Origin of the sequence: Bradyrhizobium diversitatis (assembly GCF_016031635.1) — a bacterium.
Lineage (GTDB): Bacteria > Pseudomonadota > Alphaproteobacteria > Rhizobiales > Xanthobacteraceae > Bradyrhizobium > Bradyrhizobium diversitatis.
Map to the genome: position 1 here is coordinate 229,445 of NZ_JACEGD010000005.1, position 57,671 is coordinate 287,115.

Annotated in this window: 47 protein-coding genes and 1 pseudogene (1 of these 48 cut by a window edge); 28 read left to right on the forward strand and 20 right to left on the reverse strand. The window is 64.6% G+C overall.

Features of this window, described 5'->3' with window-relative positions; translation table 11 throughout:
- Positions 1-301 precede the first annotated feature (301 nt).
- Entirely contained in the window at positions 302-1,978 is a 1,677-nt protein-coding gene (locus H1B27_RS06480) for a methyl-accepting chemotaxis protein (RefSeq protein WP_197965407.1), read from the forward strand.
- A 94-nt stretch (positions 1,979-2,072) separates the two neighbouring features.
- On the opposite strand, the gene mutS is transcribed toward H1B27_RS06480, so the two are convergent.
- Complete coding sequence (gene mutS, locus H1B27_RS06485; protein ID WP_197965408.1) at positions 2,073-4,811, reverse strand: DNA mismatch repair protein MutS; 2,739 nt, start codon at positions 4,809-4,811, stop codon at positions 2,073-2,075.
- A 324-nt stretch (positions 4,812-5,135) separates the two neighbouring features.
- Between mutS and pcaF the strand changes: the two genes are divergently transcribed.
- From pcaF to H1B27_RS06515, 6 genes are all read left to right on the forward strand, one after another.
- Positions 5,136-6,344, forward strand: a complete 1,209-nt coding sequence (gene pcaF, locus H1B27_RS06490) for a 3-oxoadipyl-CoA thiolase (RefSeq protein WP_197965409.1) — start codon at positions 5,136-5,138, stop codon at positions 6,342-6,344.
- Positions 6,345-6,531: 187 nt separating this feature from the next.
- Positions 6,532-7,425 (forward strand): dioxygenase family protein, encoded by an 894-nt coding sequence (locus H1B27_RS06495; RefSeq protein WP_197965410.1) that lies wholly within the window; start codon positions 6,532-6,534, stop codon positions 7,423-7,425.
- Between the two features lie 119 nt (positions 7,426-7,544).
- Positions 7,545-8,246: a protocatechuate 3,4-dioxygenase subunit beta gene (pcaH, locus tag H1B27_RS06500; protein WP_197965411.1), complete on the forward strand. Its 702-nt coding sequence runs from the start codon at positions 7,545-7,547 to the stop codon at positions 8,244-8,246.
- 1 nt (position 8,247) lies between these two features.
- Positions 8,248-8,850 (forward strand): protocatechuate 3,4-dioxygenase subunit alpha, encoded by a 603-nt coding sequence (gene pcaG, locus H1B27_RS06505; RefSeq protein ID WP_197965412.1) that lies wholly within the window; start codon positions 8,248-8,250, stop codon positions 8,848-8,850.
- Positions 8,851-9,110: 260 nt separating this feature from the next.
- Positions 9,111-10,799: a methyl-accepting chemotaxis protein gene (locus H1B27_RS06510; protein WP_197965413.1), complete on the forward strand. Its 1,689-nt coding sequence runs from the start codon at positions 9,111-9,113 to the stop codon at positions 10,797-10,799.
- 76 nt (positions 10,800-10,875) lie between these two features.
- On the forward strand, positions 10,876-11,940 hold the full coding sequence (locus tag H1B27_RS06515) for a phosphotransferase (protein WP_061879822.1): 1,065 nt from the start codon (positions 10,876-10,878) through the stop codon (positions 11,938-11,940).
- Positions 11,941-12,131: 191 nt separating this feature from the next.
- On the opposite strand, the gene H1B27_RS06520 is transcribed toward H1B27_RS06515, so the two are convergent.
- Genes H1B27_RS06520 through H1B27_RS06530 form a run of 3 tightly spaced genes read right to left on the reverse strand, consistent with a single transcriptional unit; the run spans position 12,132 to position 15,371 of the window.
- Positions 12,132-13,688 (reverse strand): MDR family MFS transporter, encoded by a 1,557-nt coding sequence (locus H1B27_RS06520; RefSeq protein WP_061879821.1) that lies wholly within the window; start codon positions 13,686-13,688, stop codon positions 12,132-12,134.
- Between the two features lie 38 nt (positions 13,689-13,726).
- Positions 13,727-14,896, reverse strand: a complete 1,170-nt coding sequence (locus tag H1B27_RS06525; RefSeq protein ID WP_197965414.1) for an HlyD family secretion protein — start codon at positions 14,894-14,896, stop codon at positions 13,727-13,729.
- Positions 14,889-15,371 (reverse strand): MarR family winged helix-turn-helix transcriptional regulator, encoded by a 483-nt coding sequence (locus tag H1B27_RS06530; RefSeq protein ID WP_197965415.1) that lies wholly within the window; start codon positions 15,369-15,371, stop codon positions 14,889-14,891. Before H1B27_RS06530 ends, H1B27_RS06525 begins: the two co-directional genes overlap by 8 nt.
- A gap of 157 nt (positions 15,372-15,528) precedes the next feature.
- On the opposite strand from H1B27_RS06530, the gene H1B27_RS06535 reads away from it, so the two are divergent.
- The 5 genes from H1B27_RS06535 (at position 15,529) to H1B27_RS06555 (ending at position 20,598) form a co-directional block, all read left to right on the forward strand.
- Positions 15,529-16,023, forward strand: a complete 495-nt coding sequence (locus tag H1B27_RS06535) for a Fur family transcriptional regulator (protein WP_028176819.1) — start codon at positions 15,529-15,531, stop codon at positions 16,021-16,023.
- Between the two features lie 35 nt (positions 16,024-16,058).
- Entirely contained in the window at positions 16,059-17,012 is a 954-nt protein-coding gene (locus H1B27_RS06540; protein WP_197965416.1) for a DMT family transporter, read from the forward strand.
- A 12-nt stretch (positions 17,013-17,024) separates the two neighbouring features.
- The gene (gene ispG / locus H1B27_RS06545) at positions 17,025-18,308 is read left to right on the forward strand and encodes a flavodoxin-dependent (E)-4-hydroxy-3-methylbut-2-enyl-diphosphate synthase (protein ID WP_197965417.1); all 1,284 of its coding nucleotides are present in this window, start codon (positions 17,025-17,027) and stop codon (positions 18,306-18,308) included.
- Between the two features lie 259 nt (positions 18,309-18,567).
- A complete protein-coding gene (locus H1B27_RS06550) occupies positions 18,568-19,464 on the forward strand; it encodes a TauD/TfdA dioxygenase family protein (protein WP_061879817.1) in 897 nt (298 codons plus the stop codon).
- A gap of 318 nt (positions 19,465-19,782) precedes the next feature.
- Positions 19,783-20,598: an N-acetylmuramoyl-L-alanine amidase gene (locus H1B27_RS06555; protein ID WP_061879816.1), complete on the forward strand. Its 816-nt coding sequence runs from the start codon at positions 19,783-19,785 to the stop codon at positions 20,596-20,598.
- Between the two features lie 100 nt (positions 20,599-20,698).
- Here the strand turns inward: H1B27_RS06555 and H1B27_RS06560 are convergent, their stop codons facing one another.
- The 3 genes from H1B27_RS06560 to H1B27_RS06570 all read right to left on the reverse strand — a co-directional run bounded on the left by H1B27_RS06560 (position 20,699) and on the right by H1B27_RS06570 (position 23,775).
- Entirely contained in the window at positions 20,699-22,306 is a 1,608-nt protein-coding gene (locus H1B27_RS06560; protein WP_061879815.1) for a Na+/H+ antiporter, read from the reverse strand.
- 49 nt (positions 22,307-22,355) lie between these two features.
- Positions 22,356-23,213, reverse strand: coding sequence for a class A beta-lactamase (bla, locus tag H1B27_RS06565; protein WP_197965418.1), 858 nt, complete (start codon positions 23,211-23,213; stop codon positions 22,356-22,358).
- Between the two features lie 187 nt (positions 23,214-23,400).
- A complete protein-coding gene (locus H1B27_RS06570) occupies positions 23,401-23,775 on the reverse strand; it encodes a nuclear transport factor 2 family protein (RefSeq protein WP_061879813.1) in 375 nt (124 codons plus the stop codon).
- A gap of 95 nt (positions 23,776-23,870) precedes the next feature.
- Between H1B27_RS06570 and H1B27_RS06575 the strand changes: the two are divergent.
- Positions 23,871-24,300: pseudogene (locus H1B27_RS06575) on the forward strand (GFA family protein).
- A gap of 322 nt (positions 24,301-24,622) precedes the next feature.
- Here the strand turns inward: H1B27_RS06575 and H1B27_RS06580 are convergent.
- Both H1B27_RS06580 and H1B27_RS06585 read right to left on the reverse strand, forming a co-directional pair.
- Entirely contained in the window at positions 24,623-25,315 is a 693-nt protein-coding gene (locus H1B27_RS06580; RefSeq protein WP_197965419.1) for a DUF1345 domain-containing protein, read from the reverse strand.
- 9 nt (positions 25,316-25,324) lie between these two features.
- Entirely contained in the window at positions 25,325-26,248 is a 924-nt protein-coding gene (locus H1B27_RS06585) for a polyprenyl synthetase family protein (protein WP_197965420.1), read from the reverse strand.
- Positions 26,249-26,409: 161 nt separating this feature from the next.
- Here H1B27_RS06585 and mtgA point away from each other — a divergent pair, with 161 nt between their 5' ends.
- From mtgA to H1B27_RS06600, 3 genes are all read left to right on the forward strand, one after another.
- The gene (gene mtgA / locus H1B27_RS06590; RefSeq protein ID WP_197965421.1) at positions 26,410-27,084 is read left to right on the forward strand and encodes a monofunctional biosynthetic peptidoglycan transglycosylase; all 675 of its coding nucleotides are present in this window, start codon (positions 26,410-26,412) and stop codon (positions 27,082-27,084) included.
- Between the two features lie 169 nt (positions 27,085-27,253).
- Positions 27,254-27,436 carry a 50S ribosomal protein L32 gene (gene rpmF / locus H1B27_RS06595; protein WP_007598106.1) on the forward strand — a complete coding sequence of 61 codons (183 nt, stop codon included), beginning with the start codon at positions 27,254-27,256 and terminating at the stop codon, positions 27,434-27,436.
- Positions 27,437-27,578: 142 nt separating this feature from the next.
- Positions 27,579-28,229, forward strand: a complete 651-nt coding sequence (locus H1B27_RS06600) for a hypothetical protein (RefSeq protein ID WP_197965422.1) — start codon at positions 27,579-27,581, stop codon at positions 28,227-28,229.
- A 195-nt stretch (positions 28,230-28,424) separates the two neighbouring features.
- On the opposite strand, the gene H1B27_RS06605 is transcribed toward H1B27_RS06600, so the two are convergent.
- A complete protein-coding gene (locus H1B27_RS06605; RefSeq protein ID WP_197965423.1) occupies positions 28,425-28,685 on the reverse strand; it encodes a hypothetical protein in 261 nt (86 codons plus the stop codon).
- A gap of 221 nt (positions 28,686-28,906) precedes the next feature.
- Here H1B27_RS06605 and H1B27_RS06610 point away from each other — a divergent pair, with 221 nt between their 5' ends.
- A complete protein-coding gene (locus H1B27_RS06610; protein ID WP_197965424.1) occupies positions 28,907-30,601 on the forward strand; it encodes a bifunctional diguanylate cyclase/phosphodiesterase in 1,695 nt (564 codons plus the stop codon).
- Positions 30,602-30,698: 97 nt separating this feature from the next.
- Here H1B27_RS06610 and H1B27_RS06615 read toward each other — a convergent pair whose 3' ends face one another.
- The 7 genes from H1B27_RS06615 to H1B27_RS06645 form a co-directional block, all read right to left on the reverse strand.
- Positions 30,699-32,207, reverse strand: coding sequence for a tripartite tricarboxylate transporter permease (locus H1B27_RS06615; RefSeq protein WP_197965425.1), 1,509 nt, complete (start codon positions 32,205-32,207; stop codon positions 30,699-30,701).
- Positions 32,208-32,211: 4 nt separating this feature from the next.
- Entirely contained in the window at positions 32,212-32,697 is a 486-nt protein-coding gene (locus H1B27_RS06620; protein ID WP_197965426.1) for a tripartite tricarboxylate transporter TctB family protein, read from the reverse strand.
- 147 nt (positions 32,698-32,844) lie between these two features.
- On the reverse strand, positions 32,845-33,822 hold the full coding sequence (locus tag H1B27_RS06625) for a tripartite tricarboxylate transporter substrate binding protein (RefSeq protein ID WP_197965427.1): 978 nt from the start codon (positions 33,820-33,822) through the stop codon (positions 32,845-32,847).
- A gap of 203 nt (positions 33,823-34,025) precedes the next feature.
- Positions 34,026-36,890, reverse strand: a complete 2,865-nt coding sequence (locus H1B27_RS06630) for a PAS-domain containing protein (protein ID WP_246515211.1) — start codon at positions 36,888-36,890, stop codon at positions 34,026-34,028.
- A 330-nt stretch (positions 36,891-37,220) separates the two neighbouring features.
- The gene (locus H1B27_RS06635; RefSeq protein WP_197965429.1) at positions 37,221-38,096 is read right to left on the reverse strand and encodes a GNAT family N-acetyltransferase; all 876 of its coding nucleotides are present in this window, start codon (positions 38,094-38,096) and stop codon (positions 37,221-37,223) included.
- A 36-nt stretch (positions 38,097-38,132) separates the two neighbouring features.
- Complete coding sequence (locus H1B27_RS06640) at positions 38,133-39,113, reverse strand: amino acid--[acyl-carrier-protein] ligase (RefSeq protein WP_061879802.1); 981 nt, start codon at positions 39,111-39,113, stop codon at positions 38,133-38,135.
- A 56-nt stretch (positions 39,114-39,169) separates the two neighbouring features.
- Positions 39,170-40,387 (reverse strand): acyl-CoA dehydrogenase family protein, encoded by a 1,218-nt coding sequence (locus tag H1B27_RS06645; RefSeq protein WP_061879801.1) that lies wholly within the window; start codon positions 40,385-40,387, stop codon positions 39,170-39,172.
- A 356-nt stretch (positions 40,388-40,743) separates the two neighbouring features.
- On the opposite strand from H1B27_RS06645, the gene H1B27_RS06650 reads away from it, so the two are divergent.
- The 3 genes from H1B27_RS06650 (at position 40,744) to mtnA (ending at position 43,277) form a co-directional block, all read left to right on the forward strand.
- Positions 40,744-41,016, forward strand: coding sequence for a phosphopantetheine-binding protein (locus H1B27_RS06650; protein ID WP_131874451.1), 273 nt, complete (start codon positions 40,744-40,746; stop codon positions 41,014-41,016).
- 263 nt (positions 41,017-41,279) lie between these two features.
- The gene (locus tag H1B27_RS06655; protein WP_197965430.1) at positions 41,280-42,155 is read left to right on the forward strand and encodes an S-methyl-5'-thioadenosine phosphorylase; all 876 of its coding nucleotides are present in this window, start codon (positions 41,280-41,282) and stop codon (positions 42,153-42,155) included.
- Between the two features lie 18 nt (positions 42,156-42,173).
- Complete coding sequence (gene mtnA, locus H1B27_RS06660) at positions 42,174-43,277, forward strand: S-methyl-5-thioribose-1-phosphate isomerase (protein ID WP_197965431.1); 1,104 nt, start codon at positions 42,174-42,176, stop codon at positions 43,275-43,277.
- A 266-nt stretch (positions 43,278-43,543) separates the two neighbouring features.
- On the opposite strand, the gene H1B27_RS06665 is transcribed toward mtnA, so the two are convergent.
- Entirely contained in the window at positions 43,544-44,179 is a 636-nt protein-coding gene (locus H1B27_RS06665; RefSeq protein WP_197965432.1) for an HAD-IA family hydrolase, read from the reverse strand.
- Between the two features lie 106 nt (positions 44,180-44,285).
- On the opposite strand from H1B27_RS06665, the gene H1B27_RS06670 reads away from it, so the two are divergent.
- Together H1B27_RS06670 and H1B27_RS06675 are read left to right on the forward strand one after the other, a co-directional pair.
- Positions 44,286-45,044 carry a S1 family peptidase gene (locus H1B27_RS06670; RefSeq protein WP_197965433.1) on the forward strand — a complete coding sequence of 253 codons (759 nt, stop codon included), beginning with the start codon at positions 44,286-44,288 and terminating at the stop codon, positions 45,042-45,044.
- 126 nt (positions 45,045-45,170) lie between these two features.
- The gene (locus H1B27_RS06675; protein WP_197965434.1) at positions 45,171-46,673 is read left to right on the forward strand and encodes a flavin-containing monooxygenase; all 1,503 of its coding nucleotides are present in this window, start codon (positions 45,171-45,173) and stop codon (positions 46,671-46,673) included.
- Between the two features lie 254 nt (positions 46,674-46,927).
- Here the strand turns inward: H1B27_RS06675 and H1B27_RS06680 are convergent, their stop codons facing one another.
- Complete coding sequence (locus tag H1B27_RS06680) at positions 46,928-47,848, reverse strand: response regulator (protein WP_061879795.1); 921 nt, start codon at positions 47,846-47,848, stop codon at positions 46,928-46,930.
- Complete coding sequence (locus H1B27_RS06685; RefSeq protein WP_197965435.1) at positions 47,838-51,209, reverse strand: hybrid sensor histidine kinase/response regulator; 3,372 nt, start codon at positions 51,207-51,209, stop codon at positions 47,838-47,840. The genes H1B27_RS06680 and H1B27_RS06685 overlap by 11 nt, the downstream gene beginning before the upstream one ends.
- A 170-nt stretch (positions 51,210-51,379) precedes the next feature.
- Here H1B27_RS06685 and urtA point away from each other — a divergent pair, with 170 nt between their 5' ends.
- The 6 genes from urtA to fmdA all read left to right on the forward strand — a co-directional run.
- Positions 51,380-52,639: an urea ABC transporter substrate-binding protein gene (urtA, locus tag H1B27_RS06690; protein WP_197965436.1), complete on the forward strand. Its 1,260-nt coding sequence runs from the start codon at positions 51,380-51,382 to the stop codon at positions 52,637-52,639.
- 127 nt (positions 52,640-52,766) lie between these two features.
- Positions 52,767-53,693, forward strand: coding sequence for an urea ABC transporter permease subunit UrtB (gene urtB / locus H1B27_RS06695; RefSeq protein WP_061879792.1), 927 nt, complete (start codon positions 52,767-52,769; stop codon positions 53,691-53,693).
- Between the two features lie 17 nt (positions 53,694-53,710).
- Positions 53,711-54,853, forward strand: coding sequence for an urea ABC transporter permease subunit UrtC (urtC, locus tag H1B27_RS06700; RefSeq protein ID WP_061879791.1), 1,143 nt, complete (start codon positions 53,711-53,713; stop codon positions 54,851-54,853).
- Positions 54,854-54,863: 10 nt separating this feature from the next.
- On the forward strand, positions 54,864-55,619 hold the full coding sequence (urtD, locus tag H1B27_RS06705; protein ID WP_197965437.1) for an urea ABC transporter ATP-binding protein UrtD: 756 nt from the start codon (positions 54,864-54,866) through the stop codon (positions 55,617-55,619).
- A gap of 222 nt (positions 55,620-55,841) precedes the next feature.
- Positions 55,842-56,531 carry an urea ABC transporter ATP-binding subunit UrtE gene (gene urtE / locus H1B27_RS06710; RefSeq protein ID WP_197965438.1) on the forward strand — a complete coding sequence of 230 codons (690 nt, stop codon included), beginning with the start codon at positions 55,842-55,844 and terminating at the stop codon, positions 56,529-56,531.
- A gap of 28 nt (positions 56,532-56,559) precedes the next feature.
- Positions 56,560-57,671, forward strand: partial view of a formamidase gene (fmdA, locus tag H1B27_RS06715; protein WP_131874441.1) — the 5' portion only. It continues 118 nt past the right edge of the window; 1,112 of the gene's 1,230 nt are visible here — the first part of the coding sequence; it begins with the start codon at positions 56,560-56,562; its stop codon lies beyond the right edge, outside the window.

Genomic DNA, 57,671 nt, shown 5'->3' on the forward strand with positions numbered 1-57,671 from the left:
GCACAAGCCATTGATCGAGATGCGTCATTTCAAATCGCAGCCGCGATTGCCGTTGGTCTTCGATGCGCACAGAATCGCTCTGGCTCCAGCCGATTTCCGACAGGTCTATTAGAACTTTCTTCGCGCTTTTCATCTACGAATAAACCAGCGTACCCGCGTCCGTTGCCGTGAGCGCGAACTCGTCCGAGCTGCATCCGAGTGCGGGGACGCGCGGGAATTGTCGATTTGAATACGGCTGTGCCGCTGCAACTGTTGTTTCCCCTACGAGCCGTCCACGCTATTTCGAGATGGAGATTCCTTGATGTTCGGTCGCAAGTCCCACAGTGATGCACAGGCACGACTCGACGCCATCGGCCGTTCGCAGGCCATGATCGAATTCAATCTCGATGGCTCGATCATCACGGCGAACAAGAACTTTCTCGACGCCCTCGGCTATCGGCTCGACGAGATTCAGGGCAAGCATCACTCCATGTTCGTGCCGGCCGACCAGCGCGAGTCCGCCGAGTACAAGGCGTTCTGGGCTGCATTGAACCGTGGCGAGTATCAGGCGCGCGAGTTCAAGCGGATCGCGAAGGACGGCCGCGAGGTCTGGATCGAAGCCTCCTACAATCCAGTGCTCGACGGCAACGGCAAGGCGGTGATGGTCGCCAAGATTGCGACCGACATCACTGCGAAGAAGATCCGGAGCATGACGGATGCGTCGAAGATCGCCGCCATCAGCCGCGCTCAGGCCGTCATCGAATTCAAGCTCGACGGCACCGTCGTCACGGCCAACGAGAATTTCTGCAGGACGCTCGGCTACTCGCTGGCGGAGATCGAGGGCAAGCATCACAGCCTGTTCGTGGCGGAGGCCGAACGCAACAGCTCGGCCTATCGCGAATTCTGGGCCGCTCTCAATCGCGGCGACTATCAGGCCGGCGAGTTCAAGCGGATCGCCAAGGGCGGCCGCGAGGTCTGGATTCTCGCCTCCTACAATCCGCTGCTCGACGAGACCGGCAAGCCGTACGGGGTCGTCAAGTTCGCAACCGACGTGACCGCGGAGAAGCTGAAGAACGCCGATCTCGCCGGTCAGATCGCCGCCATCGACAAGGCGCAGGCCGTGATCGAGTTCAACATGGACGGCACGATCATCACCGCCAACGCCAACTTCCTCGGCGCGCTCGGCTATTCGCTGGCCGAGATCAAGGGCCAGCATCACAGCATGTTCGTCGATCCCAGCGAGCGCGATGGCGCCGGCTATCGCGAGTTCTGGGCCGCGCTCAATCGCGGCGAATACCAGGCGGCCGAATACAAGCGCATCGGCAAGGGCGGCAAGGAGGTCTACATCCAGGCCTCCTACAATCCGATCCTCGATCTCAACGGCAAGCCGTTCAAGGTGGTGAAATACGCAACCGACACCACGCGGCAGGTGCTGGTCCGCATGGGCAATGAGCGCGTCCGCGGCATGATGGAATCGGTCGCCGCCGGCTCGGAGGAGCTCAACGCCTCGGTGCGGGAAATCTCCGAGGCGATGACCAAATCCCGCGAAACCGCGATGAGCGCGGTCGATCAGGTCTCCTCCGCCGACGCGCAGGCCCAGCGCCTCACCGAAGCCGCGCAGGCGATGAGCGGCATCGTCGAGATGATCAACAACATCACCGGGCAGATCAACCTGCTCGCGCTCAACGCCACGATCGAGTCGGCCCGCGCCGGCGAGGCCGGCCGCGGCTTCGCGGTGGTCGCCTCCGAAGTCAAGAGCCTCGCCAACCAGGCCAAGCAGGCGACCGACAAGATCGGCGAGGAGATCGGCAGCCTCAACAGCATTTCCGGCGACGTCGTCAGCGCGCTCGGTTCGATCAAGCAGGCGATCAACAATGTCAGCGAGTACGTCACCTCGACGGCCGCGGCGATCGAGGAGCAGAGCACCGTGACGAACGAGATGTCGACCAGCATGCAGCGCGCGGCGGCAGAAGCGGCGGCGATCGCGGCGAGGGCGTAGGCTATCCAGCCTGCATTTGTAGCCCGCATGAGCGCTGCGATATGCGGGACATACGTCCCCGGATGTCGCTTCGCTCATCCGGGCTACGATACCACTATTGCTTCGGCAGCCTGGCCTTCAACGCATAGAGCGCGTCCAGCGCTTCGCGTGGCGACATTTCGTCGGGGTGCAGCGCCTTCACCGCCTCCATCAGCAACTCGGCTTCGGTCGGCGGCGCGGCTTCCGCGGCGGCGCGCGACGGCACGGCGAACAGCGGCAGGTCGTCCACCAAGGCTCGCGCGGTCTGGCCGCGGTCCTGCGCCTCCAGCTTGGAGAGCACGGATTTGGCGCGTGTGATCACCGCCGGCGGCAGGCCGGCGAGTTTCGCCACCTGGATGCCGTAGGAGCGGTCGGCCGAGCCCGGCAGCACCTCGTGCAGGAACACGACGTTGCCCTGCCACTCCTTCACCCGCACCGTCGCATTGAACATCCGCGGCAGCTTGGCCGAGAGTGCGGTCAGCTCGTGATAATGCGTCGCGAACAGCGTCCGGCAGCGATTGCGCTCGTGCAGATGCTCGATCGCGGCCCAGGCGATCGAGAGGCCGTCGAAGGTCGCGGTGCCACGCCCGATCTCGTCGAGAATCACCAGAGCGCGCTCGCCGGCCTGGTTCAGGATCGCCGCGGTCTCGACCATCTCCACCATGAAGGTGGAGCGGCCTCGGGCCAGATCGTCGGCGGCGCCGACGCGCGAGAACAGGCGGTCGACGATGCCGATCCGCGCGCGCGTGGCCGGCACGAAGCTGCCGATCTGCGCCATCAGCGCGATCAGCGCATTCTGGCGCAGGAAGGTCGATTTACCCGCCATGTTCGGGCCGGTCAGCAGCCAGAGCTGGCCGGATTTCTGCGCTGGCGCAGGCGACAGGTCGCAGGCATTGGCGATGAACGGCTCGCCGTTGCGCTTCAGGGCCTGCTCGACCACGGGATGGCGTCCGGCCTCGATCGCAAAGCTGAGCGAGCCATCGACCTCGGGCCGCACATAGTTCTCGTCGACCGCGAGCTTGGCCAGCGACGTCGCGACGTCCAGCAGCGCAAAACCTTGTGCCGCGGCGCGCAGATCGTCGCTGATCTCGAGCGCTTTCGCACAGAGCCGCTCGAAGATCTCGAGCTCGAGCCCGAGCGCGCGGTCGCCGGCATTGGCGATCTTGGCTTCGATCTCGCCGAGCTCGGAGGTGGTGAAGCGCACCTGTCCCGCCAGCGTCTGGCGATGGATGAAGGTGGCGTTCAGGGGCGGCGACATCAGCTTGTCGCCGTGCTGGGCCGTGACCTCGACGAAATAGCCGAGCACGTTGTTGTGCCGGATCTTCAGAGCCTTGACGCCGGTGTCGTCGGCGTAGCGCGCCTGCATCGAGGCCACCACGAGGCGTGAGGCGTCGCGCAGGTTCCGCGCCTCGTCGAGGGCGGGCTCAAAGCCGGGACGAACGAACCCGCCGTCGCGCTTGATCAGGGGCAGCTGCTCGTCGAGCGCACGGGCAAATTCGGATGCGAGTTCGCGCGACGGCCTTTGCAGCGCCGCCATCACCGCCGTGATCTCCTGCGGCGCCCCATCCAGTTCGGAGAGCCGCGTCAGCACCTGGTCGGCGGCGATGACGCCGTCGCGGATGCCGGCGAGGTCGCGCGGTCCGCCGCGGCCGACCGAGAGCCGAGCCAATGCGCGCGACATGTCGGGTGCGCCGCGCAAAATGCTGCGAATGTCCTCGCGCGCCGTGGAATCGGCAACGAAGGCGCTGACCGCGTCGAGCCGGCGGGCGATTGCCGGGGCATCCGTCAGCGGCGCCGCCAGACGCTGTGCGAGCAGGCGCGAACCCGCCGAGGTGACCGTGCAATCGATCGCGTCGAGCAGCGAGCCGCGGCGTTCGCCGGCCAGCGTCCGCGTCAGCTCGAGATTGGCGCGGGTGGCCGGGTCGATTGCCATGGTCGCGCCGGAAGCCTCGCGCGCGGGCGGCGACAGCGGCGGATGCTTGCCGACCTGGGTGCGGTCGACATAGGTGACGGCGGCGGCCGCGGCGGTGGCCTCCAGGCGCGTGAGCTGGGAGAGCCCGTCCATGGTCGCGACGGCGAAGTAGTCGCACAGCCGCTTCTCGGCGGTCGCGCCGTCGAACACGTCGCGGGTCAGCGGCGTCACCGCCGGCAGCTCGCGCAGGGTCTGTCCGAGCTCGCTGTCGTTGTAGAGCGCGTCGGTGACGATCGCCTCGTTCGGGTTGATGCGCGCCAGCGTGGCGGCGAGCTCGCCGCCCGAAACTTCGGTGACCATGAATTCGGCGGTCGAGATGTCGATCCAGGCAAGGCCGAAGCGGTCGCCGCCGGCGGAGGAGCGGGCACGCGCGATCGCCAGCAGGTAATTGTTGGCGCGCGCGTCGAGCAGCGTGTCCTCGGTCAGCGTGCCCGGCGTCACCAGCCGCACCACGCCACGGCGCACAACGCTCTTGTTGCCGCGCGCCTTGGCCGCGGCGGGATCCTCGGTCTGCTCGCAGACCGCGACCCGGTGGCCGGCCGAGATCAGGCGATGCAGATAATCCTCGGAGCGCTCGACCGGCACGCCGCACATCGGGATATCCGCGCCCTGATGCTTGCCGCGCTTGGTCAGGACGATGCCGAGCGTTTTCGAGGCGATCTCCGCGTCCTCGAAGAACAGCTCGTAGAAGTCGCCCATCCGGTAGAACAGCAGGAGGCCCTGATGCGCCGCCTTGATATCGAGGTACTGTTCCATCATCGGCGTGACGCGCGCGGCGGCTTCGGCCTGCGGCGCGGGCGTGTCCTCGGGGGGCGGGACAGGTATCGGCTGTTGCATCGTCATGGGCGGCGCAACCTACAAAATTTCGGTACCTGCTCCTATCGCTTTGGCCGGGAGGAGCGGGTTTTCCACGTTGTCCGCAGTGGGAGGCGCGAGGTGCTGCCACATTCTCGGTCGTCATTCCGGGATGCGCCGTCAGGCGCAGGCCCGGAAATCCATCGGGCCGCACGTCACGCCGACAAATGGATTCCGGGTTCGCGCCAAATGGCGCGCCCCGGAATGACGTCTGACCCGCGAAACCGTCAATTGACCTGCCGCGGGCGCCCTCCTAAAACTCCGCCGACATTGAAGAATTTGGCCGGACCGCGGCATTCAGGGAGAACAACGATGCGTGACGTCTTTATCTGCGATGCCGTGCGGACCCCGATTGGCCGTTTTGGAGGCTCGCTCGCCAAGGTGCGCGCCGACGATCTGGCCGCCGCCCCCATCAAGGCGCTGATGGCCAAGCACCCCAATCTCGACTGGGCGCAGGTGGACGAAGTGTTCTTCGGTTGCGCCAACCAGGCCGGCGAGGACAACCGCAATGTCGCGCGCATGGCGCTGCTGCTGGCGGGCCTGCCGGATTCGGTTCCCGGCCAGACCCTGAACCGGCTCTGCGCCTCGGGCCTTGATGCAGTCGGCGCCGCGGGCCGCGCCATCCGCGCCGGCGAGATCGAGCTCGCCATCGCAGGCGGCGTCGAATCGATGACGCGCGCACCCTTCGTGATGGGCAAGGCGCAGGAAGCCTTCTCGCGTTCGGCCGAGATCTTCGACACCACCATCGGCTGGCGCTTCATCAATCCGCTGCTCAAAGCGCAGTACGGCGTCGATGCGATGCCCGAGACCGGCGAGAACGTCGCCGAGGAATTCCAGGTTTCGCGCGCCGACCAGGACGCCTTCGCGATCCGCTCGCAGCAGCGTGCGGGTGCGGCGATCGCGGCAGGCTATTTCGCCGAGGAAATCACGCCGATCACCATTCCCGGCGGCAAGGCCGGCCCCATCACCGTCGACAAGGACGAGCATCCCCGTCCCGAGACCACGCTGGAAGGTCTCGCCAAGCTGAAGCCGATCGTGCGCAATCCCGGCACGGTGACGGCCGGCAACGCCTCCGGTGTCAATGACGGCGCCGCCGCCATGATCCTGGCCTCGGAAGCCGCGGTGAAAAAGCATGGCCTGACGCCGCGGGCCCGCATCCTCGGGCTCGCCTCGGCCGGCGTGCCGCCGCGCATCATGGGCATCGGCCCGGTGCCGGCCACACGCAAGCTGATGGAGCGGCTCGGCAAGAAGATCAGCGATTTCGACCTGATCGAGCTGAATGAAGCCTTCGCCTCGCAGGGCATCGCCTGCCTGCGCCAGCTCGGCGTCAAGGACGATGCCGATTTCGTCAATCCGCATGGCGGCGCCATCGCGCTCGGCCATCCGCTCGGCATGAGCGGCGCGCGCCTCGCCCTCACCGCCGTCCACGGCATGGAGAAGCGCGGCGGCAAGCTGGCGCTGGCCACCATGTGCGTCGGCGTCGGCCAGGGTGTGGCCGTCGCGATCGAGAAGCTGAACTGACGGGACGCGTAGCGTCCTGTCATCCCGGGACTCGGTGCCCAGCACTCGTCATGCCCGGGCTTGTCCCGGGCATCCACGTTTTTGGTGCTGTGAGAAGATCGTGGATGGCCGGGCATAGGCGAGCGGAAGCGACGCCGTCCTTCGGACGGCTACGCCCGGCCATGACGAAAGGTGAGAGGGCCGTCTGATGATCATCGAGCGCGAGCAGGACGTCACGGCCGCGGCGCTGGCGGTGATGGAGCGGACAACCGATCCGCGGCTGCGCCAGATCATGGTCTCCCTGGTCAAGCACCTGCACGGCTTCGTGCGCGATGTCCGCCTGACGGAGAAAGAGTTCCGCGACGCGACCGCCGTCATCGCCGAGCTCGGCAAGCTGACGACCGACACGCATAATGAAGTCGTGCTGATGGCGGGCTCGCTCGGCGTCTCGCCGCTGGTGTGCCTGCTCAACAATGGCGATCAGGGCAATACCGAAACCGATCAGTCGCTGCTTGGGCCGTTCTGGCGGCTGAACTCGCCGCGGGTGGAGAACGGTGGCTCCATCGTCCGTTCCGAGACGCCGGGTGCGCCGCTGTTCGTCAGCGGCCGCGTCGTCGACAAGGACGGACGGCCCGTCGCGGGGGCCGAGGTCGATGTCTGGCATGCCTCGCCGGTCGGCCTCTACGAGAACCAGGACCCCGAGCAGGCCGACATGAACCTGCGCGGCAAGTTCACGACCGACGCGGATGGGCGCTTCTCCTTTCGTTCGGTGATGATGGTCGGGTATCCCATCCCGACCAATGGCGTGGTCGGCCGCCTGCTCGAGGCGCAAAGCCGGCATCCCTACCGTCCCGCGCATCTGCACGCCCTGATCTTCAAGCCCGGGTTCAAGGTGCTGATCTCGCAGGTTTACGATCCCGCCGACCCGCATATCGACAGCGACGTGCAGTTCGGGGTGACGCAGGCGCTGATCGGCAAGTTCCAGCGCCACGACACGCCGCATTCGACCGCACGTGATGTTGCGGCGCCCTGGTACTCGCTCGACCACACCTATCGTCTGGAGGCGGGGGAGGCAGTGCTGCCGCGTCCGCCGATCAAATAGCCCGATCCTGCCGGGCGCAGGACGCCTGCCAAACCGGCTTCCCTAGATTAGTTATATTCTATAATGATCGGCGGAAGCGTTGACCGGCCGGACCGAAATGGCCGGGGAGGAGTTCGCCCATGACATTCATCTATCCCGTCGACAGCAACAAGGCGCATCCGCTGCCGCTGTCGCCCGAGTACAAGAGCTCGATCAAGCGCGCGCCGAACAAGCCGTTGATCCCGATGCGCCACACCCTGTCGGAGCTGACCGGTCCGGTCTACGGCCATGAGACCGTGCGCGAGGGCGACAGCGATCTCACCACCCAGCACAGTGGCGAGCCGATCGGCGAGCGCATCATCGTCCACGGCCATGTGCGCGACGAGGACGGCCGCGGCGTGCCGAACTCGCTCGTCGAGATCTGGCAGGCCAATGCCTGCGGCCGCTACGTCCATGTCCGCGACCAGCATCCGGCGCCGCTCGATCCGAACTTCACCGGCGCCGGCCGCACCGTGAGCGATGCCTCCGGTTACTACCGCTTCGTCACCATCAAGCCGGGCGCCTATCCCTGGGGCAATCATCACAACGCGTGGCGGCCGGCGCACATCCATCTGTCGGTGTTCGGCCATTCCTTCGTGACGCGCCTGGTGACCCAGATGTATTTCCCGAACGACCCGCTGTTTCCGTTCGACCCGATCTTCAACTCGGTGCCGGACGAGAAGGCGCGGGCGCGGATGGTTTCCTCGTTCGATCTCGAGAACACAAAGCCCGAATGGGCGCTGTGCTACCGCTTTGACATCGTGCTGCGCGGCAAGAACGCTACGCCTATGGAGAACCACTAAAGTGCAAGAGTCTGTGAAGCCTGACGGTATCACCCCATCGCAGACCGTCGGTCCGTTCTTCAAATACGGCCTGACGCCGACCGGCGAATACGCCTGGAACGACGCGTTCACCAACTCGACGCTGACCCCCGACGTCACGGGGGACTGCATCCGTATCGAAGGCCGCGTGTTCGACGGCGACGGCGTCGCCGTACCGGACTGCATGCTGGAGATCTGGCAGCCGGATGGGCAGGGACGCTTCGCCGACCCGCAGGACAAGCGTGCGCTGCCGAATGCGAGTTTCCGCGGCTTTGCCCGCTGCGGCACCGACAAGGACGGCAACTACGCCTTCGACACCATCAAGCCGGGCGTGGTGCCGGATCCCGACGGCAAGCCGCAGGCGCCGCACATCCTGCTTGCGGTGTTCGGCCGCGGCATGCTGCGGCATCTCTACACCCGCATCTATTTCAGCGACGAGGCCGGCAACGCGGCCGATCCCGTGCTGGCGCTGGTGCCGGCTGACCGCCGCGCCACGCTGACCGCGGTGCGCGAGGGCGGCAAGGCGGTTTACCGGCTCGACCTGCACCTCCAGGGCGACGACGAGACAGTGTTCTTCGAGGTCTGAGCGAAATGTGCCGACGGCGCCAGGTCGTCGGCACCACGTTTCCTATCCAGCGCAACCGCGGTCGGCGTCGCCTTGCATCCGGCCTGATCGTCTCCATGCCCGCCTGTGCGTCAGTCCCGCTGACCCAAATCCGATTGATCGACGCTCAATTCCCGTAGCGTGTCGGAGCCTTTCTTTCGGAGACTTTCCGCAGGGCAATCCCGCATTTACCATATTGATCTAGGCTCCTCGCGGTTTCAGCGCGCGTCCTGGATTATTTCATGAAGATTCGTCTGTCATTGTCGGCCGCGATCATCGCTTTCGGGATCGTCCTTGCCATCGGCTTTGCTGCGGTTGTTTCCACCAGCCTCTATGCGCTGCGCGAGCTCAAGGTCGGCGGCCCGCTCTATTCCGACATCAAGCTCGGCAACGACCTCATCGCCGACATCCTGCCGCCGCCGGAATACGTCATCGAAGCCTATCTCGAGGCGACGCTGGCCATGCGCGAGCCGGACCAGCTGGCCGCCCACGGCGAGCGCCTGGTCCAGCTCCGCAAGGATTACGACGAGCGCAAGGCGTTCTGGGTCTCCTCCAGCCTCTCGGCAGATCTGAAGACCGCGCTGGTGTCGAAGTCCGATGCCCAGGTGCAGAAATTCTGGAAGGCGTCCGAACAGCTGCTGCCGGCCCTCAAAGCCAAGGATGCGGCGGCTTCCGAGCGCGCCTATGCGCAGCTCAAGGAGGCCTATACCGGGCATCGCGCCGTCATCGACAGCATCGTCGAGAACGCCAACAAGCAGAATGCGGCCATGGAAAAGCTGGCCGCGGACCGCGACAGCTCCATGCTCTATATTCTCCTCGGCGTCTCCGCCGCCGTCCTGGCCTTCATTGCCGCGGGGCTGCTCGGCGTTGCCTTGGGCGTGGTGCGTCCGATCGTGCGCATGACGGATACGATGCAGAAGCTCGCGACCGGCGATCTCGCCGCCGACATCCCGTTCGCGCACCGCCAGGACGAGGTCGGCTCGATGGCGGGCGCGCTTCTCGTGTTCAAGCAGGCGGCGGTCGAGAATTCCTGTCTGCGCGAGGAGCAGTTGCGGCAGGAGCAGGAGGCGGCGCTTGCCAAGCGCTCCGCCCTGCACCAGATGGCCGAAACCGTCGAGCGCGAGACCGGCCGCTCGGTCGACACCGCGACCGCGGCGACGCAAGGCGTCGAGCGGGCCGCCTCCGGCCTGTCGGAGATCGCGAAGTCGCTCTCTGCGCAGTCGCAGGCGGTCGCGGCGGCCTCGACGCAGGCCCTCGGCAGCTCGCAGGCCGTCTCGGCCGCAGCCGAAGAACTGAGCGCCTCGATCCGCGAGATCGCAGGCCAGGTCGCGCGCACCAGCACCGTCACCAAATCGGCGGTCGCCGGCCGCGAGCAGGCGCGTTCGACCATCCAGGCGCTGGCCGGGTCGGTGAAGAAGATCGCCGAGGTCTCCGACCTGATCGGCGGCATCGCGGGCCAGACCAACCTCCTCGCGCTCAACGCCACGATCGAGGCGGCGCGCGCGGGCGAAGCCGGCCGGGGCTTCGCGGTGGTCGCCGCCGAAGTGAAATCCCTGTCCGACCAGACCGCCAAATCCACCGAGGAGATCGGGCGGCTGATTGCGGAGATCCAGGCCTCGACGCAGGCCGCGGTCGATTCCGTCGAGGCCATGGGGAGCCACATCGTCGAGATCGACGGCGTGGCGACCTCAGTCGCCGCCGCGATGGAAGAGCAGGATGCCGCGACGCGGGAGATCTCGCGGTCGATTTCCGAATCGGCCGCCGCGGCGAAGGAGGTCTCGGCCAAGATCGGCGATGTCAGCCGCGACGCCGCCTCCGTCAACCAGCGCGCCGCGGACGTCAGGCAGGCGATCGCCGGGATGGCGGCCAATCTCGAACAGCTGCGGTCGGTCGTGGTGCGAACCGTGCGCGACTCGACGGCGGCGGCTTGAGCCTGGCATCAGCTCCGCCGCTGGTGCCCTGAAGTGTGATCGTGCAGTATGGCGCGGGATAGGGGCATCGTGGTTCATGACATCTCCACAATTGCCGGCGGTCGTTGAGCCCGCCCGACTGACGGCCGCGCTGCGCCGGGGCGGCGTGCTGGACGCCGGCGCGGTGCGCGAAGTGAAGGTGCTGCATCAGCGCGACACCGTCGTGTCGCATATCATCCGTCTCGGCCTGCGTTATGTCGGCGAATCCGCCGGCGCTCCGCAGTCGCTGATCCTCAAAATGCCCAATTCCGCCTTCGCCGAGCGTCTCGCCAATGGCGGCAGGCGCGAGGTGGACTACTACATGCAGCTCGCACCGAGAATGCCGCCGGGACTCGTGCCGCGCTGCTTCAATGGGCATTTCGACGAGCGGAGCCTAGCCTGGCATCTTCTGCTCGAAGATCTCACCGACAGCCATGCAACCGCGACCCAATGGCCGTTGCCGCCGTCGCGCGGTCAGGCGGTCGCGATCGTCACGACGCTCGCACGTTGGCATGCGGCATGGTGGGACCATCCCGATCTTGGTGACAGCGTCGGCACGTTGGCGAGCGCCGAGGATAGCGCGCAGCGTATGGAGACCTTTGCCGGCCACTACGATCGTTTCGCCGATATGCTCGGTGATCGCCTCAGCGAAGAACGGCGCATTCTCTACCGCCGTGTCATCGATCAGTCGGAACCGCTATCCCAGCGCTACCATTCACGCCGCCACCTCAGCATCACCCATGGCGACGCTCATATCTGGAATTTCCTGCTGCCGCGCGCGGGCGTTGCCGATACCGTGCGCATCTTCGATTTCGATCTTTGGAGCATCAATGTTCCGACTCATGACCTCGCCTATATGATGGCCATGCATTGGTATCCGGAACGCCGGCAGGCACTCGAACGCGCGCTGCTCAATGTCTACCACGATACGTTGATCGAAAGCGGCATCACCGGCTATTCGCGCGGCGCTCTCGATCGCGACTATCGCTGGGCGGTGCTCTGGCAGATCACGAGGCCGGTCTGGCAGTGGAGCATCGATATCCCGCGGGTAATCTGGTGGAACAATCTGGAGCGGGTGTTTGCGGCGGTCGACGATCTAGGCTGCGAGGAGTTGTTGGGGTAGGGCAAGCCGCATATTCAGTGTCGTCCCGGACAAGCGCGCCCAAAGCGCGCGCCGATCCGGGACCCATACTCCCGGAACGGAGTGGTCTTGCGAAAGTGATAACTCCGAATTCCCGTAACAACGTCTTCCTGTGGGTATGGGTCCCGGAACTGCGCTCCGCTTGTCCGGGACGACAAACGGTGTTTGGGGCGTTACTCCATCACCGCATGCTCCGGCCCCGCCGCCTGCTTGCGCAGCGTGGCCTTGGTGGAGCCGATCAGCAAGGCGAGCGGCAGGGTAAAGAGCACGAAGATCATCACCAGCTGGTAATCATGGGAGAAGGCGATGATCTGCGCCTGCACGCTGACCATCCTGTCGGCCATGGCGCGGCCGGTGTCGGTGGACAGATTGATGATGCCGCTGACGCCGGGCATCTGCAGTGCGTGGTTGAACGGGTTGACGTGCTCGGAGAGGATCGCGTAGGTCCACCGCGTGCCCTGCGTCAATTGCGCGATCACGATCGAAATGCCGACCGAGCTTGCGACGTTGCGCATCAGGGTCAGCATCGCGGTGCCGTCGGTGCGCAGCTCGTTCGACAGCGTCAGGAAAGCCACGGTCGAGAGCGGCACGAAGACGAGGCCGAAGCCAAAACCTTGGATGACGCTGACGGTGACGATCTCCGGCACCTGGGTCAGGTCGGTCCAGCCGGTCATCTGGAACAGCGAGCCGGCGGTCAGCGCCAGCCCGGCGATGATCAGCGTGCGCGCCTCGACATAGCGCATCATGCGGCCGACCAGCATCATGGCGAAGAAGGTGCCCAAGCCGCGGCTCGCCAGCAGCAGGCCGGCGGTGATGATGGGATAGCCGATCACGTTCTGCATGTAGGGCGAGGCCAGCGCCATGGTCGAGAACAGCACGAGCCCCATCACGATCATGAACACGCAGCCGGTGACGAAGTTGCGATCCCGGAACAGCGCGAAGCGGATGAACGGCGTCGACGTCGTGAAGGAATGCGCGAGGAAGAAGTAAAAGGCGACCCCCGCGACGATGAACTCTGCGAGGATCTCGTTGGATTCCAGCCAGCCCAATTGCTCGCCGCGGTCGAGCGCGAGCTGCAGCGCGCCGATGGCAACCGCCAGCGCGGCGAAACCGAACCAGTCGAATCTGAGGCTGAGGTTCTTTTCGGTCTCATCCATGAAGACGATGAGGCCGAGCACGGTGATGGCGCCGAACGGCAGGTTGACGAAGAATACCCAGTGCCAGGAATAGGTCTCGGTCAACCAGGCTCCGAGTGAGGGCCCCATGATCGGGCCCATCATCACGCCCATGCCCCAGATCGCCATCGCCTTGGCGCGCTCCTGGAGCGTGTAATAGTCGAGCATGACCGATTGCGAAAGCGGCACCAGGGCCGCGCCAAACACCCCCTGCAGCAGGCGGAACAGCACCATCTGGTTGATGTCCTGCGCGAGGCCGCACAGCACCGAGGCCATGGTGAAGCCGGCCGCGCAGATGATGAAGATGCGCTTGCGGCCGAAGCGGTTGGCGATCCAGCCCACCGGCGCTGTCATGATCGCTGCGGCGACGATATAGGAGGTCAGCACCCAGTTGATCTGGTCCTGCGAAGCCGACAGGCTGCCCTGCATGTATGGCAGGGCGACGTTGGCGATGGTGGTGTCCAGCGCCTGCATGATGGTCGCGGTCATGGCGCAGATCGTCACCATGTTTCGGCGCAGGCCGGGGACCATCAGGCTGGCATTGGCGTCGGACATCGAATCAGTCCTTGTCGCAGTCTCTAGCTCGGTCTTTCTTAGTCTTGATCTTTGTCCTGGCCCGCTGTCGCCGACAGGCCGAACAGGCTGGCCAGCGAGCGCTTGTGGCCGGTGTCGATGGTGGCATAGACGCTCATGCCGGCTTTCAGCTTCCGCACATATTTGTCGGTCTCGTCGAAATAGATCCGGATCGGCACGCGCTGCACCACCTTGACGAAGTTGCCAGTGGCATTCTGCGGCGGCAGGATCGCGAATTGCGCACCGGTACCGGGCGAGAGCGAGCCGATCTTGCCCTTGAAGACGTGGTTCGGGAACGCATCGACCTCGAGCGTCACGGGCTGACCTTCGGTGACGTAGGTGAGGTCGCTCTCCTTCGGGTTGGCGTCGACCCAGGGATGGGCGACATCGATGATGGTGAATACCGGCGTGCCGGCAGCGACGTAGCGGCCGAGCTGGATCTGCTCGACCTGCGTCGCCACACCGCCCATCGAGGCGCGCACCACAGCGTGGTCGAGATTGCGCTCGGCGTTGTCGAGCTTGGCCTTGGCCTCCGCATAGGCCGGGAATTTTTCCAGCGGCAGGTTGGGATCGCCGAGCAGTTGGGTCTTCGCCGTCGAGAGCTGCTGCCTGACGTATTGCGCCACGGATCCGGACGTGACCAGCGCGTTCGAGGCGTTGTCGAGGTCGAGCTGCGAGCCGTAATTGTTCTTTACCAGCGCCTGCTTGCGCTCGACGTCGCGCTGCTTCAGATCGACGCCCTGCTGGGCGAGGTTGAGCATGTCGCCATAGATCTTGATGTTGGCGCGCAGGTTTTCATAGGTCGTCAGCGCCTGCGTCAGCTGTGCTCTGGCTTCGTCCACCGCGAGGCGGAACGGCACGGGATCGATCTCGAACAGCACGTCGCCCTGCTTGACGAGCTGGCCCTCCTTCACGACCACCTTCTGGATCTTGCCGGAGATGTCGGGCGTCACCAGCACCTTCTGCGCGCCGACATAGGCGTCGTCGGTGCCGACATAGCGTCCGCCATTGAGATAGAATGTGAGGCCGCCGATGGCGACGACGACCGGCAGCACGACCAGCAACAGGAAACGGCGATAGCGGCGCAGGCCCGCCAGCAGGCGGCGGCGCGGATCGGCGCCGGCCTTCTTCGTCGGCTTGCCGCCCTCGCTCTTCTGCTCGGGCTGGAACTTGAGAACCTGATCAGCCATAGCGCTGCTCCTTACGCGCTTGTTCCGCACCGCTGGCCTGGATCGCGGTCCGCACGTTTTCCTTGATGGTTTCGAGCTGGGTGAGGAGACGGTGGGCATCCGCCGGGTTGATGCCGTCGAGCGCGTTGGCGGTGATCTCGGACCTGAGCCCGGTCATCCGGCCGAGCAGCTGCCGACCGGCCTTCTTCAAATAGAGGCGCTTGACGCGGCGGTCCGAGGCGTCGCTGCGCCGTTCGAGCCAGTCGTTGTCGCAGAGCTTGTCGATCATGCGCGTCAGCGTGATCGGCTGCACCTCGAGCAGCTCGGCGAGCTCCGACTGCTTCATGCCCTCGCTGCGCTCGACCTTGGCCAGCACGGCCCATTGCGCGCGGGTGATGCCGAACCGCGAGGCCTCCTTGTCGGCATAGACGCGCAGCAGGCGGTAGAGCTCTGCGAGCGTGAACAGGAAGTTCTGGTCGACAGACCCGCGGGTCATGAGCTTGGTCTCCAATAAGCAGGAGATATCATAAGCAAGCTTATGATTATTTCATGGCGGATTAGCGGGTGGCTGTCCCGCAGCGCGGGCATGGCTGGCAGCCGTTTGCAGTGTCGTGCTTTGGGTTCCCGGGCCGAAATGCTAAAAGATTGGCCGCATGACCCTCGCAAACCCGGTATTTCCCGCGCCCGATCACGATCACCGCCGCTGCACCGCGGATGCGCTCGCGCATGCCGAGGCCGTCTGCGAGCAGCGCGCGCAGAAATTCACGCCAATCCGCCGCCAGGTGCTGGGAGCCTTGCTTTCCAGCCACCGCCCGCTAGGTGCCTATGAGGTGATCGACGAACTGGCAAAATCGATGGCGCGGCCGGCGCCGATTACGGTCTATCGTGCCCTCGATTTCCTGATGGCCAACGGCCTCGTGCATCGCATCGAGAGCCGCAATGCCTATCTCGCCTGCGCCGCCCATGATCACGATGCGACCTCGGCCGTGGCGTTCCTGATCTGCGAGCGCTGTGGCCTCGTCGGCGAGATCCCTTCGGCGTCCTTTGCCGGGGATCTCAACGCGGCCGCGCGCGCCTCGGGCTTTGCCCCCAAATTGTCCGTGGTGGAGATCACGGGCGTCTGCACCCATTGTCAGAAGACTGCATAGACCAACAACGGCGCAAAGCCGGTATTCGGGAAGAAATGTCCTCGTCTCAAATCGTGCCCTCCGCCGCACGCCCCCTCAGTGCCGGCGCCATTGCCCTGATGCTCATGCTGTGCCTGACCTGGGGGTTCAACCAGATCGCGGTGAAGCTGGTGCTGCCGGACATTCCGCCGATGCTCCAGGCCACCATCCGCTCGATGGGCGCGCTACCGGTGCTGTTCATCATCGGCACCCTGCGTGGCGTCAATTTCTTCGAACGTGACGGCACCTGGAAGCCCGGCCTGATCGCCGGGCTGATGTTCGGCATCGAGTTCGTGTTGATCTTCCAGGGGCTGCGTCTCACGTCTGCTTCGCGTGCGGTGGTGTTCCTCTACACGGCACCGTTCTTCGTGGCGCTCGGCTCCTATCAGGTGCTTGGCGAGCGTCTTGGCGGCTCGCAATGGCTGGGCCTGGCCATCAGCTTTGCCGGCGTCGCGCTGGCGATCGGCGTGCCGCAACCCAATGTCGATTCGCATGTTCTGCTCGGCGATCTCATGATCGTCGGCGGCGCCGCGCTGTGGGCGGCAACGACCCTGGTTGCCAAGGGCACGCGGCTGCGCTTCGCCGCGCCCGAGAAGGCGCTGGGCTATCAGGTCGCGACCTCGATCCCGATCCTGGGGCTGGCGGCCTGGCTGTTCGGCGAATCGATCACGCACATGCCGGCGCCGCTATCGCTCGGCCTGATGGCGTTCCAGGCGATCTGGGTGGTGGGAACCACGTTCACGCTTTGGTTCGCACTGGTGAAGACCTATTCGGCCAGCAAATTGTCGGCTTTTACCTTCATCACCCCTTTGTTTGGCGTGGTCGGTAGCTATTTCATCATGCACGACACCCTGAGCCTGGCATTCGGGGCCGCCGCGGTCCTTGTAATTGCTGGGCTTTTTCTGGTTAACCGTCCGAGCCAAGCGGCTGCGGCGCCGCGTGATGCATTGCTGAACGTCACCAAAACCTGATATTTAGACCCCATGAACAAGCTCGAAAATCCCCTCGATTCCGACGTCGCGGGCCCCGCGCCCCGGCACCGGACCACTCAGGTCAAGGTCGGCAACGTCGCCGTTGGCGGCGGTGCGCCGATCGTCGTGCAGTCGATGACCAACACCGACACCGCCGACATCGACGGCACCATCGCCCAAGTCGCAGCGCTCGCGCGCGCCGGCTCCGAAATGGTCCGCATCACCGTGGACCGTGAGGAGGCCGCTGCCGCCGTTCCGCACATCCGTGACGGCCTCGCCAAGCGCGGCATCACGACGCCCCTGATCGGCGACTTCCATTATATCGGCCACAAGCTGCTCGCGGCCTATCCGGCCTGCGCCGAGGCGCTGGCGAAATACCGTATCAATCCCGGCAATGTCGGCTTCAAGGACAAGCGCGACACCCAGTTCGCCGACATCATCGAGATCGCGAACAAGAACAACAAGCCGGTCCGCATCGGTGCCAATTGGGGCTCGCTCGACCAGGAGCTTTTGACCAAGCTGATGGACGAGAATGCCGCGTCGGCCAATCCGCGCGACGTGCGCGCGGTGACGCGCGAGGCCATGGTGCAGTCCGCGCTGCTCTCGGCCGCGCGTGCCGAAGAGCTCGGCATGCCCAAGGACCGCATCATCCTCTCCGCAAAGGTCTCGGCGGTGCAGGATCTCATTGCGGTCTACCAGGATCTCGCGTCGCGCTCCGACTACGCCATCCATCTCGGCCTGACCGAGGCCGGCATGGGCTCGAAGGGCATCGTGGCCTCCTCGGCCGCGCTCGGCATCCTGTTGCAGCAGGGCATCGGCGATACCATCCGCATCTCGCTGACGCCGGAGCCCGGCGGCGACCGTACCCGCGAGGTGCAGGTTGGCCAGGAGCTGTTGCAGACCATGGGCTTCCGCACCTTCGTGCCGCTGGTTGCGGCCTGCCCCGGCTGTGGCCGCACCACTTCGACCACGTTCCAGGAGCTGGCGCGCTCGATCCAGGATTTCATCCGCGACGAGATGCCGACCTGGAAGACGAAGTACCCGGGTGTCGAGGAGCTCAACGTCGCGGTGATGGGCTGCATCGTCAACGGCCCCGGCGAGTCCAAGCATGCCAATATCGGCATCTCGCTGCCGGGCACCGGCGAAGCCCCGGCCGCGCCTGTCTTCGTCGACGGCAAGAAATTCCGCACGCTGCGCGGCCCGACGATCTCAGCCGACTTCAAGGCGCTGGTGATCGACTACATCGACCAGCGCTACGGCCAGGGCGCCAAGATGCCGGTATCAGCGGCGGAATAGTTTCACTCCGCCAGCGCTCCACACACGTCAGTCGTCCCGGACAAGCGCGCCTCAAGCGCGCGCCGATCCGGGATCCATAACCACAGGATTTTGTGGTTACGACGGGCCGTCACTCCGGGTCTTCGCCAAACCTGATCCTGTGGTTATGGGTCCCGGGCTCGCGCTCCGCGCGCCCCGGGACGACGACTGTGCTTGCTGGTTGCACATCCATCACTGCACGCTACCATGCTCCCAATCAACAATGATCGGGAGACACGCCATGAGCTCACTCGCCGGCAAGCAGGGCCCGCGCTATCGCCACACGATTGACGACGGCGCGCCGTACGAAACTATCGCGGTCGAGAAGCTCACCCCCATCATCGGCGCGGAGATCTCGGGCGTCGATATCGGCGCGCTCGTCGAGGGCGACACCCGCTCCAACCGGCAGATGGACGAGATCCACCGCGCGCTCGCCGAAAACCTCGTCATCTTCTTCCGCGACCAGCACATCACGCCGCAGCAGCATCTCGCTTTTGGCCGCAAGTTCGGCGAATTGCATGTTCATCCGGCCGCGCCGCACGAGGACGACGATCCGGCGCTGATGAAGATCTACGCGGACAAGAATTCGCCGCGCGCCAATGGCGAGGGCTGGCATTCCGACGTGTCCTGCGATCTCGAGCCGCCGATGGGCTCAATCTTGTACATCAGGCAATGCCCGCCACGCGGCGGCGACACGCTGTTCGCCAACATGTACGCAGCCTATGAGGCGCTGTCGGACCGCATGAAGGCCTATCTCGACGGGCTCACCGCGCTGCACGATGGCGAGCCCATCTATCGCGGGCTCTATACGAACTATGGCGTCGCCGATCGTCCGTCCTATCCGCATGCCGAGCATCCCGTCGTGCGCACGCATCCGGTCACGGGCAGGAAGGCGCTCTACGTCAACCGCGGCTTCACCCGCCACATCAACGGCATCCCGCGCGACGAGAGCGATGCGATGCTGGCCTATCTCTACCAGCACGCCGAGAACCCGCTGTTCCAGTGCCGCTTCCGCTGGACCGAAAACGCCATCGCCTTCTGGGACAACCGCTGCACCCAGCACCGCGCGATGTGGGACTACTGGCCGCACACGCGCTCGGGCACGCGCGTGACGGTGACGGGGGAGCGGCCGATCTAGGCTCGTGCCCCGGACGCAGCGCAGCGCTCCTTCAGCACTGCACTGCAGAGCGGGGGCCCAGGTAATAACGATGGGTCCCGGCTCTGCGTCGCGTCATTTCATGACGCGACGCGTCCGGGACGCGAGTGCTGTCTTGCGTTGACGTCCTCCCGCTCCCGCGCCAATCTTCTCGAAAACAAATCGGGAGGATCAGCCATGCTCCGCGCCGCCGCCAGCATTCCCAGCAAGACCAAGCACCTGCCGCCGGCGATGCTGGAACGCTTCGGCGACGTTGCCGGCTTCGTCGGTCGTCCCTGGATCGCAGCAGCGGAGTAGCGCTTGGCGCAACTACGAAGCATCATCGTCGGGCTGGTCGCGTCGATCTTGCTGTCGCCGCTTGCGACTGTTGGCAGCGGCGAGGCTGCTGCTGCGCGAAAGGTTGCGAAGACCAAGCCGAAGCAGCCGCAATCATCGGCAAAATGCGAGATGCCGAAATTCAAGATCGTCGTGGACGTCGGGCACACCCCCGATTCCTACGGCGCGTTGAGCGCGCGCAATGATCCGGAGTTCGGCTTCAACTTCCGCCTCGCCAGGCTGATCACGGCGAAGCTCAGGTCCGAAGGCTTTGCCGAAACCCGCCTGCTGGTCACGGACGGCAAGGCACGGCCGAGCCTGTTTAAGCGCGTCAGTGCCGCGAACGAAGGCCGGACCGACCTGTTCCTGTCGGTCCATCACGATTCGGTGCCGGACAAGCTGCTGGAGACCTGGGAGTTCGACGGCGCAAAGAGCTATTTCAGCGATCGTTTTTCGGGGCACTCGCTGTTCGTGTCGCGGCAGAATCCGCACTTCGCCACCAGCCTGATGCTGGCCCGGATGATCGGCCGGCAATTGAAGCAGCAGGGCCTGCACTATGCCAGCCAGTACACCCTGCCGGTGATGGGCCGCTACCGGCGCCAGCTGCTCGACAAGGACGTCGGCGTCTATCGCTATGACGGGCTCATCGTGCTGTCGCGGACGAGGAGCGCCGCCGTGCTGCTCGAGGCCGGCTCGATTATCAATCGCGACGAGGAAATGGAGCTGAACTCGGCGGAGCGGCACGAAGCGGTCGCGGGCGCCGTGGCAGCTGCGATGAGGGAGTTTTGCGAGAGGCGGTAGCGAGTTCGGTTCGCGTTGGTCATTGCGAACGCAGCCAAGCAGCCCAGGCTCTCCGCGGAAGGACTCTCGATTGCTTCGCTGCGCTCGCAATGACGAGAAGCTACAGCGGCATTCTCCGATACTCCCGGTTTGCCAGACTTGCCTCCTCCAGGTCCAAGTCACGTTCGATTCGCCGCCGCGTTTCGTCGGTGATCTGGCCCTCGCGCAGGAGGTCGTGGATGAATTTTCTTTCGGCGGCGATCAGCTCGCGGGTCAGCGTGGTGCCGGCGGCGGAGACGTCGTGGTGGTTGGGATCGAGCGAGTCCGGGAGCTGGTTGACACGGATATCGTGCCGTGCGCGCAGCAGCCGCATCACTTCTTCGGATACTTCCTTCTGCGCGGTCAGCGCGTCGAGCGATTCCAGCGCGGCATCGAGCGCCTGGCGGCGGGCGGCGATCTCGGCTTCGTGCTCGGCGGCATGCTCGTGGCGGCCGGCCTCGGCGACGCCGAGCCAGCGCACGACCGGCGGCAGCGTCAGGCCGACGCCGATCAGCGTGACGAAGATGACACCGAAGGCGACGAACAGGATCAGGTCGCGATATGGAAAGGCCTCGCCATCAGGCAGCGTGAACGGCAGCGCCAGCGCGGCCGCCAGCGACACGGCGCCACGCACGCCGGTGAAGGCGAGCACGAACGGCCATTGCCATGGCGGCGACGGGTCGCGCTTGCGCAACGACTTGCTGAGCATCCGCGGCAGGTAGGTCGCGGGGTAGAGCCAGGCGAAGCGCGCGATCACGACGATGACCAGGACCACTGCCGTCGCGATGAGAATGTCGTCGAGCGGGAAGGACTTCGACTTCTCGTAGAGCGCGCGCATCTGGAAGCCGGTGAGCAGGAAAAGCATGCCCTCGATCAGATAGATCACCAGATCCCAGAAGAAGATACCTTGCAGGCGCGTTGCCGACGAGATCAGCAGCGGCCCGTTCCAGCTCACGTAGAGGCCGCAGGCGACGGTCGCGATCACGCCGGAGCCGCCGACATGTTCGGGCAGCCAGTAGGAGACATAGGGTGTGATCAGCGACAACGTCAGCTCGACCTGCGGATCCCCCGACCATTTGCGGAAGCGCAGGGAGAGCCAGCCGACCCCGATCCCGAAGGCGATCTCGCTGGCGACGATCAGGAGGAACTCGCCGGCCGCGAGCGGCAGCGAGAAATGTCCGACCATGATCGCGGCGAGCGCAAAGCGGTAGAGGATCAGCGCAGTGGCGTCGTTGGCCAGCCCTTCACCCTCGAGGATGACCAGGAGCCGGCGCGGCATGTTGAGCCGGCGCGCGATCGCGAGCGGCGCCACCACGTCGGGCGGCGCAACGATGGCGCCCAGCAGGAAGGCGACGGTCCAGGGCAGGCCGATCATGTAATGCGTGGCGGCCGCCACCATCGCCGCGGTGAAGATCACCGCGCCGACCGCGAGCAGCACGATCGGGCGTAAATTGTTCCTGAACTCGCGCCAGCTCATGGCGACGCTCGCCGAGTAGATCAGCGGCGGCAGGACCATCAAGAGGACCAGTTCCGGCGGCAGCTCGACCGGCGGCATGCCCGGCACGAAGGCCAGGCCGACGCCGGCCAGCATCAGCAGAATGGCCGGGGCGACGTTGAAGCGGCGCGCGGCCAGCGCCACGCCCGCCAGCACGGCAAGCAGGATGAGAAAGGTCTGAAATTTCGCTTCCATGATGGCCTGTCTTGACCCGGAAGCGCGCGCAAGGTCAATGCGGCGCTGCTCACGCCAGCTGGCCGGCGACCATCCGTCCAATCTGCGCGAATAAAGTCGCGATCTGCGCCGCATTCGGCGTGCCGCCCTGGGTATAGGCCGCGATCAGGATCGGCGCATCCGGCTTCGGCCAGACGACCGCGATATCGCCCGACGCATCCTTGCCGTTATTGCCTGTCTTGTCGCCGATCTTCCAGCTTGCCGGCAGGCCACCACGCAGCCGGTTCGCACCGGTCTTGCAATTCACCATCCAGTCGGTCAGTTGGAGGCGCGATTGCGTCGACAAGGCCTCGCCCAGCACCAGCCGCCGCAGATTGCCCGCCATCGCCGCGGGGGTCGTGGTGTCCCGGGGATCGCCGGGCCGTGAGCGGTTGAGCTCTGGCTCGTTGTGGTCGAGCCGCGAGGTGGTATCTCCGAGCGATCGCCAGAATGCAGTCAGCGCGGCGGGCCCGCCGATCCGCGCCAGCAGCAGATTGGCGCAGGTGTTGTCGCTGAGCTCGACGATCGCCTTGCACATCTCGCCGACCGACATCTTGCCGGCCGCGAGATTTTGCCTGGCGACCGGTGCGTATTCCAGGAGATCGGCCTTGCCGTAAGGGATCATGGCCGCAAGCTGCTCCTCGCCGCGATCGATCCGCGCCAGCACGCAGGCCGCAAGCGAGGCCTTGAATGTCGAGCACATGACGAAGTGCTCGTCGGCGCGCCAGGCGAGTTTCCTGCCGGTCGCAAGATTCTCCGCATAGAGCCCGATGCGCCCGCCAGTGTCGCGCTCATAGGCTTCGAGTTCGGCCGGCGTCTCCGCGGCGAGCGCGGGAGAAGCGGCGATCCAGCACAGGGAGGCGAGCAGGGATCGGCGATCGACAAGCATGGGAGACCTTTGGCGTGGGTCAGACGGTGTGGGGATGTAGCGGACGCCTTATCCGCACCGTCATTGCGAGCGGAGCGAAGCAATCCAGGCGGCCTCCGCGGCGAGATTCTGGATTGCTTCGCTTCGCTCGCAATGACGAATGGAGAACGAGTGCGACAGATTTCGGGCAGCGGAAGATCGGGAGGGCTCACTCCCGCAGGTCGTACCTGTACGATTTCGACACGATCTGCCAGCCGTCGGCGAGCTTCATCGCCACCAGATAGTCGGTGAAATAGCGCGGCGGCAGCTGGCAGCGCACCTTGATGAAGGCGGTCTTGTCGTCGGAACGGTCGATCGTGACGACGAAATCTTCGCGCGGCTTGCCCTCGGCTTTGGCCGAGGCGCGCTTGCGAACGCGATCGAGCCAGTCGGGCACGGTCAGAACCTGGAGCTCGCCCTTCTCGACCCAGCGCAGATCGGCAGAGGGATGGAAGATGGCGCCGAGCTTTTCGGCGTCGCCCTCATAGAGCCCGTCAAAATAGGATTGCACGACGGCTTCGACGCTCGAACGGTCCTGGTTCATGAGTCATTCCTCTGCATAATGGCGCGGAGCGAACTTAGTCGTATACGTCAAAATGCGCTATGGGTCTGTGGGCAGCTTGCACGAAGGCAATCGTCATGACCGGATCATACAATTCGAACGCTCGTATCATCGCCGGCGAATGCTATTGCCGCGCTGTGCGCTTTGAAGTGGAGGATGCGTTCTCCTATGCGATGAACGGCCACTGCTCGAACTGCCGTCGCACCACCGGAGCCGCCTTCAAGCCGTTCGCCCGGCATCGCGGAAGACAAGCTCCGCATCGTCCGGGGAGAGGACCAGCGGATGATTTTCGGCGACGATACCACCCATAATGCGCATTGTGCCCGCTGCGGCTCGCTGCTCTATTCCCGGGTGCGTGAAGGACAATGGGTCCATGTCGCCATGGGCACCCTGGTCGATGCCCCCTCGATCCGGCCCAGCGCCCATATTTTCGTCGGCTCGAAGGCGCCCTGGCACGAGATCACGGACAATCTGCCGCAATATCGGGGGCACATCGGGGCTGTCTGAGGGAGCCCGGACCGCGCGGCCATTCGACGGCGAACTGCGACCGCGGTGGCGCGACGACGGCGACCAGCGTCCCGCACGGCAGCGTCGTCAGTCTGGCGAGGCGGCGGGCGCCCATGGTGCCGCTGCCGGCATTGCTGCTGCTGGCGCCGGCCGCGCGACGAGTGGCGGGCAGGTCTACTGCAACAATACCGGTTGTCGTCCGGTCCATCGCGGTTGCCGTCTCGAATATCGCGGCGGCGGCGGCCCCGGCAACGACCCCAACGCCGAGGTGTGTTACTGACCGCTACTTTCTGGATCGTCCGGCGAGGGCCGGGACGACGGATTATTTCGAGATCGCGCTCGCCGCGATGTTCACTGTCAGCGCCAGCAACGCCGTGTTGTAGATAAAGGACACGATGCCGTGCGCCGTCGCGGTGCGGCGAATGGTCTTGTCAGTGATGCCGACGTCGGAGACCTGCGCAGTCATGCCGATCACGAAGGAGAAATAGACGAAATCCCAATAGTCGGCATGGTCGTCCTTGTCGCCGCGCGGAAACTGCAGGCCACCTGCCGTAGCGTCGCGATAATAATCATGCGCGTAGTGCAGTGCGAAGATCGTGTGCACCGCAGCCCATGACAGCACGATGGTGATGATCGCGATCGTCAGCTCCAGGCTCCCGCGCTGCGGCGTGCCCAGCTCGGAGACGATTGCCGCGATGCTGGCGAAGGCACCGGTCGCCGTGACGAGCAGGATCACGAATCGGCCGTCATCCTGCATCGCAGCGGCGCGACGGATGTGCCGGTGGTCGTTGCAGAGCATCATCGCATAGACCAGCCCGAGATAGACCGCGATCAGCGCGTCCCATCCGAACAGGAGCCGCGTCACCAGCCGGTGCGTACCTGGCATAAGCAGGCAGACGAGGACGCCGACAGCGAGCGCAATGAACGTCCGCGGCCGTGCATAGAGCAGCCGCATCGGCCGCGACATCTGGCGGAAGCGGACAAGAACGGGATCCTCTTTGCCGCCGGCCGCCATCGGCGCGCGCTAGTTTTTCCGCTCGGCGACGAATCGCGCGGCGGCCTGCAGCACGGTTGCGCGGTCGCCGAAGATCGACACTGCGTTGTCCGCGCGCGCGAGCAAATCGCGCACGCGCTGCTTGGCGCCTTCGATGCCGAGCTGAGTGACGAAGGTGGTCTTGCCGAGCGCGGCATCGGCGCCGGCCGGCTTGCCGAGCGCGGCCGCATCGCCCTCGACGTCGAGCAGATCGTCGGCGATCTGGAAGGCTTCGCCGAGCGCGCGTCCGTAATCGTCGAGCGCCTGATACTCCTTTTGCGAGGCCTGGCCGAGGATCGCGCCGGCGATGCAGCCGTAGCGCAGCAGCGCGCCGGTCTTCATCTGCTGAATGCGGGCGACGTCGATCGGCTCGTTGCCGCCGAAGCGGCCTTCGCCGGCGAGGTCGAGGATCTGGCCGCCGACCATGCCGCCGATGCCGGCGCAGCGCGCCAATGCGCGCGTCAGCAGCAGCCGCACATTGGCGTCGCGATGGATCTCGTCGCGGGTGATGATGTCGAAGGCGAGCGTCAGCAGGCCGTCGCCGGCGAGGATCGCGGTCGCGTCATCGGTCTTCTTGTGCAGGGTGGGGCGGCCGCGGCGCAGGTCCGAATTGTCCATCGCCGGCAGGTCGTCATGGATGAGCGAATAGCAGTGAATGCATTCGAGCGCGGAGCCTACGAGCAGGGCCGCCTCGCGCGGCACGCCGAAGACGGCGGCGCTTTCGACCACCAGGAACGGCCGCAGACGCTTGCCGCCATTCAGGCTCGAATAGCGCATTGCGTCCATCAGTCGCTTGGGCCGGGCGATCTCGTCGTGCAGGATGTCGTCCGACAATAGCCGCCCGAGCAGGGCCTCGGTGTCATCAGCGGTCTTGTCCAGACGTTTGGCGAAATCGGACGGGGACGTGCCGGTCATCAAGAAGGGCTCCAGAACTAAAATTCGGCCGGACAATCCTTTATGCGCCCGCGCCAGTCAATCGTTTGGAAGGGCTAAAAAGTGCTGGAAAAGGCCCGAATTATCACAGACTTAATGGCTCAGCCGTGGGCCTCGTTTCATTTTGCGCCGGAAAGGTCGACTTGCGCATCGTCAAAATCCTTCTCCTGGCGCTCGTGGTCGCGGCTCTCGCGCCCTATGTGATCGCGCCGTTCTACCGCACCGGCCATCCGGTTTCGACGCTGATGGCCTGGCGTTCGCTCCGGGGCGCGCCGATGCAGCGGACGTGGATCGATCTTGCTGACATGTCGCCCTATCTGCCGCGCGCCGTGGTGGCGGCCGAGGATGCCCATTTCTGCAAGCATCACGGCATCGATTGGGGCGCGTTGCGCGAGGCGATCGACGACGCGCAGGAGGATGGCACGCCGTTCCGGGGCGCCTCCACGATCACCCAGCAGGTGGCGAAAAACCTGTTCCTCTGGCAGGGGCGGGATTTCGTTCGCAAGGCGCTGGAATTCCCGCTGGCGCTCTGGATCGATCTCGTCCTGCCCAAGCCGCGGATCCTGGAGATTTACCTCAACATCGCCGAGTTCGGTCCGCAGGGCCAGTTTGGCGTCGAGGCGGGCAGCGCCTATGCCTTTGGCAAATCGGCCGCCAGCCTCTCCCCGCGGGAGGCGGCCCTTCTGGCCTCGATCCTGCCGAATCCGGTCAAGCGCAGCGCCCGGACCCCGGGACCGGGCGTCCGGCGGCTGGCAGCCACCTATATGGCGCGGGGGCAGGCGAACTCGCTTGCGACCTGTTGGCGCGAAAATCGCTGATTTTTGGCCCATTCCGGGCGCATTTTCCGGCCCAAGAGCCTAGCTTTACGGCCAGCCTTCCTCTATAAGCGCGGCCTTGATCGGCATTCAGCTCGCCTCGTATTGCGGGTGCTGAGCCGTCCCTCCCCGGACGATGCCCCGATGACACCAATCCCTAGAGGATATTGAAATGGCCGTTCCGAGAAGAAAAACCTCGCCGTCGCGCCGTGGCATGCGCCGCTCGGCTGACGCCATCAAGAAGCCGACCTATGTGGAAGACAAGGACTCCGGCGAGCTCCGTCGTCCGCACCATCTCGACCTCAAGACCGGCATGTACAAGGGCCGTCAGGTCCTGAAGAAGAAAGAGTCCTGAAGGCAGGACCTTTCCTCAGGCGGGATGATTGAACCCGCGTGATTTCGGCCAACCCATGAGCTAGACGGTGACGGCGGCGGGGCAAATGCTTCGCCGCTGCATTGCTCTGTCCGGATATCTTGATCGAGAAGGCATCTCGCCGATGGTCGGTTTCCCGCTGCTTCTGATTCCGCTCGCGGTCTACAACATCATCGCCTTCCTGATGCCCAGCGTGTCCTTCTCGGACGTGCTGTTCAATGTGCCGATGATCACGGGCGAGAGCTGGCCGGTCACGCTCGCCGATCTGCTGCTCGCGCTCGGCGTGGTGCTGCTGCTGCTCGAGGTGGTCAAGGGCGCGCGGCCGGGCTCGAAATTCCTGATGGATCATTTGCTGTCGCTGATCGTCTTCGGAGCGGCCGCAGCCGAATTCGTGATGTGGCCCAAATTCGGCAACTCCACCTTTTTCCTGCTGGTGCTGCTGGCGATGGCGGACTTCTTCGCTGGCATTGCCCAGCGCACGCGTCGCCGCGTCACCTATGTCGCCGAGACGACGGTGCCGGCGCCACGCAAGGCCAAGCGCAGAGGTGAAGCGCCGGCGGACGATGCGGAGGCCGCTTCCAGGTTCGAGCCGGTGATTGCACCGCAGCCGGCCCCCTCAGCGCCGCCCGCCCCCTCGGCGCAGTCCGTCGCGGAATCGGTGCTGATGGATCATCCCGCGCCAAAGCCGGCGCAGGCGCCTTCGCCGGAAATTCCCTCGCCGCAGCTGCAGCCGGGGAACGGCACGCCGTCGTCGCCGGATACACCGCAGCGCTGATCTTGCCGCGTCGGCGGTGCGCTCCCTCGCCCCGCTTGCGGGGAGAGGGTTGGGGTGAGGGGGAGTCTCCGCAGGGGCGGTGAGAGTTGGATTCGAGGAGAGTCCCCCTCACCCGGAATCCGCGCTGCGCGCGCATTCCGGCCTCTCCCCGCAAGCGGGGAGAGGCGAAGACGGTCGTCTCACTTCAAATCAATCTCAAGCCACCTGACGCGTGCGAGCGCTGACGGTTCCGAGCGGGCGCTTGCTGCCATAGGCCGTCCTCGCGTCTTCGGAAGAGGCCCGGCGGAGCCGGCTGGTCTGGGACAGATGTTCGGCGTTGGCGATGAGCTGGGTGACGAAGCTCGGATCGGGGCGGGGCAGCGGCGCCTTGTGAACCCACTGCAACGTCGGCATCAGCGGCACCAGGGCTGTGCCTGCGCCGTTCTCAGCCGCGTCCGATCGATCGGTACTCAACATCGCAATCACCGTTGATCCGGCGAGATTGTCGCGTTTCGGGACGCAGGCGCCGGTGCGAGTCCTGTACTCGCAAGGCCTATGCCGCCCGGGTCCGTTTGGTTCCCCACGCCCGGGAAACGTGGTTTCCAAATTGTTTATCAACTTTGCCTAGGGTCGGGGACGAATCTGGCTCTATCCTGTGCCGGCTCAGGACTTCTCCACTGTCCCAGAACGAGGCGATTTTGACTCCCGCATTGCCACAAGCCTCCGACATCCTCGCCGCGCTCGGCCAGGCCGTGTTAGCCTGGGACATCGCCAGCGATGCCATCGTCTGGGGTGAGCAGGTCGCCAGCATCTTTCCCGGCATCCCGGCCGAGCGGCTCGCGACCGGCGCCGAATTCGCCAAGCTGATCGAGCCCGCGCAAACGCTGCGGACCGCGGCCCTGGCGCAGACCTCCGCCGTGCACGGCGCCGGCGGTACGCCTTACCGGGTCGAATACGGCGTGCGCATGAGCGCCTCCGATCCCGTGATCTGGGTCGAGGAGACCGGCCGCTGGTTCGCGGGCCCCGATGGTCGCCCCACACGTGCGATCGGCTCCGTCCGCATCAACAATGAGCGCCACGCCCGCGACGAGGAACTGGCCAAGCTGGCCCGGCTCGATCCCCTGACCGGCGAGCTCAACCGCTCCCATCTGCTGGCGGCACTGGCCGAGGCGATCGAGGAGACGTCCCGCTTCCGCTCGACCGCGGCCTTCATGCTGGTCGGGATCGATCATCTCGCCCGCGTCAACGACGCCTTCGGCTTCGACGTCGCCGACGCCGTGATCCTGGATGTCGCCAAGCGCATTCGTTCGCGCCTGCGCGGCGGCGACGTGCTCGGGCGCTTCTCCGGCAACAAGTTCGGCCTGATCCTGAAGAACTGTACCGTCGACGACATGAACGTCGCCGCAGAGCGCTTCCTCACCGGCATCCGCGACGAGGTGGTGCCGACGAAATCCGGCCCGGTCTCGGTCACCGCCTCGATCGGCGCGGTCAGCCTGCCGCGCTATGCCCGCAACACCGATGAAGCGGTCAACCGCGCCCATGAAACGCTGGATGCCGCAAAGCGCCGCCGCGCCGGCTCGTTCGCCGCGTGGCGCCCGGACGCCGCGCGCGACGCTCAGCGCCGGGTCAACATCCGCGTCACCGACGAGATCGTCACCGCGCTGAACGAACGCCGCATCAAGCTTGCCTATGAGCCGGTGGTCTCGGCCAGCTCGCGCGAACGCGCCTTCCACGAGTGCCTGGTGCGGATGGACCAGGGCGATGGCCAGGTGCTGCTCGCGCCCGACATCGTGCCGGTCGCCGAGCGGCTCGGCCTGATCCGCCTGGTCGACCACCGCGTGCTCGAGCTCGTGGTCGCCGAACTGGCCGCTGCGCCCGACATCTGCCTCAGCCTCAACATCTCGCCCGATACGACGATGGATCCGGACTGGTGGGCCGGGATCGAGTCGCTGATGCTGGCGCATCCCGGCGTTGCCGAGCGGCTGATCGTCGAGATCACGGAGACGGTCGCGATCCAGGACATCGACGATGTCCGCGGCTTCGTCACGCGGCTGAAGAATTTCGGCAGCCGCATCGCCATCGACGATTTCGGCGCTGGCTACACCTCGTTCCGAAACCTGCGCAAGCTCGGCGTCGACATCGTGAAGATCGACGGCGCCTTCGTGCAGAACGTCACCCGCTCCGCCGACGACCGCGCCTTCGTGCAGACCTTGATCGACCTCGCGCGCCGCCTCGACATCAAGACGGTCGCTGAATGGGTGCAGGACGAGGAAGCCGCAGGCATGCTGCGTGAGTGGGGCTGCGACTACATCCAGGGCCGCCTGATCGGGCTGGCTTCTGCGGACCGGCCGTGGGGCGCGCCGCCGGATAATGCGCTGCCCGCGGCGGGCTGAGAATTAGTAGGGTGGGTTAGCCGAAGGCGTAACCCACCACTGTTCACATCCGCAAAGACAGAAGAGGTGGGTTACGCTTCGCTAACCCACCCTACGATCACGCCCCCTCATCCAGCGCCACCAGCTCGCGCTTCTTGCGCAGCGACGGCAGCAGCGGCGCGATCAGCAGCACGAGCGCCAGCGTCAGGCACACTCCCGAGATCGGCCGCTGCACGAAGGTCCAGAGATCGCCCTGCGACAGGATCAGCGACTTGCGCAGGTTGTTCTCCATCATCGGCCCCAGCACGAAGGCGAGCACCAGCGGCGCCGGCTCATAGCCGAGCTTGCGCATGAAATAGCCGATGATCCCGAACGCGATCATCACATGGACGTCGAACACGTTGTTGCTCGAGCAATAGACGCCGATGATCGTGAACAGGATAATCAGGGGAAACAGGATGTTGTAGGGCAGCTTGAGCAGCTGCACCCACATGCCGATCATCGGCAGGTTCAGGATCAGCAGCATGACGTTGCCGATATACATGCTGGCGACGATGCCCCAGAACAGGCCTGGATTCTGCGTGATCAGCAGCGGTCCCGGCTGCAGGCCGTGAATGACGAAGGCCCCGAGCAGCAGCGCCATCACGACATTCGGCGGAATGCCGAGCGTCATCAGCGGAATGAAGGCCCCGCCCGCCGCGGCATTGTTCGCCGATTCCGGTCCCGCGACGCCTTCGATCGCGCCATGCCCGAAACGCTCGGGCGTCTTCGACAGCCGCTTCTCCAGCGCGTAGGAGGCGAATGACGCCACTACCGCGCCGCCGCCCGGCAGGATGCCGAGGAAGAAGCCGAGGATCGTGCCGCGGCCGACCGGACCTGCGCTCGCCTTCCAGTCATCCTTGCTGGGCAGGAGATGGGTGATCCTGGTGTTGATGATGTCGCGCTTGATGACCTGCTCGGTGTTGAGCAGCACCTCGGCGACGCCGAACAGGCCCATCACGACGGGCACGAGGCCGATGCCGTCGATCAATTCCATGCGGCCGAAGGTCAGCCGCGGCTGCGCGGTGATGCTGTCGAGCCCGACCAGCCCGAGCACGACACCGATGCACGCCATCAGCAGCGCCTTCGGCATCGATCCCTGGGTGAGGAAGGTGAGCACGACGAGGCCGAGCACCATCAGGCTGAAATACTCGGCCGGGCCGAAGGCGATGGCAATGCTGGCAAGCTTCGGTGCCACCAGCATCAGGGCGATCAGCGCAAACGTGCCCGCGGCGAAGGAGCCGAAAGCGGAGATGCCGAGGGCGGGGCCCGCACGGCCCTGCTTCGCCATTTGGTGGCCGTCGATGCAGGTGACGACGGAGGCGGCCTCGCCCGGGATGTTGACCAGGATCGAGGTGGTCGAGCCGCCATACATCGAGCCGTAATAGATGCCGGCCATCATGATGATGCCGGATTCCGGCGTCCCCGACAGCGTCACGGGCAGCAGCAGCGACATGGCCGAGATCGGCCCGATGCCCGGCAACACGCCGACCAGCGTGCCGATGAAGACGCCGATGAAGCAGTAGAGCAGGTTGATCGGCAGCAGCGCGACGCCGAATCCATGGGCCACATTGACAAGCGTATCCATGCGATCAACCGATCCCGAACAGGCCTGAGGGCAACTGGATCAACAGCAGCCGCTTGAGCACCCACCACATGCCTGATGGCACCAGCACGGCGATTGGGATCGCCAACGTCCAGCGCACGGGATCGATCAGCCGCAACAGCAGCAGCATCAGCGGGATCGACGACAACAGGAATCCGAGCGGCTCCAGCGCGAACGAGAATGCGGTGAGGCAGGCGATGACGAGAAGCGGCTTGCTCCAGCGCACATTCTCCCAGCGCGAGGCCAGTGTCGGACCGCCCTCGGTGACCGCCGAGAGGATGATGGCGCCTGCGAACACGCACATCAGGATGCCCGTATAGAACAGCACGTAGCCGGAGCCGGGATCGTTGATGGTGCCGAGCCTGAGCTTCAAGCCTGACCAGATCACGAAGCCGCCAAGCGCGAGCCCGATCAGTCCGCCCCAGAGCTCGGAATTGCTGAGGCGGAGCTTGACGTTTCGGTCGTTGTTCATTTGAAGCACCTCTCGATCACCGTCATCCTGAGGTGGCCGCTTCTTCAGCGGCCCTCGAAGGGCGACGGTGCCCTGATCCATCCTTCGAGGCGAGCCGCAAGTGCGGTCCGCACTTCAAGACGACGCCGGCATCTGTGGCGAGGCCAGCTACTTCTTCGCAAGCCCCAGTGTCTCGATCACCTTGCGCTCGGACTCGGTGACTTCGACGACGAACTTCTTGTAGTCCTCAGTGGTCTTGTAGTTCGGCACCATGTCGTATTTGGCGAGTGTCGCGATCACCGCGGGGTCCTCGAGCGCCTTCTTGAAGGCATCGTGCAGCTTGGCGACGATCTTGGGATCCATGCCCTTCGGGCCGGCGATGCCGAACGGGGAATCATAGACCATGGGATAGCCGAGCTCCTTCAGCGTCGGCACATCGGGATAGTTCGGCGAGCGGGCGCCGGTCCACACCATCAGCAGCCGTAGCTTGCCGGCGTCCACCAGAGGCCGCCATCCCGTGGAATCCGCCTGAAGCATGGTGTGCTGACCGAGCACGGCGGCATTGGTCTCTGCACCTCCCTTGAACGGCACCTGCGTCAGCTTGATGCCGGCCATTCCCGCGATCTGCTCCATGCCGATATGCAGCGAAGTGCCAGCGCCCGGCGTGGCGTAGGTCACCTTGCCCGGGTTGGCCTTGGCGAACTCCACCACGTCCTTCCAGCTCTTGAACTGCGACTCCGCACTGGTCGTCACGCCAAAGGTGTAGCCGGTAAGATGGACGATGTAGCTGAAGTCCTTTGCCGGATCCCACGAAACCTCCTGCATCAGCGGCAGGCGGAACACCGTGATCGGGATCTGCGAGATGGTATAGCCGTCAGGCTTCGCGGCCGCCGCCATGGTCGCCGGTCCCACCGTGCCGCCGCCGCCGGCCTTGTTGTCGATGACGATCGGCTGACCCAGGATCTTCGAGGCGCTGTCGGCAATCGCGCGCATCGAGATATCGGTCGATCCGCCGGCCGGCCACGGCACGATCAGCGTGATCGGCTTGGTGGGATAGTCCTGCGCAATGGCGGCCGTGGAGAGCAATGCGCCCATGACAGCGTGCGCCGCGGCAAATGCGATCGTCTTCAGCCCGTATCCTGACATCGAAACGCCTCCCTCGCAGCGGCCCCTTTTGGCCGCCGCCTCTTGTTCTTGTGAGACGATTGTTCCTGAAATCGAGGGAGAAGAAAAGCGCATTGCGCGGACCGCGCGCGGCGATCAGTTGGGCCATGTCGGCAGAACCGGCACATGCGACAATTCGTCGTTCGGCCGCGTGCCGAGAGACGGAATTTGAGGAGACGAAGCCGTCAGGCCACGCGCCGGACCATGTTCAGCCTCTCGATGGTGCGGCCGACCTCCGATGCGAGACACGGCTTGCCGAAATAATAGCCCTGCACGGCAGTGCAGCCGCACTCGCGAACGAAATCGAGCTGCTCCTCGGTCTCCACCCCCTCCGCCGTGGTCTCGACGCCGAGCACGGAGCCGAGGCTTGCGATCGTTCGGACGATGGCAACGCTCTCCGGGCTTTCGCCGAGCGTGCCGACGAAGGAGCGGTCGATCTTGATGCGGTCGAAGGGAAACTTGCGCAAATAGCTCAGCGAGGAATAGCCGACGCCGAAATCGTCGAGGCTGACGCGCACCCCTAACGTGCGGAGCTGGTGCAGGATCCCGATCGTCGCCTCGCTGTCATCAAGCAGCGCCGTCTCCGTGACCTCGAGCTCGAGCCGTTGCGGAGGCAGGCCGGCTTCCGCAAGCGCGCTCGTGACCATCGCCACCAGCCCGCGCGCGCGGAACTGTACCGGCGACAGGTTCACCGCGACGGTGACATCGGGCCAGGACGCGGCGGCCGCGCAGGCCGTGCGCAGCACCCATTCGCCGATCGGTACGATCAGCCCGTTCTCCTCCGCAATCGGAATGAACTGGACCGGAGAGACGAAGCGGCGCGAGGGATGTTTCCAGCGCAGCAGTGCCTCGAAGCCGGTGAGCTCGCAGGAATCGAGCCGCATCTGCGGCTGGAACACCAGGTGGAATTCACATCCTTCCAGCGCGCCAACCAGATCCTGCTCCAGCGCGTGCCGGCTGCGTGCCTCTTCCTCCATCTCGGGCTCGAACAGCTGATAGGCTCCGCGCCCCCTGGCCTTGGCCTGGTACAGCGCGAGGTCGGCGCATTTCATCAGCTCGTCGGCGTCGAGCCCGTGATCGGGTGCGATCGCGATGCCGACGGAGACGCCGACATGGATCGACTGGCTCTCCAGCGGCGGCGGATGACCGATGATGTCGACGAGGCGGCGGGCGAGCTCCTCGGCCGATTGCGGCTGCGGTCCGCGCTGGAGGATGGCGAACTCGTCGCCGCCGAGGCGGGCGACGGTATCGTGCTCGCCGACGTTCTCCTTCAGGCGCGCTGCGACCCAGCGCAGCAGGCGGTCGCCTGCGGCATGGCCGAGACGATCGTTGACGGTCTTGAAGTTGTCGAGGTCGAAGCACAGCACAGCCATGGCGCCGCCGGCGATCGCGACCTGGTTCAGTCCTTCGTCCATCTTCTCGCGGAACAGCGTGCGGTTGGGCAGGTCGGTGAGCGAATCGTGCTGTGCCATATGCGCCACCCGGGCCTGGGCCTTGTGACGCTCGGTGACGTCCTCGTAGGTGACGACCCAGCCGCCGTGCTCCATCCGCTTGTGATTGAGCTTGATGATGCGGCCGTCGCTCAAGTGCCGGTGCAACGTGTGCTCGCCCTCGCGCAACCTCTCGACATAGTCGGCATAGAGCCTGGCGCCGGTCATGTTCGGATGGATGCCGAGCTCGCAGCCGTATTCCATGATCTCTCGCATCGAGACGCCGGGCTTCACGATCTCCGGCGACAGTCCGTACATTTCGAGATAACGGCGGTTGCAGACGATCACGCGCAGGCTCGAATCGAGCATGCACAGGCCCTGGCTCATGTTGTTCAGTGCAGCGTCGAATCGCCGATATTGCTCGCTCAGCTCCTCGACCGCGTGCTCGCGCTCGGTGATGTCCTCATAGGTGGCGACGAAGCCGCCCTCGGCGAGCGCGCAGTAGCGTACCGACACCACGGCGTCGTTCGCCATGCGCCGGCGCATTGGCGAGGAATCGCGCTTCGCAATGCTCGTGCAGGCGGCTTCGAGGAGCTGTTGCGGACTGTATTCGGAGGAGAATGCGCCCTTCGCCATCGAACGCTCGATCAGCTCGGCGAGATGCGTGCCGGGCCTGGTCTCCTCCGGCGACAGCCGGTAGAACTTGCGGTAGGTGGTGTTGCAGACCCGAAGGCGCATGTCGCTGTCGTAAAAGGCGAGCCCGTGCGCCATATTCTCCAGCGCCGCATCGAGGATGAAGTTCTGCTGCCTCAGCGTTTCCTCGTATTGCAGCCGCTCCGTGACGTCCTCGTGCACCGTCACCCAGCCGCCGTCGGGCAGGAAGCGGGAGACCGCCTGGACCATCCGTCCGTCGTAACGCATAACCAGCAGGGTTTTCGCCTTCCTGCGGCGCACATCTTCTATCCGGCTTTCGTAAAATTCGTCGTTCGACATGCCCGGCAGGTTGCCGCGCGACATCCAGTGCTCGATCACCGCACAATGCGGGACACCCGGCTTCACGATTTCGGGATCGAGATCGTAGAGCTTCAGGAACCGTTCGTTGCAGAGGACGACGCGGCTGTCGACGTCGTACATGATGAGGCCATGCGACATGTTGGCGAGCGCGTGCTGGCTCCGCTCGGTCTGCAGGCTCAATTCCGCTTCGAGCCGGGCGAGGCGGCTGACATCGTCGCAGATCGTCATCCAGCCGCCGCCGGGGAGCGGCTTCAGCTCGAGCGACATGACGAGGCCGTTTGCAAGCCGCTGCTCGGTCCGGAACGGCTTGCCGGCGGCGATCTCCGCGATCCGCGCCGAATACAACGCGTCGAGCTCGTCTTGCGGAAAGTTGCCGCGCCTCGCGCTGTGCTTGAGCACCTCACGATAGCTCGTGCCGACCCGCACGATGTCGGCCGACATGTCGAACAGCGTGAGGTAGCGCTGGTTCACCAGCACGATCCGGTTGTCGGCGTCGTAGACGCAGACGCCCTGCTCCATGTGGTCGAGCGCAAGCTGGCTCAGGACGACCAGGGCGTCCGGGCCCTGCTCGCGGCGTACACCAGGCTCGTTGTCGCGGGTCGACATCATGGGCTCGGCGGGACCTCGGCAGGCAATAGACTTAAAGCAACTTAATTCAGCGGCCGAGGGTAGCGAAGAGGCCGGAAAATTCCCTTAAGCGCGTTAGTTTACGGAGGGTGACCGGCGATGGTGAAGATGTATGTGCCGCGATCTGCACGGTGGAGCCCTACCTCAGGCACCAAACTGTCACCGTCATCCTGAGGTGCCGGAGCGAAGCGGAGGCCTCGAAGGGCGACGGCCCGGCTGCATCCCGGCCGTTCACCCTTCGAGGCTCACCACGCTGCGCGCGGTGAGCACCTCAGGATGACGGTGCTGGACTGTTGGCTCTAGGTCTAACTATGGCCCGTACAGCACGAGCTCCGTATCCGTCAGATCGCCGAGCTGTGGCCGGTGCGGGCCCTTGAAGTATTTACGGCCGCGCCGCTCGGTGTAGATGCCGACGAGGCCGGGAATCGGGCCATTGGCATCGACGGCCACCGAGACCTTGCCGAGCCGCAGCAGCAACCGGCCGATGCGGCCGGCGCATTCGGCATATTCCCCGGCACTTCGGCAATAGATCAGCTTCATCGCGGGCGGTGCGATAAAGCCGCGGCGGATGCGAACCGGTTGCAGGATGAAGGGGAACGTTCCCTTCGGCGTGCGGCAGACGAGGCTGAGGCAATTGTAGCGCGCATGCCGTGTCAGGAGCTCGGTCTCGGTGTCGGAAAGCCCCTCGATCTCTTTGGCATGCGGCGCGATGACCTCGATCTCGCTCCAGCGCGGCGCGTGCGACAGCGCGGGGACCGAGAAGAATATGCCGCGGCAATAGGCGCGAAAGCCCTGCGTCTCGATGATCGGCCAGGTCCACGGCGCCGGGCTGATGTTGAAATAAGTGACGTCCTTGTGCCGCTGGGCGATCTTGGTCAGCAGCGGGGCGTAGTTGCGGTAGGCCGGATCGACATACCAGCTCGACAGGTTGCATCGGATGGCGGTCTCTTCGCCGTCCTTGCGCGCCGTGTAGATCAAGAGCAGCACGCCGACCGGCGTGCCGTCGTCGTCGAGCATGTAGCCGAAGCGCGGATAGCGCTCCGGCACGGGCCGGAAGGCCTGCCGGCGCAGGCCCTCAACCCAGTATTCGCGCGAGCGCCCTACGAAGCCGCGCGTCAGCAAGTCCGCGATCCTGTCGACGTCGGACTCGGTGATCTCGCGGCATCGGACCTTGGTATGGATCACGCTCGTCTTGCCCGTGGAAATGGTCGACCTCTTACCTTAGCGCCAGCCTTCGCCATGAGCCTCGGCCGCGACATGCGGCTGCAAGCCCAGGACGTCCCGCACCTTCGCCGGCCAGGCGGAAAGATCGGTGCCGTGGGTGTGGAACATGGCGACGGCCAGGCGGTCCATGCCGAAGGCAACGCAGCCGGTATGGGCCGGCTCGCCATCGGCGTCCTGGATTCCCCAGGTCGTGCCGAAATGCTCGCGGTGATAGTTGAAGCTCATGCAGGCGGTCGGCTGCTCTTCCGAGCGCAGCGGGATCAGCAGCTCGAACTTGAGCTGCTGCTGCTTCTGGCTCACCGCCTTCATCTGGCCGACGCGGCCGAAGAACGGATCGCTGGCATAGTCGACGCGGAAGGTGAGGCCGAGATCGCGAGCGATCGCCTGCGCGCGCACCATCCAGCGCTCACGGAAGTCGGCGACGTCCTCGGGGCTGCCAATGCAGACATATTCGCGCATCCGGAACGATTGCAGACGATCGAGATGCTTCGACGGCTCGCGGCGGAAGCAATCGGCCGCGACGTCGAAGCGCAGGCCGCCCTTCGGCAACTGGCCACGGCTCGCCGCGATCGGGTAGACCGGATAGCAGGCGGCCGGTGACAGCACGAGGTCAGCCGGCGAAAGCGAAGATGTCCAGTCGCCGCCGGCATCGAAGCGGCTCACCGCGGCATTGATCTCGCGCTCGGTGCCGTGCAGGCCGCAGACGCAGCCGAGCAGGTTAGGAAAGCTCTTGAGATAGCCGGACTTCTCCAGCTGGGCGCGGCTCATGACCGGCGGGAAGCGCATCACCTCGGTGCCGGTCTCGCGATGGCTGGTGATCAGCGCGGCGAGCTTCTCGACGATCCCCTCATAGAGTGCGGTGCGGGCGTAGACGCCGTCGGCCCCCATGCGGTGGAACAGCTTGTCGGCGAGATGATCGAGCGGATCGATCATCTGCGGGGCGGTGGCGGGCGAGTTGGGGAGGACGGCAATATTCATGTTTCGATGTCCTGCTATCTCAAAATTATTCTTGTTGATTCAGTCGCCGAGGCATTTCAGTCGCGAAGGCTCGTCGGCACCCCGCTCATCAGCGTCGACGTCGCGGCGTTGGCCAGGATGCGGTCGTTGTTGATCATGATCGGCGACGACAGCACGTCGCGCAGGTGGCGACCCATGGTGAACTCGCCGTCGTTGCGGTAGCCGGAAAGACCCGCGGTGCGCATCGCATGCATCACGGTCTCGACCGCGAGCTCGGAGGCCTGCACTTTCAACAGCGTGATGGAGGACTGGAAGTCGAGCGAGGCGAGCGCACGCTCGTCATGCTCGGCGCCGGCGAAAGCATCGATGTTGGCGGCGATCAGCGCGCGTAGCTTGGCCAGCGACATCTTGGCGGCGGTGAAATGCGCCGCGGCCGGCGGCATTTGTCCGCCCGAGGAGCGCGCCGCCTTGCGGATGAAGGCCTGCGCGCGGGTCACCGCAGCTGCGGCGATACCGGCCCAGGCCGACGACCAGCACAGATGCGCGAACGGCGTCATGGTCTGGGCGTGAATCTTGTCGTAGGCTTCGGGGAAGACGCGGTCAGCGGGGCAGTCGACCTTCAGCTCGAAACCGGTCGAGCAGGTGCCGCGCATGCCGAGCGTTTCCCAGCCCAGCGTCCGCTTCAGCGAATAATCGTCCTTGGCGAGGGCCAGCAGAACCTGGTCGGAAGCCGCGGCATCGGTGGCGCGGCGGGCGATGGTGACGAGGCCGTCGGCCTCGGCGCCATAGGAGATCACGGTGGCGTCGCGCACCAGCGAGACGGTGTCGCCGTCATGATCGACCGCGGCAGCGCTGGCGCGGATGTTGCCGCCGTTCTGGCCTTCGGTGGTGGAGGAGGCGAGCAGCCACTGGTCGCGGGCGACCCAGCGCATCATGGTCTCCATCCAGGGAATGCCATGGCCGTGCCTGATGATGCAGGCGACCTTGGTCTGGTGCATCGCGTAGATCATTGCCGTGGAAGCGCAAGCGCGTCCGAGCGTGTAGCAGATGTCGGTGACGTCATAAATCGAGGCGCCGAAGCCGCCGAACTCGACCGGGATCATCACGCCGAGCAGCTTCTGTTCGCGTGCGACCTCGAACGCCTTGTGCGGGAAACGGGCGTCGCGATCGACCCCGTCTGCGTCGGCCGCAGCAGCGGCGGCGGTCCGGGCGGCGCGCTCGATCAGGGAGGGACCCTGCTCGAGGAAGCTCGTCTGCATCTCGTCGACAGTAAGGACCGCTTCACGCACGTTCATGCTCGTCCGCCTCCGTTTTGCCGTTCGAGATCGCCGGCATCATTCGCGATGCCGCCGGTGATCCTCCGGCCATCTTTGCTTGTGAGACGAGGCTACGGATTTAATTCAAATTCGTCGATCAAATAGAGGGTAAACAAAGCCCGATTCCGAATGAACAGTTAAGGCCGGGTTGTTTGCATCACCGGATTTCCCGGTATCGCGTTAGGACTCTGGAAGAAGCCTGAATTCCGGACGATCTGAGTCATCGTTTACTAACAAACGCGAAGTATTGGTGCCGCCCATTGCAGGACCGGCAAGCCGTGCCCATCGTAGCCGGCAGTCCGGTCCCACCTCGTTAGACAGATGGGAATTTGCCGATGCAGACCTTCAATACCGACGTGCGCAATCGCATCATCAAGCTGGTGAAGGGCATCCTCGAACAGAATTCGCTCACCGCAGACGTCACCTCTTCCGCCAAGCTCGTTGATGTCGGCCTGACGTCGATGGACATGGTCAATCTGATGCTCGGCGTCGAGGCCGAGTTCGATTTCACCATCCCGCAATCCGAGATCACGCCGGAGAATTTCCAGTCCGTCGAGACGCTGGAGCGGATGATCGCGACCCAGCTGCAGCCGGCGACCGCGGCCTAGTCAAGACCAGCGGTGTCGTCCCTGCGAACGCAGGGACCCATACCGCGGAATCTATCTGTCGTTGGAGGTCGTAGTACCGAACGACAAATCTTCGCCAAACCCTTGCCTGTGGTTATGGATCCCTGCGTTCGCAGGGACGACACCGAGTGTGCGGCCATTGGCCCCTCACACCATCGGCATCACCCCTCCAGCCCCGTTCCAAAACCGCCGCAAAGCTGGCATAGCTTAACCATGTCACACATGGCGTACAGGTTGGAGCAGGCATGACGCAGGCGGTATTGGGTATCATCGGCGGCTCGGGCATCTATGACCTCCCGGGCCTCGAGGGTGCGCGCGAAGAGGTGATCAAGAGCCCGTGGGGCGAGCCGTCTGCGCCGTTGCGGCGTGGCTCCATCGCCGGCCTGCCGATCGTGTTCCTGCCGCGGCATGACAAGGGCCACCGGCTGTCCCCCTCCGACATCAATTATCGCGCCAATATCGACGTGCTGAAGCGGGCCGGCGTCACCGACCTGATCTCGCTCTCGGCCTGCGGCTCCTTCAGGGAGGAACTGCCGCCCGGGACTTTCGTTCTCGTCGACCAGTTCGTTGACCGTACCTACAAGCGAGAGAGCTCGTTCTTCGGCCGCGGCTGCGTCGCGCATGTGTCGATGGCGCATCCGGTCTCGCCGCGGCTGCGCATCCATCTCGCGGCGGCGGCCGAAGCCGAGGGCATCGCGGTCGCGCGCGGCGGCACCTATGTCTGCATGGAGGGGCCCCAATTCTCCACCTATGCGGAAAGCATGACCTACAAGACATCAGGCTATTCCGTGATCGGCATGACCAACATGCCCGAGGCCAAGCTCGCGCGCGAGGCGGAGATCTGCTACGCCACGGTCGCGATGGTGACTGATTTCGACTGCTGGCATCCCGATCACGACGCCGTCACCGTTCAGGACATCATCCGCGTGCTGACCTCGAACGCCGACAAGGCGAAGGCGCTGGTGGCGCGGCTGGCAAGGGATTTTCCGCGCGAGCACGAGCCATGCCCGATTGGTTCGGACCGTGCGCTCGACACCGCGCTGATCACGGCGCCGGAGGCGCGCGACCCGGAGCTTCTGAAGAAGCTCGATGCGGTGGCCGGGCGCATCCTGCGGGCGTGATGTGAAAGGCAGAATGCCATGAAGGTCGACGGCAAGCATTTCCGCAGCATCTGGCGCGAGCGTGACGGCTGGTCGGTCGGCGCGATCGACCAGCGCAGGTTGCCGCATGAATTCGTTATTGCGCGCCTCACCTCCTGCGAGGACGCGGCCGTCGCAATCCGCGACATGCTGGTGCGCGGCGCGCCGCTGATCGGCGCGACTGCCGCTTATGGAATGGCGCTCGCGATGCGCGAGGATGCCTCGGATGCAGGCCTGAAGCGCGCCTATGACACGCTCGTCGTGGCGCGGCCGACCGCGATCAATCTGAAATGGGCGCTGGACGAGATGCGCGCGACGCTCGCGCCGATCGACCCCCTTGAAAGGGCGGAAGCGGCCTATGCGCGCGCCGACGAGATCGTCGAGCAGGACGTCGAGATCAACCGCGGCATCGCCGGCAACGGTCTGAAGCTGATCGAGGCGATTGCGGCGAGGAAGCCGGGCGAGACGGTCAATGTCCTCACTCATTGCAACGCCGGCTGGCTCGCCACCGTCGATTGGGGGACGGCGACGGCGCCGATCTATCTCGCGCATGAGCGCGGCCTCAAGGTTCATGTCTGGGTCGACGAGACACGGCCGCGCAATCAAGGTGCTTCGCTCACGGCCTGGGAGCTCGGCCATCACGGGGTGCCGCACACGGTGATCCCGGACAATACCGGCGGACACCTGATGCAGCACGGCATGGTCGATCTTGCCATCGTCGGCACCGACCGCGTCGCCGCCAACGGCGACGTCTGCAACAAGATCGGCACATACCTGAAGGCACTTGCGGCGCATGACAATGGCGTGCCGTTCTACGTCGCGCTGCCGTCGCCGACGATCGACTTCGCCGTCCATGACGGCATTCGCGACATCCCGATCGAGCAGCGCAGCGGCACGGAGGTTACCGACATGACCGGCCGTACCGCCGACGGAAGGCTGGAGACGGTTCGTATCGTGCCGGAGAACTCGCCGGTCGCGAACTACGCGTTTGACGTGACGCCGGCGCGGCTTGTCACCGGCCTCATCACCGAACGCGGCGTGCTCAAGCCGGATCGCGCCTCGCTGGCGGCGGCGTTTCCGGAACGGATCGTTGCGGCGGAGTAGCCAGCTCGCAATAACGAGTCTGCGGAGACGGCTTACGCCGGTCTCTCTCCCTCACCCTGAGGAGCCGCGAAGCGGCGTCTCGAAGGGCGAGGGCCACAGGCGGGCCTGCATCCTTCGAGACGCGCGCTAGAGCATGATCCGGAAAAGTGTGCAGCGGTTTTCCGAAAAGATCATGCTCGAACAATAACCTAAGGTGCGATGACGATTCATCCTGATCTCATCGCGCCTTAAGGCGCGCTCCTCAGGATGAGGAGTTGGCCGTGCGTCTACCCCAGCCTCAGCCCCGTCGCCTTCTCGAGCTCCGCGATCGCCTGCGCCCCACTCGTCACCTTGATCGTCGTCATCCCCATCTCGCGCGCGGGTTTCAGGTTGACGCCGAGATCGTCGAGATAGACGCAATTGTTCGGATCGACCTTCAGCGTCTCGACCATCATCCGGTAGATGCGTGGGTCAGGCTTGCGCAGTCCGATCTTGGCGGATTCGATGACGTGATCGAACAACACCATCACTTCGGCGATGTAGAGGGATCGTCCTGTCAGGCTGCCGATGGCGTTCGCCGGCAAATTGTTGGTGATGCAGCCGGTCTTGAACTGCCCCTTGATGCGCTTCAGAGCCTCGACCATCTCCGGGCGCAGATCGCCCTGCAGCAGCGGCAGCACGTCACGGCCGCGCACTTCCGCGCCAAGCGCGAGCGATTCGGCGGCGAACAATTCGTCGAAGGTGTCGATGTCCACCTCGGCCCGCTCGAACCTGGCCCAGGCGTTCTCCAGATGGTTGGCGGCATTGGTGCGCCGGATGATGTCGATGGGCAGGCCGCGCTCGGTCTCGAACCGCGTGAACGCCTCGAATGGTGAGCTCGTCAGCACGCCGCCAAAATCAAAGATCACAGCCTCGATCGTCAATGTCCTGCCCTCGTCAATTCCTTTCCAAGAGGGCTAGCATGCGCTATCGGCAAGAGCCAGTCCGAAGCCCCCTCCTTCACCGATGCTGACGCCAAAGCGTGTTCCCATGAAGAAGCTCGCCACGTTCATCGCAGCAGCGCTGCTGCTCGCCACGCCTGCCCACGCCATCGTCGGCGGCGGCACGCCGCAGGCCGATGGTATCGCGCGTGCGGTCGTCACCATCGTCGGATCGCGGGGCAATTTCTGCACCGGCAGCCTGATCGCCCCGAGGCTGGTGTTGACAGTCGCTCATTGCGTGCAGCCCGGCGCCGGCTACAAGATCGTCGATCGCGGCGCGGACGGCCAGCCGCAATTGCTGAACGTCCGCACCATCGCGATCCATCCGAACTTCAACATCCAGGCAATGCAGGCGCATCGCGCCACCGCCGATGTGGCGCTGCTGCAGCTAGAAATTCCACTCAAAGGAAAATCCACGGTGACGGTCGGCATGCCGAATATGCCGATACGGGTCGGCAGCCGCTTCGTCATCGCCGGCATCGGCGTCACCGTGCGCGGCGATGGCAAGAGCGGCGGTACGACGCGCATGGCCGGCCTCGTTACGACCGGGCAGCCCGGCACGCTCCAGATTCGCCTGGTTGATCCCGTAACCAACGGTGTTCGCGACGGAATTGGCGCCTGCACCGGCGATTCCGGCGGCCCCGTGTTCGAGGACAGGCCGAATGGTCCCGTGCTCGTCGGGCTCATCAGTTGGTCGACAGGGCCGAACGGCGCCGCCGGTTGCGGCGGATTGACGGGCGTCACGCCGCTCACGCTCTATCGCGACTGGATTTTGCAGACCGCGCGGAGCTGGGGTGCGGCGCTGTGATTTGACCGCGACTTGATCTATGTCATTTTGTAGCGGAAGCGCGGCGGGCGAAACTGCCCGGCGCGGAGGAAACGCGCCGTCCGGTCAAGGGCGGCCACAAAAAACAAGCAAGGCATAGAAACAACAATGAATGTCGCTGTTCGCAGTCACGCCACGACCAAACAGGCTTCTCAACATTTCGACGTGCTGATCGTCGGCGCCGGCATCTCCGGCATCGGCAGCGCCTATCACATCCAGAAGCAGCTTCCGGGCACGAGCTACGTCATCCTGGAGACGCAGGAAACATTCGGCGGCACCTGGAGCACACATCGCTATCCCGGCATTCGCTCCGACAGCGATCTCCATACCTTTGGCTACAGCTTCAAGCCGTGGGTCGGCCCGCCGATCGCGACCGCCGAGGAAATCCTCTCCTATATGAAAGAGGTGATCGACGACAACGGTATCGCGCGGCACATCCGCTACAAGCACAAGATCAATTCAGCGAGCTGGTCGAGCGAGCAGAATCTCTGGACCATCGAGGCGGTGACGACCGACACCGGCGAGCCGAAGATCTTCACCGCCAACTTCCTCTGGATGTGCCAGGGCTATTATCGCCATTCCGAAGGCTACACGCCGCAATGGAGGGGCATGGACCGCTTCAAGGGCCGCATCGTCCATCCCCAGACCTGGCCCGATGATATCGACCTCGCCAACAAGAAGGTCGTCGTGATCGGCTCGGGCGCGACGGCGGCAACGCTGGTGCCGAACATCGCGGACCAATGCGCGCATGTCACCATGCTGCAGCGCTCGCCCACTTACTTCCGCCTGGGCCGCAACGCCATCGAGATCGCGGAAGAATTGCGCCGGCTTCAGGTCGATGAGACCTGGATCCACGAGATCGTGCGGCGCAAGATCCTGTTCGAGCAGGATGCGTTCACGAAGCTCTGCGTGTCCAAGCCCGAGCAGGTCAAGAAGGAGCTGATCGGCCAGATCAGCGCCATCCTTGGTCCCGACTACGACGTCGAGACCCACTTCACGCCGAAGTACCGGCCGTGGCGGCAGCGCATCGCCTTCGTGCCGGATGCCGATTTGTTCAAGGGCATCGCCAGCGGCAAGGCCTCGGTCGTGACCGACGAGATCGAATGCTTCGTCGAGAACGGTATCCAGCTCAAATCGGGCAAGGTGCTCGAGGCCGACATCATCGTCACCGCGACCGGGTTCAACCTCGCCGCGCTCGGCGATATCGAATTCGAGATCGACGGCAAGCCGCTCGCTTTTGGCGACACCGTCACCTATCGCGGCATGATGTTCACCGGCGTGCCCAACATGGTCTGGGTGTTCGGCTACTTCCGTGCCAGCTGGACGCTGCGCGTCGATCTCGTCGCTGATTTCGTCTGCCGGCTGCTCGGACACATGAAGGCGAAGGGCGCCAGGAAGGTCGAGGTGAAGCTGCGTCCCGAGGACCACAACATGCCGATCCTGCCCTGGATCGATCCGGAGAACTTCAACCCCGGCTACATGATGCGCAACATGGACCTCTTGCCCAAGCGCGGCGACAAGCCGGAATGGCAGCACAGCCAGGACTACTGGACCGAGAAGGACGAGATCCCGAAGACGGATCTGGACGACAAGGCGTTCGTCTATGGGTGAGGACGTTCGTAGGCGAGAGGTCGCGTCGAGGGCGGCGCGACGCTCGCCACACACTCCGCTGTCGTCCCGGGGCGCGAAGCGAACCCGGGACCCATAACCACAGGGAGTGGTTATGGAGCGAGCTGGTTACTCCGAGCCTTCGCCAAACATCTCCCTGTGGTTATGGGTCCCGGATCGGCGCGCGCTTGAGGCGCGCTTGTCCGGGACGACACTGTCAGCTGGGCTAGCGGCGTTCCAACTCATTCGCACCGCACTCACGAATTTCTCCGCGTCGCATTCGTGGCAATCGCGGCCGCGGCGGTGCGGTTCTCCACGCCGAGCTTGGCGTAGATCTGCTCGAGATGCTTGTCGACCGTGCGCGGGCTGAGACCCAAGATCTGCGCGATGTCGCGGTTGGTCTTGCCCTTGCTGAGCCAGGCCAGTACCTCTCCCTCGCGGGTGGTGAGGCCGAGCTCGCTGGTGAATTCGGGTGGCAGAGCGGTGCCGGATTCCCTGGAGAGCCGCAGCAGGAACTCGTTCGGCGCGGTCTCCCCCATGTAGAAGAGCCGAAGTTGCGGGTTGTCTGGCAAGGAAGCGCCTTGCGACTTCGAGCTGCCCTTGGCCTTGGCTTGCTCCAGCCATTGCAGCAGCGCCGGGGGCAGGACGAAATCGTCGGCCTGCGCGCCGTGATGGTCGGACAGCAGTTTCTGCGCCTGCGGCGTCGCCCACAGCACGTTGCCCTGGCGGTTGACCGCGAACAGGAACCGGCCGGAGACGTCGAGCGCGGTGCGCGCGCTCTGGGTTAGCCGGGCATTGCCGAGATGGACGCGGATGCGCGCCAGCATTTCCTCGATCACGATCGGCTTGGTCACGTAGTCGACGCCGCCAGCTTCAAGCCCGCGCACGATGTGCTCGGTCTCGGCAAGGCCCGTCATGAAGATCACGGGGACGTTGGCAAGACCGGCATCGCGCTTGAGCCGGCGGCAGGTCTCGAAGCCGTCGATGCCGGGCATCACGGCATCGAGCAGAATGATGTCGGGCGTGATCTGGTCGATGATGCGCATCGCCGCGGCGCCGTCGAGCGCCACCATGACCGTCATGCCGGCGCCGTCGAGCGCGTCGGTGAGCAGCCGCAGCGTCTCCGGAGAGTCATCGACCACGAGCGCGACGTCGCGCTTCTTCGACTCAATGTTCATACGCGTGCAACGTCTTCAATGTGACCATGTACTGGTCGAGATCGAAGCGATCGACCAGCGACCGCATCTGCGCGACGAAGTCGGCATGCTCGGGATGCTCGCTGCCGATCTCGTCCAGCTTCAACTGGATGCCCTTGATATAGCCGATCTGGCCGAGCCCGATCAGCGCCTCGATGTGCCGCACCGGCGGCTTTGATCCGGTCTCGGGACGCCAGAACGGCACCGCGATCTCGTCCGAACCGTATTGCCATTCGATCTTGAGCAGCTGGCGGATCGTCTCCAGGAGCCGCGGGATGTCGATCGGCTTCATCAGGTAGCCGTCGTGGAAGGGTTGCGCCAGCGGAGCGCCGTGGGCCTCCAACGCGCTTGCCGACACCATGAGGATGCGCGCCTGGTGATGGCCGCTCGCGCGCAAGGCCTCGGCCACGGTCCAGCCGTCCATGGCGGGCATCGAGATGTCGAGCAGGAACAGATCGGGCCGGCAATGCTGTGCCAGCGCGAGGCAGCCGGCGCCGTCCGGCGCGCTGAGCAGGATGAAACCGAGCGGCGTCAGCACCTCGCGCAGGAGATCGCGATGCACGGGGTCGTCGTCGGTGATGAGGATGGTCTTGCGCGCGCCGTGATAGCCGGAGACCGGGGCCTCGACCGGCGCGATGCGCTGCGGATTAGTGACCTCCGAGAGCAGGATCTTGACCTTGAACGTTGAGCCGGTGCCGACCGTGCTTGTGACCTTGATATCGCCGCCCATCACGCCGGCGAGCAGGCGGCTGATGGTCAGGCCGAGCCCGGTGCCGGTCTGCGGCTGCGAGACGCCGAGCGCACCGCGTTCGAAAGGCGCGAAGATGCGTTCGAGATCGTCGCCCCGGATGCCCGGGCCGGTGTCGATCACCTCGAACTCGGCGACGGGACTGCGATAGTGCACGACGAACTGCACGCTGCCTGACTGGGTGAACTTGATGGCGTTCGAAAGCAAGTTGATCAGCACCTGACGCAGCCGCTTCTCGTCCGCATAGACCACGAGCGGCAGCGACGCCGGCCGCCTGAACACGAAATCGATGCCCTTGGCCGCGGCCTGAAGGCGGAACATGCCGACGAGCTGCTCGAGAAATTCGCCGAGGCGCACCTCGTCGCGCGACAGATACAGCCGCCCGGCCTCGATCTTGGAGATGTCCAGGATGCCGTCGATCAGGCCGGACAGGTGGTCGGCGCTGCGGCGGACGACGCGGACCTGGTCGCGCGGCTTCGGGCCCAGTGTCGTATCCTGCTCGAGCAGCTGGGCATAGCCGCTGATCGCGTTCAGCGGCGAGCGCAGCTCATGGCTCAGGCCCACCACGTAGCGGCTCTTGGCCAAATTGGCGGATTCGGCGACCTCCTTGGCACGTTGGAGCTCGGCGTCGGTGCGCTTGTGCGCGTCGATCTCCTGGATCAGCAGCGTGGTCTGCCGCCGCGTCTCGGCCTCGGCGGCGCGGCGGCTCTGCTGCGCCAGCACGAACAGCCAGGCAACCACGCCGATGATGATGCTGAGCGAGAAGAACACCTTCCACAGCACGTCGGAGACGAGCTCGTTCTCGCCATGGACGCTCGCCGACGTCTGCAGATAGATCAGGCCCAGCACCAGCGCGACGAGGCCCGCAGAGACCACGAACACGCCGATATAGTGGCCGAGCTGCGAGTTGATGCGGGCGTAGATCGGTTGCGGCATCAGCTTGCCCAGCGTCTCCGAGACCTGCGCCTGAATTCGAGCGTGCGGCTTGCAGAGATCGTGGCAGCGCGCGTCCAGCGAACAGCAGAGCGAGCAGATCGGGCCGGCGTAGGCGGGGCAGGAGGCCATGTCCTCCGGCTCGAACGCGTGCTCGCAGATACAGCACTGGATCGCCTCGAGGTTCTGCCAGCTCCGCTTCGGCTTGCGTGCGATGTAGTACTTGCCGTCCGTGGCCCAGGCAATCAACGGCGCGGCGAGGAAGGCCACGGCGAGTGCTATGAAGGCCGACAGCGCCTTCGCGGTAGGTCCGAACAGGCCGTAAAAGGCGCTGGTGGAGACGATGGTTGCGATCGTCATTGCGCCGACGCCGACCGGATTGACGTCGTAGAGATGCGCGCGCTTGAATTCGATCTGCTGCGGTCGCAATCCAAGCGGCTTGTTGACGACGAGATCGGCGACCAGCGCGCCTACCCAGGCGATCGCGACGTTCGAATAGAGCGCCAGCGTCTGCTCCAGGGCCTTGTAGACGCCGATCTCCATCAACAGCAGTGCCACGATGACGTTGAAGACCAGCCAGACCACGCGCCCGGGATGGCTGTGGGTCAAACGCGAGAAGAAGTTCGACCAGGCGATCGAGCCGGCATAGGCGTTGGTGACGTTGATCTTGACCTGCGACAGGATCACGAAGGTGCCGGTCAACGCCAGTGCGAGCTCAGGTTGCGAGAGCACATAGCGGAACGCTTCGAGATACATATGCGCCGGCTCGGCGGCCTCCTCGGGCGGCACGCCGTGGCGAAGCGCAAAGAAGGCGAGAAACGAGCCGGCCAGGAGCTTCAGCGCGCCGAGCACGATCCAGCCCGGTCCTGCGCTCATCAGCGCAATCCACCAGGAAACCCTCGAGGCGCGGCGGTCGCGGGGGAGAAAGCGCAGGAAGTCGACCTGCTCGCCGATCTGCGCCACCAGGGAAAACACCACCGAGGCCGCAACGCCGAACAGCAACAGATCGAAATGTCCGTTGAGATCGCCGTGCTCGCCCGAGAACTTGCGCCATTCCGCAAAGGAGTGCGGGTTGTGCCAGGCGATCGCCGCGAACGGAATGATGTGAAGGATCACCCACAGCGGTTGCGTCCACAATTGGAAGCGGCTGATCAGCGTGATGCCGTAGGCCACCAGTGGGATGATGACGACGGCGCTGATGAGATAGCCGACCGGCCGCGGAATCCCGAAGCACATTTCGAGCGCGGACGCGAGGATCACGGCTTCGATCGCAAAGAAGATGAAGGTGAAGGACGCGTAGATCAGCGAGGTGACCGTCGAGCCGATGTAACCGAAGCCGGCTCCCCGCGTCAGCAGGTCGATGTCGATGCCGCACTTGGCCGCATAATACGCAATGGGCATCCCGCAGCAGAAGATGATGATCGAGACCACGAGGATGGCGGCAGTCGCGTTGGTGACGCCATAGTTCAGCGTGATGGTGCCGCCGATCGCCTCCATTGCCAGGAACGAGATCGCGCCCAGCGCCGTATTGGCGACGCGGGCGGCGGACCAGCGGCGTGCGCTCTTGGCGGTGAAGCGCAGGGCGTAGTCTTCCAGAGTCTGGTTGGCGACCCATTGGTTGTACTGGCGCCTGACGCGGTCTATTCGCTGCCGCCCTGCCACTGGACCCCCACTCCCGATACGGACCCGGACCCCTCGCAAATTCCGTACCAGAAGCCTACGTCGGCATTTTGCGGTGCAGTATACGCGATCTTGCGTATGCTTGCGCTGCATAAATTCGAGCCATCCTCACGGCCACCAATAGCGCGTTCTCGAACAAAAGTGGGGTGCTCATGTCAGACGAAGCAAACAAGGGCCTATTGTCGCCGCTTCGGCGCAAATTGTTGATGGGGATGGCCGCCGTGCCTGCTATCACGATGCTGCCGCGGGTGTCCTTTGCGCAGGCCCCGGCGACCTCGGCGGTCAACACCACGGGTCTTGCGGTCACCGACACCGAGGTGACGGTCGGCATCCTGCACTCGGCGACCGGCACCATGGCGATCTCCGAGACCGGCTCGATCGAGGCCGAAAAGCTCGCGATCGAGCAGATCAACGCGGCCGGAGGCGTCCTCGGCCGCAAGATCAAGTTCATCCAGGAGGACGGCGCCTCCGATTGGCCGACCTTCGCCGAAAAGGCCAAGAAGCTGCTGGTCAACGACAAGGTCGCGGCCATCATGGGCTGCTGGACCTCGGCCTCGCGCAAGGCGGTGCTGCCGGTCGTCGAGCAGTATAACGGCATGCTCTATTACCCGACCTTCTACGAAGGCCTCGAGCAGTCCAAGAACGTGATCTACACCGGCCAGGAGGCGACCCAGCAGATTCTCGCCGGCCTGAACTGGATCGCCAAGGAGAAGGGCGCGAAGACCTTCTTCTTCATCGGCTCCGACTACATCTGGCCGCGCACCTCGAACAAGATCGCGCGCAAGCACGTCGAGAACGTCCTGAAGGGCAAGGTCGTCGGCGAGGAGTACTATGCGCTCGGCAGCACTCAGTTCAACTCGGTCATCAACAAGATCAAGCTGACCAAGCCCGACGTGATCTTCACCGACGTCGTCGGTGGCTCCAACGTGGCCTTCTACAAGCAGCTCAAGGCCGCCGGCATCGACCTCGCCAAGCAGCCGCTGCTGACGATCTCGGTCACCGAGGACGAAATCGACGGCATCGGTGGCGAGAACATTGCGGGTGCGTACGCCTGCATGAAGTACTTCCAGTCGCTCGACAATCCCAACAACAAGGCCTTCGTGCCCGCCTTCAAGAAAATGTGGGGCGAGAAGACCGTGATCGGAGACGTCACGCAGGCTGCCTATCTCGGACCGTGGCTGTGGAAATTGACGGTCGAGAAGGCCGGCTCCTTCGACGTCGACAAGATCGCGGCGGCCTCGCCCGGTGTCGAGTTCAAGGGGGCCCCGGAAGGTTACGTCCGCATCCACGAGAACCATCATCTCTGGTCGAAGACCCGGGTCGGTCGCGCCAAGCTGGATGGCCAGTTCGAGCTGATCTACGAGACCGCCGATCTCGTCGAGCCCGATCCGTTCCCGAAGGGTTACCAGTAAGCGGCATCCGTCGCGCTTTCTCCCCGATACCAAGCCGCTCCCTGGCGTGGATCGCAAGTCCATGCCTCAAGCCCCCGCGTCGCGAACCTGCTCGCGACGCGGGATCCCATCTCGACGGAGGACATAGATGTTCGGCGATTATTCGATTGGCGACCTTGGCTCGATCTTCGTCATGCAGGGTTTTGCCGGACTGATCCTGTTCTCCGTCTATGTCCTCATGGCGCTCGGGCTTGCCATCATCTTCGGCCAGATGGGCGTCATCAACATGGCCCATGGCGAGTTCATGATCCTCGGGGCCTACGTCACCTGGATGACCTCAAATCTCTTCCAGGCCTACATGCCGAGCCTGTTCGGCGGCTACTTCTTCCTCGCGATGATCCTGGCCTTCATCGCATCCGGCGCCCTGGGCATGCTGGTGGAGTGGGTGCTGATACGGCACCTCTACAAGCGCCCGCTCGACACGCTGCTCGCCACCTGGGGCCTCAGCCTGATGCTCCAGCAGGCCTATCGCTCCGTGTTCGGCGCGCGTGAGGTCGGCGTCGAGCTGCCGCAATGGATGCTCGGTTCGCTGCACGTGACCGACAGCATCGAAGTGCCGATCAACGGCGTCTTCGTGATGGGTCTCACCGTGCTGATCACCGTTTCCGTCGCCTATGTTCTCTACCTGTCGCGCTGGGGCCGCCAGGTACGTGCGGTGGTGCAGAATCGCATCATGGCCGGCGCGGTCGGCATCAACACCGAGAAGGTCGATCGCTATACGTTCGGACTCGGCTGCGGCATTGCGGGCGTCGCCGGTAGCGCGTTCACCATGATCGGCTCCACCGGTCCGACCTCCGGTCAGCTCTACATCGTCGACACGTTCCTGGTGGTCGTGTTCGGCGGTGCCGCGAGCCTGCTCGGCACCATCGCCTCGGCCTTCTCGATCTCGCAGACGCAATCGACCCTCGAGTTCTTCATGTCGGGCTCGATGGCCAAGGTGCTCACGCTGCTCGCTGTCGTCGGCATCCTGATGCTGCGGCCGCAGGGCCTCTTCGCCCTCAAAGTCCGCAAATAACGAGAAGCAGGCAAGCCATGATCATCAACTCACGCTTCTTCAATCGCTCCGAACTCACGGGCTTCATCGTCCTGGCCGCCGTGTTGTTCGTGATCCTGCCGCTGTCGCTGGACGTATTCCGCCTCAACCTCGTCGCGAAATACCTGACCTACGCCTTCGTTGCGCTCGGCCTCGTGCTGTGCTGGGGCTATGGTGGCATTCTGAGCCTGGGGCAGGGCGTGTTCTTCGGCCTCGGCGGCTACTGCATGGCGATGTTCCTCAAGCTCGAGGCCTCCAGCGTCGAGAACACCAAGATCCAGTCGACGCCCGGTATTCCCGACTTCATGGACTGGAATCAGATCACGTCGCTGCCGTTGTTCTGGCAACCGTTTCACAGCCTGACCTTCACCATCCTCGCCATCATCCTGGTGCCCGGTCTTTTCGCCCTGATCATCGGCACCGCGATGTTTAAGCGCCGCGTCGGCGGCACCTACTTCGCGATCATCACCCAGGCGGTCGCCGCCATCCTGACCATTCTGATCGTCGGGCAGCAGGGCTACACCGGCGGCATCAACGGCATGACCGATCTGCGCACGCTCAAGGGTTGGGATATCCGGCCCGACCACGCCAAGGTCATCCTGTACTTCGTCGAGGTGGTGCTGCTGTTCGCCTGCATCGGCATCGCACAGTTCATCCGCCTGACCAAGCTCGGCCGCATCCTGGTCGCGATGCGCGAGCAGGAAGACCGCGTCCGCTTCTCCGGCTACAGCGTCGCCAACTTCAAGATCTTTGCCTTCTGCATGGCTGCGATCTTCGCCGCGATCGGCGGCGCCATGTTCGCGCTCAATGTCGGTTTCATGTCGCCGTCCTTCGTCGGCATCGTGCCGTCGATCGAGATGGTGATTTACACCGCCGTCGGTGGGCGGACGTCGATCTTCGGCGCGATCTGGGGCGCCATCCTGGTGAACTTCGCCAAGACCAGCCTGTCGGAATCCTTCCCGCAGCTCTGGCTGTTCGGCCTCGGCGCGCTGTTCATCGCGGTCGTGCTTGCCTTCCCGAACGGCCTGTCCGGGCTCTGGGCCGATTACGTGCAGCCACGCATCGACCGGCTGTTCGCCTCGCGCAAGGCGAAGGCGGGCTGGACCGACAATTCCGTCGCCGACGGCGCGCCGGCAGAGTGAGGAGATCAGCATGCTCGTTGGACACCAACCCAAGGACTTCCTGCTTGCCGTGTCCGGCCTCACCGTCTCGTTCGACGGGTTCAAGGCGGTCAACGATCTCTCCTTCTACGTCGAGGAGAACGAGATCCGCGTCATCATCGGTCCCAACGGTGCGGGCAAGACCACGGTGCTTGACCTGATCTGCGGCAAGACCAAGGCGACGTCGGGCTCGATCCAGTTTCGTGGCAAGGAGCTCACGAAGATGAGGGAGAACGAGATCGTGCAGACCGGCGTCGGGCGCAAGTTCCAGACGCCGTCGGTGTTCGAGGATCTCACCGTGTTCGAGAATCTCGAGATCTCGTTTCCGCGCGGTCGCACCGTGTTCGGCTCGCTGACCTTTCAGCGCGACCAGCCGGTGAAGGACCGGGTCGAGGAGGTCGCGGAGATGATCTTCCTCAAGGACAAGCTCAGCACCTATGCCGACGAGCTCAGCCATGGCCAGAAGCAGTGGCTCGAGATCGGCATGCTGCTGATCCAGGATCCCGACTTGCTGATGCTCGACGAGCCCGTCGCCGGCATGAGCGTATCCGAACGCGCCAAGACCGCCGAGCTGCTCAACCGCATCATCAAGAACCGTTCGGTGCTGGTGATCGAGCACGACATGAAATTCGTCGAGGACATCGCGCACAAGGTCACCGTGCTGCACCAGGGGCAGATCCTCTCGGAAGGCACCATGGAGAAGGTCAAGAACGATCCCAAGGTCATCGAAGTCTATCTGGGGCACTAGCGTATGATGACGTCAAGCGAGCCTGTTTCGGCAACGCCGGTGCACCTCTCCCCTTGTGGGAGAGGTCGGATCGCGCAAGCGATCCGGGTGAGGGGTATCTCTCCGCGAGTCAAATTGCCATTCGCATTCGCCGATGCACACCCCTCATCCGTCGCGGACTTCGTCCGCGCCACCTTCTCCCACAAGGGGAGAAGGAAGGCATGCCGAGCTTAGGAGCAATCGATGCTGGCAATTTCCGATCTCCACGTCGCCTACGGGCAGAGCGAGGTGCTGCACGGCCTCAACGTCAAGGTCGCGCCCAACGAGATCGTTGCGATCATGGGTCGCAACGGCATGGGCAAGACCACGCTGATGAAGTCGCTGATGGGGATCCTGCCGGCCAAAAGCGGCTCGGTGTCCATGGACGGCACCGAGCTCGGCAGCCTCAAAAGCTACGAGCGCGTCGCCAAGTGGATCGCCTATGTGCCGCAGGGCCGCATGATCTTTTCCACCATGACGGTGAAGGAGAACATCGAGACCGGGCTCGTCGTCTCCGGCGGCTCCGAAGTGCCCGGCGACATCTACGAATTATTTCCGGTCCTGCTCGAGATGAAGGATCGCCGCGGCGGCAATCTCTCCGGCGGCCAGCAGCAGCAGCTCGCGATCGCGCGTGCGCTCGCGACCAAGCCGAAAGTGCTGCTGCTGGACGAGCCGACCGAAGGCATCCAGCCGTCGATCATCAAGGAGATGGCGCGCACCTTGAAGCGCATCCGCGACGAGAAGGGTCTCTCGATCGTCGTATCCGAGCAGGTCCTGAGCTTTGCGCTCGATATCGCCGACCGCGTGCTGGTGATCGAGAACGGCGAGATCGTGCGCGACGATCGGCGCGATGCCGTCGATGCCGCGCAGGTCTCGAAATATCTGTCCGTCTAACCAACCGTAGTAAAAGGGGAGCATCTCGATGCCAGAGACACTGATCAAGGTCGATCTCACCAAATCGGCCTATGAAAATGACATGGTGCACAACCGCTGGCACCCCGACATCCCGATCGTGGCCTGGGTCAATCCCGGCGACGATTTCATCATCGAGACCTATGACTGGACCGGCGGCTTCATCAAGAACAACGATTCCGCCGACGACGTGCGCGACATCGACCTGTCGATCGTGCACTTCCTGTCCGGCCCGATCGGCGTCAAGGGCGCCGAGCCCGGCGACCTCCTCGTCGTCGACCTGCTCGACGTCGGTCCACTCAAGGAGAGCCTGTGGGGCTTCAACGGCTTCTTCTCCAAGCAGAACGGCGGCGGCTTCCTCACCGACCACTTCCCGCTGGCGCAGAAGTCGATCTGGGACATCAAGGGCCTCTACACCTCGTCCCGTCACGTGCCCGGCGTCAACTTCGCCGGCCTGATCCATCCCGGCCTGATCGGCTGCCTGCCCGATCCGAAGATGCTGGACATGTGGAACAAGCGCGAGGCCGAGCTGATCTCGACCAATCCGACCCGCGTGCCCGGCCTTGCCAATCCGCCTTTCGCGCCGACCGCCCATGGCGGCCGCGCCAAGGGCGATGTGAAAGCCAAGATCGGCGCAGAAGGCGCGCGCACCGTGCCGCCGCGCGAGCATGGCGGCAATTGCGACATCAAGGATCTCTCGCGCGGCTCGAAGATCTACTTCCCGGTCTATGTTCCCGGCGCCGGTCTCTCGATGGGCGACCTGCACTTCAGCCAGGGCGACGGCGAGATCACCTTCTGCGGCGCCATCGAGATGGCCGGCTGGCTGCACCTGAAGGTCGAGGTGATCAAGGACGGCATGTCGAAATACGGCATCAAGAACCCGATCTTCAAGCCGTCGCCGATCACGCCGAACTACAAGGACTATCTGATCTTCGAAGGCATCTCGGTGGACGAGGCTGGCAAGCAGCACTATCTCGACGTCCACATCGCCTATCGTCAGGCTTGCTTGAATGCGATCGAGTATCTGAAGAAGTTCGGCTATTCCGGCGCCCAGGCCTATTCGATCCTCGGCACCGCGCCGTGCCAGGGCCACATCTCCGGCGTGGTCGACGTGCCCAACGC

Coding starts and splice junctions, on each gene's coding strand:
- H1B27_RS06480 (WP_197965407.1), top strand. CDS start 302: ATGTTCGGTCGCAAGTCCCACAGTGATGCACAGGCACGACTCGACGCC.
- mutS (WP_197965408.1), bottom strand. CDS start 4,811: ATGACGATGCAACAGCCGATACCTGTCCCGCCCCCCGAGGACACGCCC.
- pcaF (WP_197965409.1), top strand. CDS start 5,136: ATGCGTGACGTCTTTATCTGCGATGCCGTGCGGACCCCGATTGGCCGT.
- H1B27_RS06495 (WP_197965410.1), top strand. CDS start 6,532: ATGATCATCGAGCGCGAGCAGGACGTCACGGCCGCGGCGCTGGCGGTG.
- pcaH (WP_197965411.1), top strand. CDS start 7,545: ATGACATTCATCTATCCCGTCGACAGCAACAAGGCGCATCCGCTGCCG.
- H1B27_RS06510 (WP_197965413.1), top strand. CDS start 9,111: ATGAAGATTCGTCTGTCATTGTCGGCCGCGATCATCGCTTTCGGGATC.
- H1B27_RS06515 (WP_061879822.1), top strand. CDS start 10,876: ATGACATCTCCACAATTGCCGGCGGTCGTTGAGCCCGCCCGACTGACG.
- H1B27_RS06520 (WP_061879821.1), bottom strand. CDS start 13,688: ATGTCCGACGCCAATGCCAGCCTGATGGTCCCCGGCCTGCGCCGAAAC.
- H1B27_RS06525 (WP_197965414.1), bottom strand. CDS start 14,896: ATGGCTGATCAGGTTCTCAAGTTCCAGCCCGAGCAGAAGAGCGAGGGC.
- H1B27_RS06530 (WP_197965415.1), bottom strand. CDS start 15,371: ATGACCCGCGGGTCTGTCGACCAGAACTTCCTGTTCACGCTCGCAGAG.
- H1B27_RS06535 (WP_028176819.1), top strand. CDS start 15,529: ATGACCCTCGCAAACCCGGTATTTCCCGCGCCCGATCACGATCACCGC.
- H1B27_RS06540 (WP_197965416.1), top strand. CDS start 16,059: ATGTCCTCGTCTCAAATCGTGCCCTCCGCCGCACGCCCCCTCAGTGCC.
- ispG (WP_197965417.1), top strand. CDS start 17,025: ATGAACAAGCTCGAAAATCCCCTCGATTCCGACGTCGCGGGCCCCGCG.
- H1B27_RS06550 (WP_061879817.1), top strand. CDS start 18,568: ATGAGCTCACTCGCCGGCAAGCAGGGCCCGCGCTATCGCCACACGATT.
- H1B27_RS06560 (WP_061879815.1), bottom strand. CDS start 22,306: ATGGAAGCGAAATTTCAGACCTTTCTCATCCTGCTTGCCGTGCTGGCG.
- bla (WP_197965418.1), bottom strand. CDS start 23,213: ATGCTTGTCGATCGCCGATCCCTGCTCGCCTCCCTGTGCTGGATCGCC.
- H1B27_RS06570 (WP_061879813.1), bottom strand. CDS start 23,775: ATGAACCAGGACCGTTCGAGCGTCGAAGCCGTCGTGCAATCCTATTTT.
- H1B27_RS06580 (WP_197965419.1), bottom strand. CDS start 25,315: ATGGCGGCCGGCGGCAAAGAGGATCCCGTTCTTGTCCGCTTCCGCCAG.
- H1B27_RS06585 (WP_197965420.1), bottom strand. CDS start 26,248: ATGACCGGCACGTCCCCGTCCGATTTCGCCAAACGTCTGGACAAGACC.
- rpmF (WP_007598106.1), top strand. CDS start 27,254: ATGGCCGTTCCGAGAAGAAAAACCTCGCCGTCGCGCCGTGGCATGCGC.
- H1B27_RS06600 (WP_197965422.1), top strand. CDS start 27,579: ATGGTCGGTTTCCCGCTGCTTCTGATTCCGCTCGCGGTCTACAACATC.
- H1B27_RS06605 (WP_197965423.1), bottom strand. CDS start 28,685: ATGTTGAGTACCGATCGATCGGACGCGGCTGAGAACGGCGCAGGCACA.
- H1B27_RS06615 (WP_197965425.1), bottom strand. CDS start 32,207: ATGGATACGCTTGTCAATGTGGCCCATGGATTCGGCGTCGCGCTGCTG.
- H1B27_RS06620 (WP_197965426.1), bottom strand. CDS start 32,697: ATGAACAACGACCGAAACGTCAAGCTCCGCCTCAGCAATTCCGAGCTC.
- H1B27_RS06625 (WP_197965427.1), bottom strand. CDS start 33,822: ATGTCAGGATACGGGCTGAAGACGATCGCATTTGCCGCGGCGCACGCT.
- H1B27_RS06630 (WP_246515211.1), bottom strand. CDS start 36,890: ATGTCGACCCGCGACAACGAGCCTGGTGTACGCCGCGAGCAGGGCCCG.
- H1B27_RS06640 (WP_061879802.1), bottom strand. CDS start 39,113: ATGAATATTGCCGTCCTCCCCAACTCGCCCGCCACCGCCCCGCAGATG.
- H1B27_RS06645 (WP_061879801.1), bottom strand. CDS start 40,387: ATGAACGTGCGTGAAGCGGTCCTTACTGTCGACGAGATGCAGACGAGC.
- H1B27_RS06650 (WP_131874451.1), top strand. CDS start 40,744: ATGCAGACCTTCAATACCGACGTGCGCAATCGCATCATCAAGCTGGTG.
- H1B27_RS06655 (WP_197965430.1), top strand. CDS start 41,280: ATGACGCAGGCGGTATTGGGTATCATCGGCGGCTCGGGCATCTATGAC.
- mtnA (WP_197965431.1), top strand. CDS start 42,174: ATGAAGGTCGACGGCAAGCATTTCCGCAGCATCTGGCGCGAGCGTGAC.
- H1B27_RS06670 (WP_197965433.1), top strand. CDS start 44,286: ATGAAGAAGCTCGCCACGTTCATCGCAGCAGCGCTGCTGCTCGCCACG.
- H1B27_RS06675 (WP_197965434.1), top strand. CDS start 45,171: ATGAATGTCGCTGTTCGCAGTCACGCCACGACCAAACAGGCTTCTCAA.
- H1B27_RS06680 (WP_061879795.1), bottom strand. CDS start 47,848: ATGAACATTGAGTCGAAGAAGCGCGACGTCGCGCTCGTGGTCGATGAC.
- urtA (WP_197965436.1), top strand. CDS start 51,380: ATGTCAGACGAAGCAAACAAGGGCCTATTGTCGCCGCTTCGGCGCAAA.
- urtB (WP_061879792.1), top strand. CDS start 52,767: ATGTTCGGCGATTATTCGATTGGCGACCTTGGCTCGATCTTCGTCATG.
- urtC (WP_061879791.1), top strand. CDS start 53,711: ATGATCATCAACTCACGCTTCTTCAATCGCTCCGAACTCACGGGCTTC.
- urtD (WP_197965437.1), top strand. CDS start 54,864: ATGCTCGTTGGACACCAACCCAAGGACTTCCTGCTTGCCGTGTCCGGC.
- urtE (WP_197965438.1), top strand. CDS start 55,842: ATGCTGGCAATTTCCGATCTCCACGTCGCCTACGGGCAGAGCGAGGTG.